Raw genomic sequence first — 56654 nt, 5'->3', positions numbered from 1 at the left:
AGAATACGTCGTCCGGGTGCTCACCGAGCTCGGGGTAGACCAGGCCGAGCGCGCGCTGGATGGGGCGACCGTCGGTGGCGAGCCGTTTCGCGTAGGTCCAGATGTACGGGAACAGTCGCAGGTGCAGGCGGGTGTACGTGCGATACCAGTCGAGCATCTCCTGGTCGAAGCCGTTGTCCGCGGTAGGCTCCCAGGCCACGTCGTTGCTGCTGGTTCCGATCTGCATCACGGGCGAAAGCGCCGTGCTCTGGAACCAGCGAGTGAAGAGCTCCTTGTCCGGCGGTGAGTGTCGATAACCCCCGGTGTCCGAGCCGTAGAACGGAAAACCCGAGGGTCCGAGCCCGATGCCGGCGATGAGAGCCGCGGGCAATCCGCCGACCGCGGAGTAGGTCTGGCCCTTCTCGGTCACCTTCTCGGCGTGGCGCGCGAAGCTGGCGTCGAGGTCACCGGGCCAGATCACCGAGACGTTGACCTGGTCGCCGTAGCTGCCGCCACGACAGAGCAGGAAGTTCCCTTCGTCCGGCAGCAGTCCGGCGTAGGTCTCGTGATAGAGCAGCGGGAAGCCCGCGTGCATCGTGCGTTCGTCGCTGCCATCGGAGAACTGCCAGATGTTGCGTGCGCCGAAGACTCCCGGAACGACATCCTCGCCATAGTCGAGCTTGAAACCCTCGATGCCGAGATCGATGTACTTCTTGATCTGGCTCTGCCACCAGGCTTTCGCCGCGGGGTTCGTGAGGTCGATGGGAGTTCCCCACTTGTTCAGGAGCAACCCGCGCTCCTTCGGGTAGTAACCCTTGGCCGTGGCTTCGTCGCGCAGGGCCTGCGTGCTGGGATCTTTTTCGTCGAGGTACGGGGTGTGCCAGAGCGACATGCGAAAACCCAAGGCGTGTGCCTTGTCGATCATCGCCTTGGCGTTGGTGAACTTCGTCGCGTCGAAGTCGAAGGTATTGACCCCGGTCGCGTACGGACGGTCGATCCAGACGGCGCTCGTGGCAAGATCGAGGGTACGCATGGCGGTGAGATCCGCCTCGACCTGGGCCTGGTCGTCGTTCTCGTCACGCCACACCGTTGGGCCGAGCCCCCAGCGAGCGGGCAGGCGGGGGTAACCCGTCACGTCGTAATAGAGGCGCGTGACGTCCAGGGGCTGCGCCGCGGCGAAGAGGTGAAACCCGAGCCCCGCGTCGCTGGCGAGACCAGTGCCAAAGATGGCGGCCAGCCTCTCGGGATCGGTCTTGGCCACGTCGAAGGCCGCTGGGTATCGGCTCTCGACGAACAAGCCGAAGCCGGTCGTGCCGGTGACGAACGGGATTGGTACGTGGGCCTCGTTGTTGCTGCTCTCGAGGGCGCTCGAGACCTCCAGCTGCATGGCGCGGACCTTTCCGCGGTGATTGACGCTGTCGAAGTACTCGCCGAGCCCATAAAACGCCTCTGTGGCGCCGACTTTCGGTTTGACACCGAGGTAGGCGATGCGCGCGGCATCCGCGGGAGTGAGCTTGCCGGTAAACCGATCGTCAGCGCCGACGGCGAGCTCGACCGTCGAAACGAAGCCGCCCTCGTGTTTCATGCGCAGCGTGAGTGCCGTCGCGGAGTGCGACTCGATCACGAAGCTGACTCCCGTGTTCCAGGCCAGCCCCTCCGGCTCCTTCGCGGAAGGATCGCCGGTGAGCATTGGCGCCGGATCGTAGTTGGCGGCGTCCGTCACCTCCTCCACGCTGCCGAGCACGAACGCATCGGCTGGTAGCGAGAGCAGTACGGCATCCCCGCGCCGGAGCTCGATCGTTCCTTGTTTTGCCCGGGCCACCAGGCTCGTGTCGCCCGCGTTCAAGCTGACCTCGTCGGGCCCCCCACCGCCGTCGCCGCCGTCATCGCCGCCGCAACCGATCACGGACAGCGGTGCACACAAGATCAAAGGCCACGCGCGCATTACCGCTCGAGTGTAGCGCGCCCAGAGATGCCTGTCGCCGCCCGCCGCGACAGCTCAGTGCTGGCTGCACTCGACCGGAGAGTCGGCCAACATCGAGCGGATCTGTTCGGCCAGCGCGGGGTCGGACTCGGCAGTCTTTTCCAACAGGCCCTTGCTCTCGACGAGCTGACCCGCCGCGGCGGCAGCCCAGAGGGCGTCGTGATACGCGAGCTCACGGGCGTACTTTGCCCAGTCCGATAGGCGGTTGCCGGCCGGGACCTCCGACAAATGTCGCGCTGCTTCGAGGAACTCACGCCAGGCCTTGGCGCGGTCGTCCCGGGCGAAGCTGGCTTCGGCACGCCCGAAGGCGTCGACGGCGGCCTTGATCGCGGAATGTGCTTCCACACCCCGCTCGGGCATGGCGGGCAGCGCGTAGAGTCCGTGTGCGCCGCAGGCCTCCGGGTGAAAGTTCGGTTGTTTGGCTTCTTCGCCGCCGGAGGAGCCGCCGCTCGCGCACGCGAGCATCAGAAGAGCGAAGACGAGGGGGAGGCGCCGCAGGAACACCGGCCCATCCTACGTCACGCCCAGGCGTGATCAGGCACGCTTTCTGAAGCGATCGACCCCGCGCCCGAGCACCCACACGTACACCGAGAGCTCGAGCAAGCCCGCCACCGCGAATAGGCCACCGACGACCGAAAGTGGCCAGGCACTCGCGACGCGGAACGTCGGTACGAACTCGGCCGCGTAGTCCGGATCGTACTTGATCGGTACGTTCTGCGGCGGGGTCGTCGCGTCGTAGAAGCCTTCGCTCACGGAAAAGTCGTCCTGGTATCCCTTGAACTGAACGGCCACCTTGAAGCTCGTGCTGTCGTCGCCTTCGACCATCCACTTGCGGCTCAGGACACCGGTTCCGCCGACGCCGACGGCGTCGAGGTAGTGAACCCTCAGGTCCTGGGCGCTGATGATCAGCGCAGTCGCCGCGATCACGGCGGCGACGCCCATGACCCAGTCTTTGCCGTCCCAGCCGCCGTGGCCCCAGCGAACGAGGGCGAGCACTCCGAGCGCAAGCGCGAGCGGGACGACCTGTCCCATGGCAAACAGTATGAAGAAGGAGATCGGGCCTGTGTCGTCCACGACACGAGCGAGCTTGCCCGAACTCTCGGTTCGACGCTACCTGGTCTGTCCCTCTAGCTCCACGAGCGCGGCCCGCATTTGTCGTTTCACCAGCGCGCAGATTTCTGGTGAGACCTCCGGCAGGGGGGACGCTTTGCACAGCGCCAAAGCTTGCCTCAGGGAACTGCAGCGGGCGTTGCAGCGCGGGCAGCCCGCCACGTGAAGCTCCATCTCGCTGCACACCTCTGGGCTCACGTCGTCTTCGAGGTGGCGTGACAGGATCTCGATCACGTCCGGGCAGCTCGTTCCGGGCGGCGCCTCTGGCTCGGGTGCGAACAGCGGAGCGATGCGATCGCGGACCTGTGCCCTGGCTCGGTGGAGGCGGCTCTTGACCGCCTCGACGCTCAGCTCGAGCACCGCTCCGACCTCCGGCGCGGTCAGCCCTTCGACGTCCCGGAGCACCAGGACGTCGCGATACATCGGGTCCAGCTCGTCGATGGCGCGCTCGAGCGCCGCTCCGAGCTCGTTGGCCTCGGCGCGCAGGTCCGGTGCGGTCGCGTCGACGAGCTCGGGAACACCCTCGGCGCTCAGCTCGTGCAACGGCTCGTGTCGTTTGGGCTCCCCGACGTGTTTCCGGCGGCGCTTGATGCAGAAGCTGCGGGCGATGGTGTAGAGCCAGGTGGAGAGCGAGCTCTGCCCTCGGAAATCTCCGAGGTGCCGCGCGGCGGCGAGGAGTGTGTCCTGCATGACCTCCTCCGCGTCCTCTTCGTTCCGGCACATCTTCATGCCGAAGCGGAAGATGCTCGGCGAATAACGGGCGATGATCTCGCTGAGCGCCGCATCATCGCCGCCCTGGGCCGCTTCAAGCAGCCGGAGCTCGTCAGCATGGACGTTCATTGCTTCGGAAGCCTGCCAGCTTGACAGCTTGGACGGAAGGGAGACGATCCGGGCTCCTGTCCGAAGCCGAGGCCCGCCATGCGTTTGGTCAAAGTCGCCGCTGCCACGCTCAATCAGACGCCGCTCGATTGGGAGGGCAACAAGCGAAATATCCTGGCCGCCATCGCCGCTGCGCGCACGGCCGGAGTGGGCATCCTGTGTCTGCCGGAGCTTTGTATCTCGGGCTACGGCTGCGAAGACATGTTCCTGTCGCCAGGTGTCCTCTCGACGAGCATGCGGGTCTTGGTCGAGCTCTTGCCGGAGACTCGGGGGCTGGTGGTGAATTTCGGGCTGCCGCTCCGGCACAACAAAGCCGTGTTCAACTGCTCCGCGCTCGTCGCCGATGGCAAGCTGCTGGGCTTCGTTGCGAAGCGGGCCCTCGCCGGCGACGGAATCCACTACGAACCGCGCTGGTTCAAGCCGTGGCCTCGGGGCAAGCGTGGCGTGACCGAGGTGGAAGGGCGAGCGCTGCCAGTGGGCGACCTCCACTTTTCTTGCGGCGGGATCAAGATCGGCTTCGAGATCTGCGAAGACGCCTGGATCGCCAAGCGGCCCGGAGCCGAGCTGTCGCTCGACGCCGTCGACGTGATCTTGAATCCGTCAGCGAGCCACTTTGCTTTCGGGAAGAAGGACGTGCGTCGGCGCCTGGTGCTGGAGGGCTCCCGGGCCTTCGGTGTGACCTACGTGTACTCGAACCTCGTGGGCAACGAGGCCGGGCGCGCCATCTACGACGGTGATGCGGCCATCGCGTCGGGCGGACGTTTGTCGGCAGTGTCGCCCCGCTTCTCGTTCGCGGACCACGCACTCATCAGTTCGACCGTGGACGTCGATTTGACGCGGGGACGGCATGGCTGGCTCTCGAGCTTCCGCCCGCAGGTCGAGGCGGAGCCCGGCGAGTGTGTGAGTGTGCCGCACGAGTATCCCGTGCCCGAGATCACCCGCGAGACGTTGGTCGAGGCAGCGTGGGAGAGCGGCTCGGAATTGAAAGAAGAGGAGTTCGCGCGGGCCGTGTCCCTGGCGCTGTTCGACTACCTGCGGAAGAGCAAGGCGCGGGGCTTCGTGATCTCACTCTCGGGCGGCGCGGACTCGAGCGCCGTGGCCTGTCTGTGTGCCATGGCGGTGCGGTTCGCCGTGCAGGAGCTCGGTCTGGCAGGCGTGGCCCAAAAACTCGCACACATCCCCAAGGTCGCGGCGGCCAAGAGCGAGCGTGAGATCGTGCATCTGCTGCTCACCACGGCGTACCAGGCCACCAAGAACAGCGGGGAGATCACGCGCAAGGCGGCGCGGACGGTCGCCGAAGCACTCGGCGCGCGCCACGTCGAGCTCGACGTGGATGCACTGGTCGAGGGTTACGTGAAGCTCGCGTCGTCGGCGCTCGGGCGACCTCTCGCGTGGGAGACGGACGACATTGCGCTGCAGAACATCCAGGCGCGGGTGCGCGCGCCGAGTGTGTGGCTGCTGGCGAACGTGATGGGCGCGCTCCTGCTCTCGACGAGCAATCGTTCCGAGGCGGCCGTGGGCTACGCAACCATGGACGGTGACACCGCCGGAGGCCTCTCGCCCATCACCGGCATCGACAAGGCCTACTTGCGGCGCTGGCTCGCGTGGCTGGAGACGCGAGGGCCCGCGGGGCTCGGTCCGATCCCGGAGCTTGGGGCCGTGAACGTGCAGCAGCCCACGGCGGAGCTGCGCCCTGCCTCGGCGCATCAGACCGACGAAGGCGACCTGATGCCGTACGTGCTCCTGGACGCCATCGAACGCGCGGCGATCCGCGACAAGCGCACGCCGGTCGAGGTGTGGCAGCTGATGCGCGCCGAATTCCCGGAGTACGAAGCGGCCGAGCTCGTGACCTGGGTCGAGCGCTTCTTTCGCCTGTTCAGCCAGAATCAGTGGAAGCGCGAGCGCTACGCGCCCAGCTTTCACGTCGACGACGAGAGCCTGGATCCGAAGACCTGGTGCCGCTTCCCGATCCTGAGCGGCGGTTTCGAGCGAGAGCTGGCTGAGCTCCGCGCGCGCTACGGAAAAGGGTCGTGAGCGAGTATCCGCGGCCCGCCCTGGCGGCAGACGTCGTGGCTCTCGCGTTCGACGGCAAGGAGCTGCGCGTGCTCTTGATAGAGCGCGGGCACGACCCTTTCGCGGGCAAGTGGGCGTTGCCCGGTGGTTTCGTCGAACCGACCGAGAGCGCCGAGGCCGCGGCGTCGAGGGAGCTCACCGAAGAGACCGGGCTCGGTGAAGTCTCGGTCGAACAGCTGTACACCTTCAGCAAGCCCGGGCGCGATCCCCGCGGCTGGATCGTGAGTGTCACGCATCTGGCGCTGCTGCGCCTGTCCGAGCACGAGCCTCGGGCGGGTGACGATGCTGCGCGTGCGGAGTGGGTGCCGGTCTCGCGGGCGCAAGGTTTGGCTTTTGATCATGACGAGGCGCTTGCCTTGGCGCTCACCCGAGTCCGTGCTCGCGCGGAGCGTTTCCCGTTCGGCGCCGAGCTCTTGCCAGCGCGGTTCACGCTGCGAGAGCTGCAGGCACTGCACCGAGCCGTGCTCGGCGAGTCGCTCGACAAACGCAACTTTCGCAAACGGGCGCTCGCTTGGCCGTCTCTCGTGCCGCTCGACGACAAGGAGACGGGCGTGCAGCACCGCCGCGCGCGTTATTACCGCTTCGATGGTCGGCGGCTGCGACCGTTCGTTCGGGCCGAGACGGGCGTGCCGCTCGGTGAGGAGTCCGGATGACCCAGGACTCGGCGTCGGCAGTATCGACGCGCTTTGACGGTCTCGAGCTGGCGGAGCGCGAGCTGCCCGCGTTGTTGGCCGAGGTTCGCGCGGAGCTGAGTGACGACCCAGGGCACGATTTGCACCACGCGCTCCGTGTTGCGGCGTGGACGCTGCGCATCAGCGCCGGTGAGGTCTCCGAGCGGGTGGCGCTGGCCGCGGCGTTGCTCCACGACGTGGTGAACTTGCCGAAGGACTCGCCGGAGCGCGCGCTTGCGAGTGAAATGTCGGCGGCGCGCGCCAGCCGGGTTCTCCCGCGACACGGCTTCTCGGAGGCGGAGACGGCGCTCGTCGCCGAGGCGATCCGCGATCACAGCTTCAGTCGCGGGGCCGTGCCGACGAGCCCCCTCGGCCGCGCGCTTCAGGATGCCGATCGGCTCGAGGCGCTCGGCGCACTCGGGCTGATGCGTTGTATCTCGACCGGGACTCGCATGGGAGCGCGCTATTTTCACGCCGAGGACGTGTGGGCCGAGCAGCGGCCGCTCGATGACCTCGGCTATTCGATCGATCACTTCTTCACGAAGTTGCTGGCTCTGCCGCAGACGATGACGACGGAGCTCGGCCGGCGGGAGGCCGAACGGCGCGTGGAGTTCCTCCGAACTTTTCTGGAAGAGCTCGCCAGCGAGCTTGGCACTCCGCTGCCGCCGGGGCGGTGTTAGTTCCCATCGCCGGTCTTCCCATTCCAGCTACGGCACACCCGCGCCGGTCACACCTCCGACGACCCACGTGATCTGATGTACGCCGGCGGGTCGCCCTGGAGACCCGAGTATCTCGATGTGGGTCGCAATGACTATTTCGGGCACGGGCGCGCGAACTGTCCGGACCTGGCACGGAGTGCGTTCCTCGACCCGCTTCCCGTCGCTCCGGTCGTGCCAAGGGGCTGGTAGTACGCTCCGTCGATTCGCCAGGGTTTGCAGGCCAAGCAGCCCCTGCTCGTAGTCGTGTTCGGGCGCGGCGCTCCGGGCGTGCTCACTGATGTACGATGAACGTGGTTGCCGGTTCGACGTTCGGGCGCCAGCGCACACCGTGCCAGCCCTCCGGCATCGGGGGTTCGGTGAATTCGAAGAGCCACTTGCCGTCGATGGGCGACACGTTGACGCAGCCGCCGCTCTTGCGGTCGCCCCAGTCGTCGTGCCAGTACGCCCCGTGCAGCGCGTGCGGGCCGTGAAAGTTCTGCGCCCAGGGCACGTCCGAGTGGATGAACTCGCCGGGCGCCACCATCGTGGCGGTCGCAAACTTCCCGGTGATCGGGAACACGCCGACGGGGGTCGCCGCCGTCTCGATCGGATCGATGCCTTTTGCCGGAGTGCCGCCGCGCCCTGGGGCGATGAGCGTCGCAAAGACCGGTAGTGTGCCCTCGAAGGCGATCATCCAGCCTCCCCACACACTCGACTCGATCCACGTGCGCCTGCCCGCCGGGCCTTCCTTGGTGTCGGGACCTCCGACCGGCGCACCCCACGGGGTTTTTTCCTGCGGCGTCGGCACCACGGCGTCCGTCTTTTTTACCCAGATGCCCGGCTCGCGGGTCTCCAGGTACGTCACGCGCTCTTGCTCTCTCTTGGCGCCGCTGAGCTCCACGTGGCTCAAGCGCGGGAAGCGTTCTGTCGTCTCGATGAGCTTGCCGTTCTCGTCCTTGAACTTCGAGCGGTCTTGGCTGCGGAAGAACGCCAGCGGCAGCTTGACGTCTTTGCCGAGGTGCACCCCCGCGAACGTGACTTTCTTGTATGGAACGACTCGGTCCTTGGGCACCCAGAGCAGATCGGCGCTGAGCAACCAGCTGCGGTCCTCTGACACGGCCTCCGCGCTGTAGGCGACGGTCGAGAGCGGTGTCAGCCGCGAGCGCGGTTCGTGCACGGTCGAAGGCAGCTTACCGAGTGAGAACGCCGGCGTCTTCGCCGGATTGAGATCCACGCCGACGAGCGACGTGTGGCGTTTGTCCTTTTGTTTTGCGTCTTCGATCCGCGCCAGATGGTCTTGGAGATCCCACTCCCGCATGCGCTGCTCGGAATGTTTCGGGATCTCTGGATATCGGTAGACACCCCGCGACTCCGCGTACTGGTGGGGCCAGGCGCTCGACATGTTCGGCGCGTAGGGGCGCATCGCCACGAGCTCCGGGTCGTTGGCATCGAGCGTCGCGCGCACACCATCCACACACACGTAACCGCGCGGTTCGATGGCGTACCATTTCGTGCACCCGGGGCCGTTCTTTGGCTCGGGATCCTTGAGCTTCGCCGAGCCGCCGAACCACATGAAGCCGACCCAGCCTGAGGCGTTCGGCTCGGGGCTGATCCAGACGAAGCGAGTCTTGGCGTAGACACGGGGCTCTTCCGCGGCTTTTGCCAGGGCCTTTTGGGGGTTGCTGGATGGCTCCGGCGCGGGAGCAATCGCGCTCACCGAGCTCGTCGGGGACTGCGTTGCTGGGTCCGCCGAAGCTGCTGCCGCTCGACTCGGCGCCGGACCGGCCTCTTCTCGGCTCGCGCATGCGAGCAGAGCGGCCGACAGGCAGAGCAGCGAGGGGTGTTTCATCGGTGCCTTCGGACTATCGTCGAAGCGAGCGCGGTGCAACCAATCGGCATTGGTTATGCTCGCCCTGGTGACGATTTCCCCGCCAAAGACCGAAGCCGAAGTGCTGTGCCGCGCTCGGGCTCTGGCGGGCCGAAAGCTCGGTGATCTCGCCCGCGAGCTCGGTGTCGTCTGCCCGGCGGATCTCCGTCGTGCCAAGGGCTTCGTTGGCAGCTTGATCGAGCAAGCTCTTGGTGCCAATGCCGGGTCGCGACCCGTGCCCGACTTTTCGGAGATCGGCGTCGAGCTGAAGACGCTGCCGGTCGATGGTCGCGGGCGTCCGTGTGAGTCGACCTTCGTGTGTACGATCCCCCTCACTGCCGTCGCCGATCTCGAGTGGCGCGACTCACCGGTATTTCGCAAGCTCGGTCGCGTTCTCTGGGTGCCCGTCGAAGGGGAGCGCGCCCTCGCGCCCGCAGTCCGACACGTTGGTGAGCCGTTGCTCTGGAGCCCGAGCCCCGAGGAGGAAGCGGAGCTTCGCTTCGACTGGGAAGAGCTCGCAGGTCTGATCGGTCGCGGCGACGTCGAGAGCCTGACCGGACACCTGGGCAAGTGCCTGCAGGTGCGACCCAAAGCCGCCAATTCGCGCGCTCGCCGCTCGGGTATCGACAAGGACGGTGCGGTCTTCGATACCGGTCCCAAGGGCTTCTATCTTCGTGCGACGTTCACCGCCCGATTGCTCGGTGCGCACTTCGTCTTGCCCAGCTGATCGCCGCGGGCTGCGGGTGCCGCCGGTCTCAGGGGCGAGACTTTTGCGGGAAGTGCCCCGAGAGGGCCTCGGCGTACAATCGACACACGTCCGCCAGGGTCAGAATGCCGGTGAGCTTGCCATCGTAGTCCACGACGACCGCGGAGCTCAGCTGCCGTTCGGCCATTTCGCAGAGCACCGCGTCGAGCGGGTCAGCACGGTCGGCCACGAATGCCGGCATGTGACACACCTCCCGGACGGTGAGCGGGCCGGCGCTGGGTGCGAGCGCGCCCGCGACCTGAATGTCCCGGGCGGTGATCACGCCTGCGATCTTGCCCTGACTCGTCACTGGCAAATGATGGATGTCGTGCTCCTCCATCACGACCCGCGCGGTGACCACGTCCTCGGAAACGTCGATTGAGTAGGGCAACGGTGTCATCACGCTGCCGATCGGTGGCATGCCCCGCATGGAGGGCGGCTCTGCACGAGGCATACCAGAGGTCCGCGATCAGTCCGCCGCAGCGCGTTCCCGGGCGTTCCGTGGCTGCGCCGGGTGAGTCAGGAGGGCGTGCGCGATGCGCTCAGCACCGTTTGGGGAGGGGCCAGGCGATCGCGAGATTGCGTGACCTCCGCACCCGCTGCGCCGAATCGAGGAGCTGGCGAAAGACTTGCGAGCGGATCGCGTCAGATGGAGCTCGGACGGGCTCGATTTTGCCTGCCCGGGTGGTGGGCGCGCCGCGTTGCGTGGGATTTGTCGCGAGCGTGCTGGGCCTTCCTAGGGTGTTTTCGAGACTTGGCTGCGTCCTTGCGCGGGGCAGGGCTCGGGTCCGGCTTAGGTGCGCGGGGGGGTTCCGTTCTGGGCGGATCATCCAAAGGCAAATCGGGCTTCGACTCGGTCTTGGGCGGCCCCGCTTTGGTGGGCCCGCGTCGGTGCTTCGATGGCTCGCTCTTCTTCGGGGGCTTGCTCTTCGATGGCTCGTCCTTGGCAGGCTCGCTCTTCGGGGACTCGCTCTTCTGCGGGGGCTCGCTCTTTTGCGGGGGCTCGCTCTTTTGCGGTTCGTCGTTCTGGCGGGGCCCGCTCTTCTGCTGGGGCTCGCTCTTCTGCTGGGGCTCGCTCTTCGCGGGCCTGGTTCTCGATTGGCGCGGCTTGGTGTCGCGGCCAGCTCTTGACGGTGCTGCGAGCGGGACCGCGGGCGAGGGTGCTCGAGCACTCGTAGGTCGAGCGGCCTTCGGCGGAGCGGGCGCGCTGGGTTTGTCGACCGGAGCGATGGCCAGATGAATGTGATTGTGGTGATCGCTGTCGTAGTCCGGGGTCAGCAGCTCCTTGAACAGGTGCGTCGCCTTCAGACGGCAGGCCAGCTGATTGAGCAGGGGTGCGGCGGCGCTGCAGCCATCAGGCAGGCCGCGCGCGAAGTCGAGCTCCACGGACTGCCGCTTGCCGTTGAAGGCGATCTCGTGCACGTCGAGCGCGAGCCCGTACGCATGCAAGCTCAGGCGCCCAACTCGGCTCATGCGGTACGAATAGGCCCCGGAGAAACGCATGGCGGTCACACCAAGGTCAGCCAGCACGGGCGCGATGCGGCCAAGCGCGACGACCAGGCGGCAGTCGGCCAGCATTCGAGTGGTCCCCCCCGACTCGTAACGAACGCCGCCGATCTTGCTCGTGACCTCCACCGGCGTGTCCACTCCGCGCTTTTCGCTCACGCGAGCGAACGTCACCCCACTCCGAGCGAGCTCGGCGATGCACGCGTCTGCGCTCGGGATCTCGCTGCCCGAGAACACTGGCACATCGGGTCGTGAGACCGGCTCGACGCGTCGTGGCGCGCTCCCCGTTGGATCCGGCGCGCTGGGCAAGGTCGGAGCGCCGTAGCCGAGCGCTGCAACTCGCGGCTGATCCGGAGGTTCGACCAGCCCGGGGGGTGCCCAGGCTCCGTAGCCGAGCTCGGCGCCGCGATAACGGAGGGGTGCCTGCGGTGCGGGCTCCCGCGCGCAGCCCGACCCCAGAGTCAGGACCAGCGCAGCAATGACGGAGAGACGCGACACTCCCGAATCTGTTCCATGAGCAGCGGCTTTCGCCCAAACAATCGTCGAGTTTTGTCGGTCGGACACTGCACGTATGGCTCATCGCGCTGGGCGCACCGCGGATCCAGCACTACCCTTGTTCAGGCATGCGCGAGCGTGAACGGGGGCCTGCGCTCGGGTCGGCGAAGCCGCCGCCGTTGCGCGGCGCGAGCAGGTCACTAGGCATGCGAGACCCCTTCTTCCGAAACGCGCAGCGGCATTCGCAGCCCCCGCCGAAGCCGTCACCACCTTCGCTCTGACGTCGCTCGATGCGTCCCGCATCGCTTACTGAGCGAGCCGGCGCGAGCCGCGGCATTCTCGCCGCCCGGCCTGACACTCCACCGAACCTAAATTCCTCGTGGCGGGAGGACAAACGTATGCCTACGCTTCGGCGGCATCCCATGAGTGTGACGACTGTTCTCGGTGAAGTCGACCCGCGCTTCCTCGAGATGCTGGAGGACGGTCCGCTCGGCGTGTTCGTGGTGGCTCGCGACGGAACGATGCAGTACGTGAATTCGACCATCGCACGCGTCGCAGGTTTCCCTGATGCGGCGTCGATGGTGGGCTCGAACATTCGAGACTTCTACCGAGACCCGGCGGAGCGCGACGAGCTCTGGCGGCGCGTCGACGAGCACGGAGCCATCAGCGCCTTCCCGGTGACGTTGCAGGCGCGCGACGGAAAGCCCCGCCACCTGCTCCTTTCGGCGATGCTGGACGGTGATGCTCTGCGCGGCGTCTCGGTCGACGCTACCGCGACAACCGCCAATCACGACGCACTGCAGCTCAGTCTCGAGCTGAATCGCCGAATCGTCGAGGCGCTGCCCGGTGGCGTGGTGCACGTTCGCAGCGACGGTTCGATCGCCACGGCCAACGCTGACGCGTGTCGCGTGCTCGGACTCAGCCTGGACAAGCTGACACAACGCTACACGGTGGATTTCGTCACCGAGACCGTGGATGAGGACGGGGTGCCATGCCCGCTCGAGGACTACCCCGTGACGCGAGCGCTTGCCACCGGCGAGGCGCAACCGCCACGCATCATCGGGGTTCGGCGGCCGGCCGGCGACATCGCTTGGGCGCTCTTTCGAGCCGTGCCGGTGAAAGACCCAAAGAGCGGTGAGGTGACGGGCGCCATCGTCACATTCCTCGACATCACCTCGCGTCGGCGGGCGGAAGAGGCCCTGCGGGAGAGCGAGGCGCGGTATCGCGAGTTGGTCGAGGGTTCGCCCGATCCCATGGCGACGGTGCAGGAGCAGAAGCTGGTGTTCATCAACCGGGCTGGAGTTCGGCTGCTCGGCGCCGAGACTTCGGCGGCGCTGCTCGGAAAGCCGGTCGAGGAGATCGTCGGGACGCACCGCATCGATGCGCTGGTCGAATACACACGCCGGCGGCACGCCGGTGAGCTGTTAACGGCCGTGGAGGCGAAGGTCCGCCGGTTGGACGGCGGCGAGGTCGACGTCGAGCTCTCGGCCGTGCCCTACGTTTGGCGTGGCCAACCCGCCACTCTCTTCACTGCTCGGGACATCTCACAACGCCGGCGGGCGGAGGCTCGCTACCACGCGCTCGTCGAGCAAATGCGTCACACCCAGAAGCTCGAGAGCTTGGGACTCCTCGCTGGTGGGGTCGCGCACGACTTCAACAACCTGCTGGCGGCGATCCTGGGCAATACCACCCTCGCGTCACGCCACATCCCGCCGGGCTCCGAGGCTGCCGAGGCTCTCGCGGCGATCGAAGTTGCGGCCCGTCGTGCCGCCGACATCACCGGGCAGATGCTGACCTACTCCGGTCGTGGCCACGTCGAGGCTCGAGCGCTCGCGCTCTCAGAGGTGGTGCGGGAGATGGCGGGATTACTCGGAACCGTCGTATCCAAACGCGCTGAGCTCATCTCGGACCTGGATGACTCGATTCCGCTCATCGAGGGCGATGCGGCGCAGCTTCAGCAGATTGTGATGAACTTGATCTTGAACGCATCCGATGCCCTGGGCGAGCGCCCCGGGGTCGTGTCCGTCAAGACCGGGGTGCGCGAGCTCGCGCAGGCCCAGCTCTCCGAGACCTACGTGAACGATGAGCTTCCGGGTGGGCAGTACGTGTTCGTCGAGGTGAGCGACACCGGTCACGGCATGGATGCCCCGACCCTTTCCCGGGTGTTCGATCCTTTCTTCACGACCAAGACCAAGGGTCGAGGACTGGGCCTCGCGGCGACGCTCGGTATCGTCCGTCGGCACGGTGGGGCCATTCAGGTCGAGTCCGAAGTGGGCGCGGGCACGACCTTCAGCGTCTTTTTTCCGGCGTCATCGGCAGCCGTGGCGGTTTCGACGACCGCGCGCTCGAACGTGCAACCGACGGGAGGCGCGACGGTGCTCGTAGTGGATGATGAAACGATCGTCCGCGAGGTCACCTGCCGCTTGCTGGAGGCGTTTGGTTATCGGGCCATCCCCGCCGACGGCGGGAGCGAGGCGCTGCGCCTGTACGCGGAGCTGCGACCAAACATCGACGTCGTGCTGCTCGACATGACGATGGCTGACATGGGTGGCGGGGAGGTGTTCGAGCGCCTGGTGGCCGAGTATCCCGGCGTGCGGGTGATTTTGTGCAGTGGTTACTTCGAAGAAGACCTGTCCGTCGAGTTGGGCAGCGGAGCCGCGGCTTTCCTGCACAAACCGTATGCCGCGAATGACCTGGTCGCGGCGATCGAAGCTGCCGTGTCGAATCGCTGACTCTCAATCCTCGCGTCCTTGCGCCCTTTTCACCAAGGGGGGTGGCTACGTCCGGGGCGATTGCGCTAGTTTGGGTCGCTTGGAGCGCCGCCAGCTTTGACCGAAGACCGTCGCCAGTCCCTCCGGCTCGAGTCGTCCGCCCGTATCTTGTGGGCAAACCTCGGCAGCGACACCTTTCAGGTCGACCGCCTGCGAGACGTCAGCGCCACCGGCGCTCGTGTAGCAACGGACGCTCTGCCGCGGGTCGGGGAGGAGATCCGGTTCGAGGCGCTCGACGACGCGGGTCAACGATTGTGCGTCGGGCTCGCGCGGGTGGTCTGGGCTGACACCCAGCGAGGCATGGGCATCGCGTTCCTTGCACTGGGCGTCGACCCGAATGTCGTTGCCGTACTCGCCTCGGCGGACGCTGCGTCCCACGAACGACGACCGCCGCAGCTGCCGGGCGGTGTGGTCGGTGCGCCGCCGCTGCCGACGGGCTTGGCGCCCACGGACGCGAAGCGCGCGCCGGCTCCGATCGTCGAGGCTGCCGCGGACGAAGCGGACGAGGAGCTCGACGACGAAACGGCGCCGCAGATCGAGCCGCTCCGGGTGCGTCGCACCGGCATGATCATCGGTATCGATCTCGGGACCACGAACACGTGTGTGTCGCACGTGGTCGACGGGCGTCCCGTGGTGATCCCCGGGCGCACTGGCAAGAGCACGGTGCCCTCCATGATCACCTTCAGCGACGACGGGAAGTGCCACGTCGGCCAGCGGGCGGCGGATCGACAGATCCTATTCCCGCTCCAGACCGTGTACGGATCCAAACGCCTGCTCGGGCGCACCTACCGCGCCGACACCGCCGCCGAGGCACAGCAGCATTTCGCCTATCCATTGGCCGAAGCCGAAGGGCAGCGCTTCGGGGTCCGGGTTGGCGACAGCGTGATCAGCATGGACGACATCGCGAGCCAGATCCTCGAGGAGGTGCGCTCGACCGCCGAAGAGCACCTGGGGGTTCCGGTCGAGGCTGCCGTCATCACGGTGCCCGCGTACTTCAGCGAGGTGCAGCGCGATGCCGTGCGGCGTGCGGCAAAAAAGGCCAACTTGACGGTCTTGCGCGTGCTGAACGAGCCGACGGCCGCGGCCATCGCCTACGGGCACAAACAGAAATCACAGGCCCGCATTGCGGTCTGGGACTTCGGCGGCGGCACGTTCGACATCTCCATCGTCGACGTGACCGACGGGCATCTCGAGGTCGTTGCTACCGGTGGCGACTGTTTTGTCGGTGGCTCGGACTTCGATGACGTCGTCGCCTCGTGGATCTTGGGCGAGTTTCAGCGCATCGAAGCCATCGAGCTCGACCCGCAGCCACAGCAGATCGCCCGCCTGCGCGAAGCAGCGGAGCACGCAAAGTGTTCGCTCTCGGTGCAGACGGAGTACATGGTGGAGCTTCCTGAGTTCACGCGCGACCCGCGGCGCGAGCTGCGCGTAGAGCTCACCCGCGAGGTCTTCGAGGAGCTGACCCGGCCGCTGGTCGAGCGCACCATCGCCATCACCGAACAGGTGCTGGCGGACGCCGGCCTGACCGCGAACCAGGTGGACGACGTCGTGCTGGTGGGCGGTGCGACGCGCATCCCCGCGGTACAGCACGCGGTGGCCACCTTCTTCCGCCGCCGGCCGAGCAAACGCATCAACCCGGACGAGGCGGTGGCGCTCGGGGCCGCGCTCCTGGCGAGCGAAATTGGCACCTCGGACGCCCCCACGCTGCTCGACATCCTGCCGATGAGTGTGGGCCGCGGGGTGACCGGGACACGCTTCGAGGCGCTGGTCCCGAAGAACAGCCGGCTGCCCGTGGAATGTGAGCTCAAAGTGGCGGCGGATTTCTTGGGCACCGCATCCGTACCTATCTTTCAAGGCGAGTTCACGGACGTTGCCAAGAACGAATACATCTGCTCGGCAGTGGTGGAAGACCGCGTGCTCCAGGACGGCGGCACGGTTCTGTTCCGTCTGTCGTTCGATGAACACTGCGTGATGAGCATCGATGCGGTGAACCCGAAGACCGGGCGTGCGCTGCCGGTGGTCCTCGACCGAGCGCGGCCGCTGCAGGAAATTTTGGAACAACTCGGTGAGTACCAGGGCCCCGCTCCCGTGGTTTGGAAGATGCCCGAGTCGCGTTTGAGCAAGGTTTTTGGCAAGCTGTTCAAGCTGTTTGGTCGTTGAGCAGAGAGCGGCGCTGCCTCTGCCCGCGTCCGGGCAGCCCGCGCGCCCGGCGCGCCGCATACGCGCAAGGGCTTTGACAGCGCGACGGCTCGAGAGCGAAATGGGGCGCCATGCTGAGACAAGCCGTTTGGGTTTTGATGGCTATTGCATCGTGGGGAGTCACTGCCTGCGGAAGTGACGACGAGGGTGGGTCCAAGACCGCCACCGGTGGCGGAGGTGCGTCGGGCAGCGGCGGGACGTCGGCCACGGGCGGAGCCGCGGGGAGCGGAGGCACGACGGCGGTAGGCGGTGGCGCGGGTAGCGGCGGGGGTGGGGGAGGAACCGCGTCCGGAGCGTGCCCGGTTGGAATCACGTCGGACTCCGACGTCGGGCAGAGCCTGCCGCAGCTCAGTGTGGATACGACCTACGTCGCACCGACGGGCAAGTCGATCCAGGTAGCGGCCGGCGGTGATCTGCAGGCGGCCCTCGATGCCGCCTTGCCGGGGGACGAAATTCGGCTGGCTGCGGGCGCGACCTTCAAAGGTCCCTTCAGCTTGCCGAAGAAGACGGGCGACGCGGTGATCGTGATCCGCACGGATGTGGCGGACAGCGAGCTGCCCCCGTCGGGACAGCGCATCGATCCGACCTTCGCCAGCAAGCTGGCGAAGGTCGTCGTGCCTGCAAACGTAGGCAGTGTGTTCGGCACGGCCCCCGGTGCTCACCACTACCGCTTGGTCGGTCTCGAGATCTCCCCGGAGCCCGGAGCGTACGCCACGAATCTCGTGGACCTCGGTTCGGGGGCAAAGAGCGACGCGGACTTCCCCCATCACATCGTGATCGATCGCTGCTACGTGCACGGGGACGCGGCCAAGGGCGCCCGCCGTGGTGTGGCACTCAACTCCAAGGACGCCGCGGTGATTGACTCGTGGTTTGCCGACCTGAAGGAGGCTGGCGCGGACTCCCAGGCCATCGCTGGCTGGGCGGGTCCGGGGCCGTATTTGATAGTCAACAATCACCTGGAAGGGGCCGGTGAGAACATCATGTTCGGCGGAGCGGATCCGGCCGTCCCGAACGTCGTGCCCTCGGACATCACGATTTGCGGGAACCACATCGTAAAACCCGTAGCCTGGAAGGCGCTGGCTTTCAGCGAGAAGAACCTGTTCGAGCTGAAGAACGCACGACGGGTCCTGGTTGCGGCCAACGTGCTCGAGAACAACTGGGCCGACGCCCAGGTTGGTTTTGCGGTCGTGCTCACCCCGCGCAATCAGGACGGGAGTGCACCTTGGTCCACGGTCGAGGACCTGACGTTCGTCTACAATGTCGTGCGGCACACTGGCTCGGGGATCAATCTGGCCGGCGAAGACGACAACCATCCGAGTCAGCAGCAGCAGCGCGTCGTGATCCAGAACAACCTGCTCGACGACGTGAATCGCGATGCATGGGGTGGAGACGGTCGGGTATTTCAGCTGATAGCGCCGAAGAAACCCGGCGTGAAGGTGAAGATCGATCACAACACCGCGACCATGGCGGGCAATGCGTTCCTGGTGATGGGCGACAGTGTCGTGGTCTCCGAGAGCGCACGCTTCACCAACAACATCGTCATGAAGGGGGACTACGGCGCTTTTGGCTCCGGCAAAGGCGAGGGGAATGGGGCGCTGGCCTTCTTCCTGCCCGGCGCGGTCTTCACGGCGAACGCCATCGTCGGAGCGCTCGCGGCGAGTTATCCACCCGGCAACTTCTTTCCGGCCGACGCTGCCGCCGTCGGGTTCACGGACGTGGCGTCCGGTGACTACTCACTCTCCGCGTCGAGCACCTACAAAGCCAAGGGCACGGACGGCAAGGACCTCGGGGTGGACATGGCCAAGCTCAGCGCGGCGATCGCGGCCGTGGTGAAGTGACGATGACGGGCCGCGCTCGGCTTCTGCTCCGAGCGGAGGTCGAGTAGGTTCGCGGGATGGACTTCGACCCTGGGCGTGCGCAGCGCCGGCATGCGTTGTTCGGCGGTGAGGGGAGTGTCCTGGTTCAGGCTCTCGAGCAGAGCCCACTCCCTGCGCCGTTCACCACGTTGCTCCTGTGTGAGCTCTCGCCGGGCGGCCGTGTCGGGGCGCACGTTCAAGAGACGGACTGTGAGCTGGTCGTTGCGCTCTCGGGTGAGGCGGTGCTGTACGTCGACCGGTCGCCGAACGCCCTCGGGTCCGGCGGAGTCGTCGGATTACCCCTGGGCTCGCGGCTCGAGATCGACAACGCGTCGGTCGAGCAGCCGTTTCGCTACCTGATCGTCAAGGCCGGCCCCGGTCGCGCTGTCTGAGCGTAAATCGAGCACTTCGATCCGGAGCGCGGGTTTCGTCGTACCACGCTCAGGTGCCCGTCTCGACCCGATTGATGCTCGCTCTCCTGGGCAGCGCGTTCCTCGGTGCATGTCGCAGCGAGGTCCCGCTCGAGAAGCGCGCACCAGAGCAGAGCGCGCACTTCGTCGTGGGGGGCGCAACCCTGCCTGGGGTCGGGGTGCGTGACCTCGAGATCCGCGATGGCCTCATCGTCAGCGTGGGCAAGGTCGAACCCGGGCTGCCGCGCGTCGACGCGGCCGGTCGTTACCTGACTCCGGCGATCATCGACAGTCACGTACACCTGGCCTACCTCGAAAAGACACGAGAGCTGGCTCGACACGGGGTTGCCGGCGCCGTCGATCTGGCGTCGCCGAAGGGTTTCCTGGGTGTCTCCCACGCACCGCTCACGCTGCTCGCCTCCGGGCCGATGATCACTGCGCCCCACGGTTACCCGACCGAGAGCTGGGGCAGCGCGGGTTACGGGCTCGAGGTAGAAGGCGCGAAAGCGGCGGCGGCCGCGGTGGAAGAGCTCTGGTCGCTCGGTGCTCGCGTCGTGAAGGTGCCGATCGATTCGGGTCCCGTGCTCGACGACGCGGCGCTCGGAGCGGTGGCGCTGGCGGCGCACACGAGAGGCATGAAACTCGTCGCGCACGCGCTCGGCGATGCCGACGCTGCGCGTGGGGCTGTGCTTGGGGTGGACGTGCTCGCTCACACTCCGGTCGAGGCGCTCTCCAGCGAGACGGCCAGCGCCTTCAAGGGCCGCGCGGTCGTGAGCACACTCTCCGCCTTCGGCGGTCTCACCGCGCGTGCGAACCTGAAGCAGCTGCGCACCGCGGGCGCCGTGGTGCTCTACGGGACCGACTTCGGCAACACGCAGGTTGCGGGCCCAAGCAGCCGCGAGATCAACGAGCTCGTCGCGGCGGGTCTCGATGGGGAAGCCGTGCTGGCCTGCATGACCTCGGCACCGGCGGACTACTGGGGGTTTTCCCGGCTCGGGCGCATCGAGGTGGGACGGAGCGCGAGCTTTCTGCTGCTCGATCGCGATCCGCTCGCCGACCCCTCGGCGCTCGCCGCACCGGCTGAGGTGTTCATCGACGGGGTCTTGCAGCGGGACTAGGGGCTGAGCGTCCGAACCAGATCGGCGGCTTCGTCGCGGTCGATTTCCAGCGCGTCGGCAGTCTCGAGGATCAGCTCACGCTCGCTGGTGCGGATGATGCCGTCGGCGGCGGTCACCTGGATCGCGAGAGAGAGTGCGACCTTGCGCAGCGCCGGCTCGGGCAGGCGCGCTTTGACCGACAAGAGTCGTTTGTCCCGGCCCTCTCGGTCGAGATCCTTTTTCGCCTGGGCGAGCAGCGAGCTGAGCTCCTCTTTGCTCAGTCGGGCGCTGGTCAGGGACTCGAGGCTGTTCTTGAAGTGGGCCTGCTCTTCGTCGCTGAACTCGCCGTCGGCAGAGGCCGCGAGAAACATGGTTTCGATCAGCGCCTCCAGCTTGGGCGGGGGCAGATCCGGAGTGGTCATGTCGGAGCGGTTCATGGCCCCACGAGCCTAGAGCAAGGGAGCGCCGCTGCCCAGGGGGCGAGCTTTGGCGAGTCACCCCGCGGCTCCGCGCGCGGACCCTTCGCCCGCGATTCTGTGACGCAGCGGGTCGGCACGGGATGATACTAGTCGGGGGCTTTGAGGAACGGCTTCTTTCCTCCCGAAAGGATCGAGCAGGCACGGCTGGCGGCCTTCTTTGCGGTGAGCCGCGACGACCCCTGGTTGTCCAGAATGCTCGCCACCGTCGTCGTGTACGTGTTGGTGCTGGGGCCACTCGTGCTCGGGATCGGTGTGCCGATGCTGGTGGCCGTGCTCTTCCACCCGCATCGGGGTGTGATGGCGCTGTGCCCCGTCTTCATCCTCCCGCTGGCCGGCTACGCGGTGATGTTTGGCCTGATGGGTTTGGTGTTCGGCAGTTATCCGAGCATGGCGCGCGGTCTGGCCGCGGTGCCGGTCGTGGTCGACCTCGATTCGAGCGCCGATGGTGAGCTCGTGCTCGTGAGCGGCCGCGTCGTTGCGGGCACGGAGGGAACCGTCAACGGCGAGCTCACCGGAAAGGAGTTCGTTTGGACGGAGCTCGAGCTCGAGGTGACTGCGCCGTCAGGGCGCGGCCGCAGCGCGCGGGTGAGCCGCACGAGGTCGAAGCGGACCGCGTTTGCGGTCGAGCCCGAGGGCGCTCCGACCATTGCCCTGGACCCGACCGGAGGTTTCTTGCGCGCGGCACCCCAGCAGACGACCGTGGACGGCGTGGGGGCGCCGGGCGGCCATCGATTGCGCGCGCTCTTGGAGCTCGAGAACCTCGAGCTCCAGAGCCACGAAGACGCGGACGTCTCAGAGCGGTCGCTCGCGGTCGGAGACCAAGTGCTCGTTCTCGCCGTGGTGCGGCGCGGAGCCGCCTACCGCGGTGAGGGCTGCCTCGCGAGCGGCCCGGACGACCGTCTCATGGTCAGCGGCGAAAAGCGCCACGAGTTGCTCGCGGCATTTGGCCCGAGCAAGGGCTCGCGAATCACCCTGATCGTCGGCGTCGTCGGCGTCGTCATCGGGCTTCTGCTCATGCTGGGCGCGCACGTGCCATGAGCCCCAGGGCGCGGAAACGCCTGCAGCCTCGACGTCACTCCGACGCGTCGGGATGGCTCGCACCGACGCTCACGGCCGTGGCTCCCCGCGCGGCGCGAAGAAGGGCGAGCGGGTCAGCTCACGCACGAGCTCCGTCGCATAGCTGCCTGCGGGCAGGAAGAACCCGAGCTCGATCACACCCGGCTCGGGCTCGCCGACGACGAGCTCTCTGGGGAAAACCAGGAGGTCGCGACGTGTGCCATCGACGAAGCGCCCCAGCTTTTCGGACAAGCCTTCGTCGAGCCCCGCCGCTTCGGCGGCGAGCTTCTCCAGCTCTGCTGCCCGGGCTCCGGCTCGCCGCATCTTCGGACCCGGCATCGGGCCGGTGAGGTGTAGATCCTTCTGCTCCAGCCGCGGCTGCTCTTTCTCTGGATCTTCGACCAGGAACACGGAGCCCGTGCCTTCGAGCCTCACCACGTCGCCTGCGATCAATCGCGCGAGACCCTCGGCGCTGCGGAGCGTCAAGTAACGGTTGAACACCTCGGACTGGATCACGCTCGGATACAGCTTGGTGTAGAAGCGGCCGCGCTTCTTGTCTCCGCGGGCGCCGGACTCGAGCCAGGCGATGGCACGCCCCAGGTTCGCGCCACCGATGCCGAAGCGCTGTCCACCGAAGTGGTTGGGCATGCCGTGCTCGACCAGGCGCTCGGTGATTGCACGGGCGCGTGCGGCGCCGCCCTCGGGCACGTTCGTGATGCGAATCGTGAAACGGTTGCCCGAAAGCTGCCCGGTGCGCAGCTTCTTCGGATGTCGCACTGCCTCGAGCAGGCGCATGCCTTCGGGCAGCTGCCAGGTGTCCGTTGCAACGACACTCCCCGGCAACGACAGCCACTGGGACGTGACCGCGTGTTTGTCCTTCATGCCGGCGCTGCCGATCTCGCGCGGGTGGACGCCCGTGCCGCGGGCAATGATCTCGATCGCGTCCTGGGTGTTGAGTAGGCGTTTTTCGATCCGCACCCAGAGGTGGTCGCCGCTGCCCTCCAGCGGCCACGCGAGCACCTCGTCGACCCTGAAATCTTCTGGCTCGCTGCCAATGGCACCGCCTACCGCCGGCAGCTCGAGTGAGCCGAGTGGCGGTTCATGCACACGGTAGCGAGGCGCTGCCCCCGGTTCGCTGGGTGTCGTCATCGCCGAATCAACCGCGCGAGCACCGCCCCGAGCTCGTCGAGCTCCGCGTTCCTGATCTCCTCGAGGGGGATCTCCTCGATTCCGAGCAGCAAGATCTCCGGATCCGACGGGTGCGCGCTGGGAAGGGAGTCGAAGCTGGCCCGGTCGTAGACCGGAACGGCAGTTCGTTTGGGACCCTGGCAGTCGATGACGAGGGCCGTCACGTTGTCCGGAGCGCCCGCAGCTTTGGCGAGATCGATCAGGGCCACCACGGTCTCGGCCGGAGGATCACCCCGAGACAGCGCCTGCGCGATGGCGTCGGGCGCAACCGGTCCGCTCAGCCCGTCACTGCACAAGAGAAAGCGGTCGCCATCCACGACCTCGCGCGATGCCAGGGGCACGCGCAATTTGTCCTCCATTCCCAGGGCGCGGGTCACCGCGTGCTGCGGCAAACTCGACAAGACATCGTCGTCGAGATCCGGACGTTGTTCGATCACGTCGTTGATCATCGAGTGGTCGGTGGTCAGCTGCTCGAGGTGACCGGCCCGCAAGCGGTAGCAGCGGCTGTCACCCACATGAACCAGGTGTGCCATCGACGCGCGCTTGGTGAACAACAAAGCTACGAGGGTGGTGCCCATGCCTCGGCGACTGCGAGCAGCCCGTGACATGCCCATGATGTCCTGGTTCGCGCGGTGAGCTGCCGTCGCGAGCAGGCGTCCATCGCGGGCCAGACCAAAGACGTCGAAATCAGGTTGCCCGAGGGCCTGATCACGGGTCTCCGCGATCAGGTTGGTGACGGTGCGTGTCGCAGTCTGGGCCGCGATGTCTCCGGCATCGTGGCCGCCGGCCCCGTCACACACCAGATAGAGCGCTAGGTCGTCGCGCACCAGGACGACGTCCTCGTTGTTCTTACGCCTGAGGCCGATATCGCTCAGCCCGAAGGCATGCAGTCGGAGCTCCGTCTGGTTGACCTGGGCCGCTGGCATGGCCGCGATCATAGACCAGGCGGCTCGGCGTCTGGGGTGTCCAGGAAGGGGGGTGCGTCCGCCGGCATTCGCCGCGCAATCTCCAGGGCCGCGGCCAGACGCAGGGCGTGGCTGGGTGAATAACCGACCTGATAATCGACCAGGTAGCCGTTCTTTCCCACCACGGCGATGACGGGAACGGTCTGGAGCGGGTCGTAGCTCAGGGCAAAACGCGGAAACGCGGAGCCGCGGATCACGGGCTGCCCCAGGCGGTGTCGGGCCAGGAAACGCGGTAGCGCGTCCCAGGTCTCGGCGTCGTCCAGCGATACCACGAGCACGGGCAGATCCGGGTGCTCGGCGAGCGCATCGGTCACCATCGGGAGTTTCATCTCGCACACGCGACACCACGTCGCGAGGAACACGAGAACGAACGGCTGGCTCCCGACCCACGCGGACGAGTCGAAGACACGATCGCCGGTGGACCGTACGCGGAAGCTTGGCACGCGTTCCTTGGGCGAGAGCACCCTGAACGGTTCGGTCGTTGGCTCCGGCTCCGCGCGCGGTTCGAGCGGGTCGGTACGACCGCCCGCGGCCGGCGGCGCTGCAGCGCATGCCGTCAGCGTCAGGAGCGCGAGCCCGAGCGCGCCGTGAAATCTCAGCATACCCGTCTAGCCTAAGCGGCCGGCCTGCCTGGGGCCACCCGCGCCTTCCCGCCGGTCGCCGCGCTTTCATTTTGTGTGCATCTGCCCCAAGGTCGGCAGCATGACCGACGGCAAGCGCGGCATCCGCAGGTGGCTCCGCCCGGTCCGATGGCTCGTCGCGGCTGGACTGATCGGGGCGGTGGTGTCTTCCAGCGGAGCCTGCGCCGACTGCAAACCCGGCACCTGCGAGTGCGCCGACGGCGAGGTCATGCGCGTCGACTCTGCGCCCTGCCAGTGCCGGCAGAGCTGCGCGGACCATGGCGGAGTGTGCGCGGACGACTACGCCGGTTGCCCGATCGACGCCGGTGACGCGGGAGCCGACACCAACGACGCCGATGGGTGGCCGTTTCCGTTCGATGCGCCGTCGGGTTGAGTTGCGGTCTTTGGGCTGGAAACTCCGCGTCCTTCGCCCAGCTGGGTTAGCATCGAAACCCTGACCGCTAGGACAAAAACTCCCGGTGTCGTGCTCTCCGGTGGCGGCATGCGAGGTGCCTACGAGGCAGGTGTCATTGCGGGCGTGATGGAGGTGACCGAGCGGAAGGCGGATGCGCCGCCACTCTTCCGTGTGCTCTCGGGGACGTCCGTGGGGGCCATCAATGCAGCGTACCTCGCATCGGGGGCCGACCAAGGCGACCACCGGATCGGAGAGCTGCTGACCTTCTGGCGCAGCCTGCGCCTGGAGACCCACGCCAAGCTCCGCCTGCTCGGCCTCATGCGCTGGCCTCGCCGGGTGACCGAGTTCTTTCGCTCCGGAACCGGCAGTATCCCGCCGGGGTCGAGCCTGCTCGATACCCGCGCGCTCGAGAAGGTGGTGGCGCAGGCCATCGACTTCGAACGTTTGCGCGACAACGTGCGCGACGGACGGATCGACGCGGTGCTGGTCGCCGCGCTGCACGTGGTCTCGGGGCAGACCACGGTGTTCGCCGACGTCGCGCCCAACGTGAACTACGCGCCGTCGATGGCCGGTGTGCGGGTGGCCCGAGTGGAGCCCATCACCATCGACCACGTGCTGGCATCCGCGGCGATCCCCCTCATCTTTCCGACTCGCAAGGTCGGCGAGCGCTTCTACTGCGACGGCGGGTTGCGGCTCAACACGCCGATCGCGCCAGCCCTGAGGGCGGGTGCCGATCCGATCTTGGTCGTGTCCGTCGGGCACCACACCAGCGAGCGCGAGCTAGAGGCTCTGCGGCGGGAGTACGAAGAGGCCGAGGGCATGGACCTTGGACCGCTCTTTCTGGTCGGGAAGCTGCTGAACGCGCTGCTCCTCGATCCCGTGAAGCGTGATCTTCAAGTGCTCGCTCGGCTGAACGAGCTCGTCGAGGTTCTCGAGCACACGCTCTCCCCCGAAGCCTTCCAGCGTGTACAAGACGTGTTGGTGCGCACCCGCGGCACCGGCTACCGGCGTATCAACACCCTCGTCTTCGAACCCTCCGAGGACATCGGGCGCATCGCGGGTGACTACTTGCGGACGGCGATCCCTCCGAAGAACGAGCTCAATCCGCTCCTCGAACGCTTTCTGGCGCGGGCTGCGGTCGAGGGCATGAGCCAGGAGGCCGACTGGGCCTCGTACCTGCTCTTCGATGGCGGTTTCGCGGAACGCCTGATCGAGCTCGGTCGCCATGACGCCTTCGCACGCGCTGACGAAATTCGGGCCGTGTTCGCCGGGCTGTGAGCGAACGGCGTCTCACTCCGCTGGTTTTGGTCGGCCGAGTCGACGTAGCCCTTCCCACGGGAACTCTTTGGTGTGCGGCGTGATGATCGGATCGCCGGGTCGCAGGCTGAACCAAGCGGTCGCACGCCCAGGCCTGAGCACGTGTACGTTCTGGGCGGGGTTGAGCGCTTGGCCGAGCAATGCGACCTCCTGACCGCTGGCCTTTTTTGCCACGTCGAGCACGATCATCGCGTGTCCCGGAGAGCTGGTGTGGACGAAGAAGTCGCCCGGTTCCAGGTCCGTCGCCGCGACCGGTTCGGCTTGCTGAGCCAGCGAGGTGCTGTTCGCCCAGGTGAAGACGCCTCGCAGATATTCGCGGAACTCGGCGTGGTCCAGCTCGGCGGGTTTGCCCTTCGTGAGCCACATCACGTTCGCGCCTTGCGTTTCGAGGCGCTCGCCGCGCGCCCAGCGAGAAAGTGGCAGATCGAGCCCGGTCGCCGAGCGATAGGTCATGGTCTTTTCGCCCTGGGACCACAGCCACTCGGCGTGGAGCCGGATCACCACGTCGGGGCTCTGCTGCAGATCGATCTTCCCAAAGTCGATGGCGACCACCGCGGCCACGTACTGATCATCAGCCTCGTGAACCACCGCTCCCTTCACGTTCTTCACCGGGGTCTTCTCGGCAGCCAGGGGTAGACCGCGCAGCCACTCCCCGAAGGAACCGGCTGCGACCTTCACCCGCGTGTAGCTCGGTGGGGATGGGAAGCGAGTGCTGAGGCTGTCGACCGCAGGCGGAAAATCTTGGGACTTGTCGGAGAGCCAGGCGTAGCGCTTGGGGTCCAGCGGGGCAGGGGATTCGGCTGGCGGCGCGCTCGCACTCGGTGCGGGTGTGCTCGCGGCCGCGGATGCCGCCTCGACTGCCGCAGAAGCGCTCGCGGATGCCGTTGGCTTCGCGGCGGCAGGCGGCTCGGACTTGCACGCAGCCAGGCCGAGCGCGAACAGCACGAAGAGGCGGGTCCAGCGCATGCGGTGGATCTTACCGGGCTGCGCTCGGAGAGCGCGAAATCCTGGTGGGAGCCGCCGGCGGCCTCGGCTTCACTGCGGCACGATCAACGTGCAAATCTCGTTGATGCACTTGAGTTTGTTGTCGCAGCAGTCCGAGCTCGTGGAGCACTTATCGAACTCCTTGCTGCATTGATTCTGCTTCTGGCCGCAGGTCAGCGCGCCGCTCTGTGGATCCTGCTGGCAGTAGCCTCCGCAGCACTCGTCGCCACTCGAACAGGTCGAACCGTCGGCCTTGCAGGGATCCATCACCCAATAACCGCGGGCGTTGCCCGCGAGGAGCTCCTGTCCGGGCAGGTAGAAGGCTGGGTGACTGGGATCGGTGCCGGGAGGGGCCGAGAGATCGATGGCCGCGACCCAGAGTTTCTTGGTGGTCGCGTTCTGGAACAAGTCGTGGTCGCGCGGGTCACTCCACCAAGGATCGATGGTCGCGACGTTGCCGTAGAGCCGGCGGCTCATGAACACGACCCAGGCGTAACCTCCGGATGCGACCGGGCCGACGGTGGGCTCATAGTTCAACACGGTGTCGTCGGCGTGGTTCCCTGGCCCGGCGGGCAAGTAGGTCGCACCGCTGTCCTTACCGTTTGCGCGGTCGAGCTTGGCCGCGGTGCCCGTGGCGACGTCGGTCCACCACAGCTCTCCTTGAGCGCCGTTCCGCGTGGCGAAGAACTCACCGCCGGAGTTGGTCTTGACCTCGGTCTGGAAGACGAGCGCGTCACCGGTTGGCAAGAACCACGGCCAGCCGGGGCGCTGTGCCCCGGAGTAGACGAGCTTCGGATTGGAGAAGGCCTTCGTGGTCACGTCGAAGTCCATCGTGACCAGCTTCTTGCCGTCGCCAGCGCCGATGGTGGCGTCGCCTGGCCCCGCGTAGAACATGAACGCGACCCGCTTGGTGTCGTGAGCGAACGCCGGCATCCCGGCCTTCGTCGCAAACGTCGTGAGCCCGGTCGTTGGAATGACTCCACCGGTCGTCATGTCGTAGAGCTGCGTGTTCGCGCTGCCATTGGCGTTGCCAGGCAGGGGGACGGCGTTGCCGAGGCCGATGCTGCCGTCCGCCGACATGCCGATCCAGCCGAGGGTCGTGTTCGTGCTCGCGGGGTATCCGGTCTCGGGATACCCGGCAGTGAGCGCGTAGCTCGAGCTCACCTGATAGTTCTCGCCGTGCTGCACGATCATGCGCGTGCCGTCGCTCGCAACCGTGTGGCACACGCGGCAGGCCGAATGATCGCCGTTCTTGCCGGCGACCAGCGTGGGATCCGTGGAGCCCGGCTTGATGGCCAACGTCGCGCCGCCGAACATGCCGTCCCCGCCGATGGCGCCGGCGTAGTTTTTCGCCAGCTTCGTGCCGTACGACTGGTAGTACACGGTGCCCTTCAAGCGACCCTTGGCGACGCTCCAGGTCTCGGTCATCGGGCCATAGGCCACACCGCCCTGAGCCACGACGATGCTGGCGGTCAGCGAGCCGCCGGCTGCCGACAGCGTTGCTGCATCCCATGCGGCTTGCGGGATCGGGTGGCGCACGAACGGCGCACCGGCCGCCAGCGGCTTGGGGCGCCCGAAGAAACCCTTGTAGTCGTAGTTCGCCGCGGTGAGGTGGATGTACACACCGTCGGCGACCGCCATCGAGCCAGCCTTCCACTGCAAGAGCGGAGCGAGCAGGCCCAGGGGCCACACGGTCTTGTCGTACGGGTAGAGCATGCCCAGCGTGGCATCGGCCGTTGGTGTGCCCAGCAACAGCGCCTTGAGTACCGCGTCGATCGGGCCGCCTTCGCCCTCGCCGCCGACACCGCCGACACCGCCACCCGTCGTACCGCCATCGCTCTCGATGCCGCCGTTCTCCTCGCACTCGAGCTTGACGGTGACGGTCGTCGTCACCTTCTGCGTGCCGACCGTGGCCTCCACTGTCGCGACTCCGCCGGCCTTGCCCGAGGCCGTGAAGAGCCCGCTCTTGTCGATGGTGCCGATCTCGGCCTTGTCGACCAACCAGAGCGCGTTGGCTTTTGCGCCGTTGTCGTAGGCGTCGAGCTGCACCGTGGGTGGGGGTTGGCCACACTTCGCGGTCAGCACGGGATTTTCGGGTTTGATGCTGGCCGACGAGCTGGTGTCGCCGTTGTTCACATCGAGCTGGAGGCCGCCGCTGCCGCTCGTCGAGCCGGTGCCACTCGTGCTGCCCGTACCGTTCTTCGCGCCGGTGCTCGCACCGCCGTTGTCAGCGGTGCCGCCGTCGTCACCGCCACACGCCCCGGCGATGGCACTGACCGCCGACACGAGACCCAGAGCCCAAGCCCAACGCTGCGTAGCCCGCATGGCGTCGAGTGTAGACGATCCGCGGCGCTTCCGCTGCTCGCAGCGCCTGTTCCGATTGCCGAAGCTCGAGTCCAAGCCTTCGTTTGGGTGAGATCGCGCAGTTGCCCTGCGCTCCGGGCGCCTTGCTCAGCTCTCCGGGGGCGCTGACGCCTCACCCAGGCGGGTCCGGAGCTCCGCTGCCTCTTTGCCGAGCTCGTGAGGTGTTGCGTGCCCGAGCAGCGACAGCGCGCGCGCCCGTTTCTGGCGTGCGGCAACCGTGGCGCCTCGCGCGGACGCTACCAGCGCGCGGTGTTCGAGCAACAGCGCGGCGAGCACGACCTTGTCTCCGCCGCCTAGCAGCAACGCGGCCGAGCGCGGGTCAAAGAGCTCGAGCCCACGCGGCAGACCCAGCGCCTGTTCGGCGGCGGCGATCTCGGCGTCCGCCTCGTCGAGCTGGTCCTCTTTCACCCGGCGAGCCGCGCGCGCGAGCGCCTCGGCGAGCTGCTGAATCAGGCGACCGATGTAGTCCTGTCGAAGCACGGCTGTCTCCCGTTTAGCACTCGTTTCCGGCGGCCGCTGCCGAAGCGTCGGCGCCTGTGTCGTGAGCTGCTGGCTGTTCAGGCTGCTGCGCTGGTGATGCCCCCGCAAAAGTTGTCCACAGGCAGTAAATGACCAGGCGAAAAGTTCTCGCGCCGAGGGTAAAGTGGTGGCGTGGAAAACCCGACTCGCCAGCCGCTCGGCGTGCTGCTCGTGCGGCATGGCCTGATCGAACAGGCGGCGCTCGATGAGTGCCTGGTGGAGCACCGCGCCACCGGACGACGGCTCGGGCGAGTGCTCGTCAGCCGGGGCTTGATCACCCCCGAGCGACTCACCCACGTGTTGTCGTTTCAGCTGAGCTTGCCGTGGGTGACGCTCGTGGGTCTCGACCCCGCCGCTGACGTCGTGGCGCTGTTGCCTCGCCAGATCGCCGAGCGGCACCGGTTCGTGCCGGTCTGCATGCGCAATCAAAGTGGCAAACGAGTGCTCTACGTCGCGACCGACGATCCGACGAACGCCGACGGGCTTGCGGATTGTAGCCGGGCCATCGGCTGCGCCGTTCAAGCGATGGTGGCCGCGCCGGACGATGTGAGCGCCGCGCTTCAGCGTCACTACGGCGTGACGCCGACGTTCTTGCCGCCTTCGTTCGACAAACGGAAGCTCGCTGCTCAGTCACGAACCTCCGACGCCGGGCGAGCTCGCCCACCACCGCCGCCGCGCCGCGCACCGCCTGCCGAAGCGCCGAGCGGAGCGCTCCGGGCCCACGTGACCATCGCGCCGAGCGCCGCAAGCGCGCCGGTCGCGGCGCCCGCACCAACCGTCGCCGCAGCCGAGGCGCCCGACATCGAGCTGGGTCGACCGGAGTCCCTCCCTCCCGAACCCGCGTTGCCGGCGAAGATCCCCGGCATCGCCGTGATCGGTGCAAGTCCAGAGTTCATCGCCCGCTGCCGGTACGCGGTGGACGCGCTCGACTACCGCGTGCACCCCGTGAGTGTGGCGGACGTCGCCGTGCGCGTGCAGGAGCTCCGCCCGGTCGTGATCGTGGTGATGGAAGACGTCTACGCTTTCGACCGGGTCGCCTTCACTCGCCTCGGGCTCGAGGTTGGGGCCGCGCTCGTGATCTGGAATGATGAGCTCGACGTCGATTTCTTGGAGCCGGTGCTCGAGACCGCGCGGCGGCGCTAGGCGAGAAGCTCACTCCCGCGTCCCGAAGAACAACCAGTTGGTCTCGTCCTCGTCCAGCATCGGGTTCTTGAAGTCCACCGGCTCCACGCGGACCTTACCAAAGACGCTACGCATCGCCTGCTCGAACTCCGCACTCTCGGCGTACGACCACACCGCGAACACCCCGCCCGGCGACAGGTGCTCGGCGGCGGCCGCAAGTCCAGCGGGAGAGTAGAACCGCGCGCTCACTTCGCCGAGGCGGCGGTCCGGTGAGGTATCGACGTCGAGCAAGATCACGTCGTGGCGCTGGACCGGCGGGTGGAGCAGTCGCCGATACACATCTTCCTCGGAGATGAGCAGGCGCCCGTCAGCCAAGAGCGCGGCCGAGAGCGGGATCAGCCCGCGCTTCAACCAGCCGATGACCTGCGGCAAGAGCTCCACCACTTCGACCTGGGCGGCCTGCCCGGTGGCGAGGGCGGCCTCTGCCGTGTAACCAAGACCGAGCCCCCCGACCAGGACCCGTAACTCGTGCCCGCCGTGCAGCTCGAGCGCTCGCCGCGCCAGCTCTCGCTCCGATGCCGTCGCCAGGCTGCTCATCAAGAACTGATGGTCCACCGTGATCTCGAAGGCCTGGGTCTCCGGCGCCGATGGCACACTCCGGCGGCGCAGGCAGATCATGCCAATGGGGCTCTCTTCATACGCGAGCACCTCGAGTTCGTCGGTCGTCATGCGCAGGATGCTACCCAATTTCCCGGCGTGGCGGCGCGAGCCGACGTCCGAAACCGGCGCCGCTCCGCCGCCCACAGTTGGTCAACCAGGCTCCCGTGAAGCTCTGATTGGATCCCGAGCAGGACCAGAGCATTCTAGCCGGCGCCATGGCCGCCGATTGGAACGCCGTCCGCTTCGATTTCAAGCAGAGTGCCGATCACGTCGAGAGCTTCTATTTCAAGCTCAATGAACCCGGCGGCGACCGCGCGCTCTGGGTCAAGGGCACCATTCTGTCGGGGCTCGGGAGGACGCCGGTCGCCGAAGCCTGGAGCATTGTCTTCGATCGTCAGCGCGGGCACGTTGCAGTCAAGGAAGTGGTGCCCTACGCGGAAGCACATTTTTCCCGCGAGCACCTCGACGTCCGCATTGCGGAGCTCGTGCTCGAGCCGGGCAAGAGCCGAGGGAAGATTGCGCACGGGGCGGACCAGGTCAGCTGGGAGCTCGAGTTCGACGTGAGCGGCGAGCCGATGGTTCCGTATCCGCACCCAAAGATGTACGACGGCCCGTTTCCCAGCCAGAAGACCGTGACCCCGGCGCCCGACACCCGCTTCAGCGGTTGGTATCGCGTGAACGGTCGCGAGATCCGTGTCGACGGCTGGAAAGGCATGCAGTCGCACAACTGGGGCAAGCGCCACACCGAGCTGTACGCCTGGGGTCACGTGAACCAGTGGGATGACACCGACGAGCTGGTGCTCGAGGGCGCAACGGGGCGCCTCAAGCTCGGCCCGGTCCTGGCGCCGCCGCTCACGGTGTTGTGTGTGTGGCACGCCGGGCGCAAGTACCACTTCAACGAGGTGCGCACGCTGCTCCGGAGCCGCGGGTTCATCACGCCCCGCTCGTGGCGCTTCGAGGCGCGCAATGCCGACGCGCGCGTGCATGGCGAGCTCGTTGCCGATACCGACGACATGGTGGGGCTCCGTTACGAGAACCCGAACGGCGAGCTGACGTACTGCCTGAACTCGAAAATTGCCTGGGGTTTGTTGGTGCTCGAACCGACGCGAGGCCAGCGAGTCCACGCCACGACCAAGGCCGCGGCGCTCGAGATCGGCACCAAAGATCCCGGCCACGGCGTTCGTGTCATGGCGTGATACACTGCTTGCACATGCGAACCGTCGTGGGAGCTGGACTCTCGGCCTTATTTTTTCTGGTGGGCTGCGGCAGCGACGCAGCGAACGACACCAGCAAGAACGAACCTGGCTGCACCACCGCGCCGAGCTGCGGTAGTTGCACCACCTGCTACGAGACCTGCGTGTGTGGCGGCAAGTCGACGTCGAGTTGCGCCAGCCAGTGTGGGTCGGCGAGCGGGGGCAGCGGCGGCGGCGGCGGCGCGAGCGGCGCTGGCGGCGGCGCCGGTGGCACGGTGAAGACGACCGAGGTGACCATCGAGACGGATTCCCGCAGCGTCGCACCCGGCGAAGAGACCTTCTTCTGTCAGAACTTCGCCAACCCGTTCGGCGGCGCGGTCGACGTGCTCCAGAGTGAGTCGTTCATGACCCCGGGTTCACACCACATGTTCGTGTTCTACGAGAAGGCCGCGCAAGATGGCCCGCTCGAAGACTGCAGCGGCCTCGAGTACCAGCGCACCCTGCATGTTGCTCAAACGCCGCAGCAGCTGACCCGCTACCCGGCGGGGGTCGGCCGGTTCGTGAGCGCGGCCTCGGGCCTGCGGGTGTTGGCGCACTACGTCAACACCGGTGACAAACCCATCTCCGCCAAGATCACCGTCGTGTTTCAGGTGGCGCCAGCGGGCACGGTGGCACAGTGGGCCGGGGCGCTCTTCTTCAACAACCTCGACGTCTCCGTGCCGCCGCTCCAGGCCGGCAAGGCCACGAAGACCTGCACCATCCCCTACGACATCAAGCTGATGGACGTCGTCAGCCACATGCACCAGTGGGGCGTGGACTTCGAGGCCAAGACCGACAAGGGCGTGTCGATCTACCAAGGGACGTCGTGGGAGGAACCGGAGGTCAAGGCCTACGATCCACCCCTCGAGCTCCCGTCGGGCACGCAGATCACGTACACCTGCAACTATCAGAACTCGTCTTCGAAGACGCTCACCTTCGGGGACTCGGCGCTGGTGAACGAGATGTGCATCTTGAGTGGCACGTTCTTCCCAACGCCGAACGGCCAGAGCATCGTCTGCATGTAGGGGAGGCGTCCGCTCGGCGTCGAGCGCTCTCGCGTCAGGGTTCGAAATCCGCCAGCACCGTGGCCGGAGCGGCGGCGTGAGACTGGTTCGCGCGCCCAGTCTTGTCCTTGTCCTTCGGCTTGGCCTTGGACTTGGACGTGTCGGTGGTCTTGCCCGCCCGGGCTTGTTCGGCGGCTTTTGCTCGCGACTTGTCCTCGGTCTTCGCGTCGCTCTTGGCAACTGCGGTCTCGGCTTTGTCCGGGCTCGTAATGTCTGCCGCGGCCGCCTGTTCCAGCTTGTTGACCATCAGCAGGGCCTGTTTGTCGACGTCCGCCGCCCGGGAGTCCATCAGCTCGATCAGCGCTTTGGCGTCCTCCAGATTCTTCCGGACCTCGGACATCTTTGCGCGGGACTTGCGGAAGGTCGAGTCGACGTTGGCGTCGAGCGCAGCGCCCAGGGTCGCCAGCTTGGAGAGTTTGCTCTTCACCTTGCGCATCTTGGCGGCCAGCTGGAGCTCTTCCTTGGCGGTCTTCTCGACCAGCTTGGCTAGCTTCTGCCCCTCGTCGTTGTCGCCGCTCGACAGCATCGAGGCCTTCGCTTCGCCCGAGTCGAAGGCTCCGTGATCGACCGTGAGCTTCATCTCGACGCCGAGTTTGTTCGCGCGCGACTTGACCGCCTTCGCGAGCAGCGAGGCACTCGGCGCCTTGATCGTCTTCTTGGCGGGCGCGGCGGCGGCCTTGGCCGGCTCCGGTTTCTCGGCGGCGTTGCCCCCGAAGAGCGCCTTGAACTGTCCGACCGTCTGTTTGGCCTGGTCGACCTGCGCCGACACGGCGTTCACCGTCGAAGCGCCCGGGATGGCGTTGATCGCGCTCTGCTTGAGCTGCGCTTCCGTGGCGTCGGTTGCGCCAGGAGCCCCCTCCATGTTGGTGGGCGCGGTCTCGACCGCAGGCGCGGGCTCGTCCTCTTCCTCCGGCTCGACGCCGAGCTCTTTGCCCAGGGCCATCCGCAGCCGGCCTTCCGCTTGCGGCGCGGTCGACATCTGAAGCGAGAGCTCGTGCACTGCTTCGAAGAACTGGTCGTAGGTCGGGTCGCCGGACTGGTAACGCTGGCCCTGGGCGATCTCGGAGGGCCCGGAGTGACCCAGGCAACCGGTCTCCACCGTGGCGAGCGCAAAGAGCAGCGGCAGCGCGCTGATCGTGAGGATTTTCTCGAGTGATTTCCGAATCTTCATGACTTCCCCGGTCCACCCGACGGCGGCGCACGAGGCGGGGCCGGTCTGGGGTGTGCCGCGTATTACGCCGGCGTCCGGGCTATCTTCCCCGTTCGCGATGGGACGAGGCCGGAGGGCGCGCCAGCGGCGCAGCCGCAAGCAGCGGCGCGCGGCGTCGGCGGGGCGTCTGCGCCGGCTCGAGGTCTCGATCGATCAGTTCGAGGTCGCGCGGGCCTACGATGGACCCTTGCGCGGGCGAATCGAGCCGCGCATCTTGCTGGGGGCCTTCCATGTGCGGGTTGGGCGGGCCGTCCTCTTGGGGCGCGCCCTCGCCGCCTTCACCGCGCTCCGACAGGTGCCCTTTCAGCTCGTCATCGACCGAGACCTGATTCGCGCGAGCATCCTGCAATCGGGCAGCTCTGCGGGGACCGGGCTCATCGTGCTCTTGGCCCTCGCCATCGAGGAGGACTCCGGCAAGGACGTGCAGCGCCTGTACGCGGAGCTCGAGCATCCCGAGCGTTGGACCGTCTGGCAGACGAGCAGCGTCGTTCCGGAACCTTGCTTGCTCGGGGACCTGCCCGCGCCCGAGGCCAACCAGGAGCCCGCCGCAGAGAGCGTGCAATTGCTCTCCGGCGAGGCAACGCCGGTGGTGCTCCAGGGCGACGACTTCGTGGACGCGGTGCTGGTGCGCATCACGGACGAACTCTCTCCACGCAGCGACTGGCGCTTCCACTTCTGTTCGGCGGACGGACGCAACGACTGGACCGCGATCCTCCGCGTCCGAGTCTCGGGGGCCTCCGCGTGAGCGCCCTGCCTGGAAGGACCCGGTGAGCGCTTCTTATCGCAGCGCCGTCACCGTCGTGCGGCTGCTCGTGCGGGCGTTTTTTCGTCGGGTGGAGGTCAGCGGTCTAGAGAACGTGCCGAGCTCCGGCGGCGGACTGATCGTCGCAGCGCACCCCAACGGACTGGTGGATCCGGGCTTGATCCTGGCGTTCTTTCCGCGCCCCGTGGCGTTCGGAGCCCGGCACGGTTTGTTTCGCTTGCCGCTGCTCGGCTGGGTGATGCGTGGCGCCGGCGCGGTCCCGATCTATCGCGCCGTGGACGCCAAGGCGGGCGGCGGTGACCGCAGAGCCCAGAATCAACGCAGCCTGACCGCGCTGGCGCAGGCCATTTCGGGAGGAGCTTTCGCTGCGTTGTTTCCCGAGGGCATCAGTCACGACGCTCCCCGGCTGATGGAGCTGAAGACGGGCGCCGCGCGGCTGTATTACCAGGCGCGGGCCGAGTGCCCTGACAAGCGGCCGGTGATCATCCCGGTCGGCCTGCACTACGACGACAAACGAGCGTTTCGCTCCTACGCGCTGGTGGAATTTCACCCGCCCCTCGAGCTCTCGGCGGAGCTCGACATCGCCCCTCCGCCGGATGAGAGCGACGACGTCGTGAAGGAGCGAGCTCGAGCGCTCACGGACGAGATCGAGACTCGCCTCTCGGACATCGTTCACCCCACCGAGACCTGGGAGCTGCACCACTTGATGCATCGCGCACGCAAGCTCGTGCGGGCGGAGCGTGCTCACCGCGCGGCGGCCGACCCGGGTCGGCCCGACATGCAAGAGAAGGTTCTGGGGTTTGCCCGGATCTGGTCAGGGTACAACACGCGCCTCGCCTCGCACCCCGACGAGGTCGCGACCGTGCTCGGGCGCTTGCGGAGCTACGACCTGACACTCCGCGCCCTCGCCGTCGAAGATCACGATCTGGATCTCGATCCGCGACTGGCGTCGCCGTGGCTCGGATTTCTGCTCTTCCTGCAGCTCGCGACGGTCTACCTGGTGTTACCGCCACTGCTGATCGTGGGGTACTTGGTCAATCTGCCGGTCGCCCTGCTGCTGATCGGCGTTTCCAAGCTCACCTCGCGCGCCTACAAGGACGAGGCCACGGTGAAGCTCTTGCTCGGTGCGCTGCTCTTCCCGTTGGCCTGGATCAGCGTCGGAGTCCTGGCGGCAAGAGGCAATGCCCTGCTTGGCGTAGCACTGCCGGGGGTGCCGGACGTTCCGGTGTTGGCTGGCATCAGCATGGGGCTCCTGGCGTGTGTCGGCGGAGCCGCGGGCATGCGTTACCTGCGAGTCGCGCGGGAGACTGCGCGAGCGGTGCGCGTGCGGCTGTTCCGCCGCTGGCGTCGGCGCGAAGTCGAGCGTCTGCGGGTGGAACGGAGCGCGCTCTTCGATGCCATCATCTCGTTCTCGGTGGGTCTCGAGCTGCCCGGGCGGGTGGACTCCAAGGGTCGCGTCGTGCGCGAGCCGTCCGCCGACGCCTGAGCCCGCTGTGTGTGGAGAATCCGTGGGGATGAAGTGCAGGCCCAGCGGAGAGTGTGTGGCCGGTGCAAAGCGCGGGAATCGATGCGTCCCCTCGGCACGTTGGCCCCGACGAACGCGGGAGGTTCGACGTGCGACGACTCATTTCAATCGGTCTGGTCTGGCTCGGCTGCTGTATGGCCTGGATGATCCTGGGCTCCACACTCCTGGTGCGCTCGGGTGAGACTTCGTCTCGACTCGGCGACGACGTCTTTGCGCTGTGGGGTCCACCCATGCGCCAGCTGCCACCCCACGCGGAAAGCATCGAGCCGGCGCCGGAGGCGGAGCCGCCTCCCAACGGCGTGGTGCGCCCGGGCGCCGTGCCTCCAAGCGCCATGCCTCAGACCGGTGCGCCCCCACCCAACGCCGCGCCCCCGGTTGCGAATGCGCTGTCCCTCTCGGGCTCGGACATTCAGGTGGCGCTCGCGCTCGAACACCGACAGAAAGGCCTGGTCTGGTTCCCAACCTACAGCGTGGACTTTCACGGTCGCTACAGCTTCGAGAACCCCGGCTCGAAACCGATGGACGTGCACTACGAGATCCCGCTCGAGCGAGAGAACGCGCTGTACGACGGCTTCGACGTGACCGAAGACGGCAAGAGCCTGGGCGCCGAGGTGCGCGACGGCATGGCGCGCTGGTCGGGGCGCCTCGAGGCACACGAGAAGAAGAGCTTCGACGTGCGTTACCGCTCCCGGGGCACGCATCGCTGGCAGTACGAGCTCACGTCCGGCACGACCAACGTGAAGGACTTTCGCCTCGCGCTCCAGACCGACTTTGCAGAGGTGAACTTCCTGCCCGGCACACTGTCGCCGTCACGCCACGAGACTTCCGGCGGGGGCTGGCGTGGCACCTGGGAGTTCAAGACGTTGGTCTCGAGCGCGCCCATTGGGCTTGCGCTCCCCGAGCGGCTCAATCCGGGGCCGCTTGCATCGAAGATCACCTTCTTCGCGCCAGTGAGCCTCTTGTTCTTCTTCTTTGTCGTGGCGATCCTCGCTGAAGCGCAGAAGAAGGAGCTTCACGCGCTGCACTACTTGTTTCTCGGCTGCGCGTTCTTCGCCTTCCATCTCCTGTTCGCCTACCTGGTGGACCATCTGTCGATCGGGGCGTCGTTTGCGCTCTCGGCGCTCTGCTCCATCGGCCTCGTGGTCAGCTACGCGCGGCTGTTCGTGGGTTGGCGCTTCGCGCTCCGGGAGATCGGCGTCTCACAGCTCCTGTATCTAGTGCTGTTCTCGTTCACGTTCTTCTGGACCGGATTCACGGGCCTCTCCATCACCGTCGGCGCCATCCTGACGCTGTTCGTGCTGATGCAGATCACGGGCCGGCGGCGGATGTCAGCCCCGGAAGTCGAGGAGCCGCATCGTGTCTGTGCGCAGCCGTACCGCTGCCCCGCGGCAGCGGAAACGAGCGGCTGAAGCGCGCCTCGGGTCGCGGCGCTCACTCACTTGCAGCTGAGCGCCGTCGCCCAGAGCTCGTAGCCCTTGTCGGCCTTCACCAGCTGGAACGAAGCGGCCTTCTCGCCGGCAACGGCGAGCACACCTTGGCCCGCTTCCTTGCCCGCCGCCGAGACTCGCAGCGCCTCGCCCATGGGTGCGAGGTCTTCACCGAGCACCTGCACCCGGACCGCGCGCTCTCCGCTCGAGCCTTCGGTCCATTGCAGTAGCCAGCGGCCACCCGGCAGTCCCTCGGCCACCGGTGCGATGGCGTCTCCGCCCGGGCCGCCCGAGGGCATTTCGAAGGTCTGCGCGCTCTTGGGCAGCTCACCGTGTTTTGCGCTGGCAAGCTTCACGACCCACGGTCCGTCGTCGCCGGCTTTCGCCGCAAAGGTCACGAGGATGCCCTTGTCTCCCGCGGCAATGGTCGGTGTGCCAGCGCGCCCCTCGGTTTCGATCACACCGAGCTCGCTCTTCTTGAGCCCCTTCGGTCCGAGCCACCCCACCCGCACTTTGCCGGCCGTTCGGAAGGTGAGGGCGTGACCCAGTCCCTTGACGCTGCCAACGCGCGCCTCGGTGGCCTTTTCGTTCTCGACGTTGGCCCACAGCTCGTCGGGAGTTCCGCCCCGGGGCAAGCGTGCGTAGCCCGAGCCGGAGAAGCCCACGGTGAAGTTGGGGTCCTGGTCGATGGTGTGCGGCACCTTCAGCGCGCCGCCCTCGCGGTCGGCAACGAAGCGATCTTTCTCTGATGGGACGGGCACGACTCCGATCAGCTTACGCCCGGAGGGTGCGCTGAAGGCCTGCTCCGTCTCGAGCGTCGCGAGATCGACCATCAGCCCGAGGCCGGCGACGTCCGTGGCTGCAAAACCAATCGCGATCTTGGAGCCGCCCGCGGGCGCGACGTACGGAGGCACGCTGACCTGAACCGACGGCGACAAGCGCGTCGCGTCTTTGCTGATCGAACACTTGATGGGTGGCAGCTGCACGACCGGTGCGGCGGACGCCGACACTACCGGTTTGGCTGAAGGCTGTGCTTCGAGGGCCTTCTCCCAGGGTTTGAAGAAGAGCAGACCACCGACGGCGGCCGCGCCGAGCACACCGAGCACACCCACGACGCCGATGATGAGCGGTAGTGCGCTCTTTTTCTTCGGCGGCGCGTAGGATGGATACGCCTGCGCAGGCGGCGGGCCGTAGGCGGGCGCGGCCGGTGCCTGCCACGCTGCCGGCTGAGGTGGCGCGGGCAACGCGGCGGGGTCGGCTTCGACCTCGAACGACGGCAGCGGCGCTGCGTCGGGCAAGAGCGCTGCGGGATGGATCTGCGTGGGTGCCTCGTTGTCGGGATCGGACACCGGCACGATCGCGTTGGCCAGCTGAGTCGGGCCCTCGCTCACTGGTTCGACGCCGGGGATGATGACGGGCGCAGGTGGCGCGTGCAGCACGGGCGCGTGCGGCACGGGCGCGTGCGGGACCGGCGCGTGCGGGACCGGCGCGTGTGGGACCGGGGCCGGTGCTGCGGCGGCGGGAGCGAGCTTGGGTTTCGAGACCGCGATCATGCGCGCGGGTTGGGTGGGCTTTTTTGCCTCGACCATGGCCGCGAGGCCATCGAGCGAGGGGATGGAAGCCGGAGGTTTTTCCGGCGAGGTCTTGGCCTGCACCTGAGCTCCGGCGGCGGCTTCCACGATCTGGATCTCGTCGTCGTCGAGCGTGCCCGTGACCGGCTCGTGATTTGGATTCGAGTCCACCGGGACGATCGGATCGAGCTTCGCCGGTCTTGCCTGTTCGGTGATGGTCGGTTCGGTCGCCGACACCTTTGCCGGAGAGCTGACCTCGACCCAATGGGCCTTCGGCGGTGCGTTGTCCTCTTCGATCACGATCTCACTCGCTGCGATGACTTCCGTGTTGGGTTTGTCGTTGTCCGGGCTCGAAGCGACCGGCACGATCGGCGCTTTCGCCACGGGAACGACGCGCGGCGGAAACGGCGTGCCACGTCGGGACGGCGCGGGCGGCGCGTCGGAGCGTTTCGAGGGAGGCGGTGGTTGCACGGCCTCGAGATCGGAGCCGGTGAGCTCCGTCTCGACCAACAGCTGGGTCTTGGGTTTGTCGTTGTTCGGGTTCGACGACACCGGGATGATGGGGCTGCGCGCGGACTTGACCGACGCGGGCACGGGCGGTGGATGCGTGCGGTCTGGATCGGCCTTCGGGCTCATGATCGGCCCCCGCGCAAACGCGGGCAGCGCGGCCGAAAGCTCCGCGACCTGACCGGCGGCTAGCCAATCGGCCCAGCCCTGCCGCCAGACCAGGCTCTTGCTGGTCATGGAGCCCTGCTTCAGGCTGTTGATCAGCTCACCCCGTTCGACGGTCTTGAGCGAGCCATCCGGGCTCGCACAAAACCAAAAATCGGTCCCGTCGTCTGCCAAAGCTTCGTCTCCCGTCGGCTCTCGGTCGGCGGCTTTACCATCGATTTCGCCGACGCGCGACGGCCAGCGGAGGGTGTGCACGGGTTCAGGCGAAGAGATAGGGCTCGAGTGCATGATGATTTCCGTCCCGGGCCTGTTACGCCCCGCCCGGGCGAGGTCTTCCCGGAGCGCGGGCCCAGAGCCCGGCGCGGCCACCAATCTCGATGGAACGCACGGTATCCAGGACCGGAAGGCCCCGCGCGAGCTCCCCGCGTTCGAGGCGGAAACGCGGGCTCGGGTGCGGCTCGGGCCAATCCTCGCTGAACGTCGCGAGCACCGCGCTCGCGCCGGGGCGAAGCCACGTGTGGAGCTCAGCGAAGAGCCGGCGGTCCAGAAAGTCGACGACGATGATCAGGTCGAATGGCTCCGCGCCGGGCAGGGGCAAGCTCAGATCAATTTCTCGAGTCTCGACCGCGAGGCCCCGCTCGCGGGCACGCGCAGCGGTGATTTCCAGGCCCACCGCGCTCACGTCCCAGGCAGCGGTGCAAAAGCCCCGCTCGGCTGCGAGCAAAGCGTGACGCCCGGTTCCGCACGCGAGATCGAGGGCGCGCCGCTCGGCTCCTTCGCCGAGGCTGTCGAGGACCTCGACCACGAAGGGATCGGGTGCGCGCGTTGGGAGATCGCGTTCGTCGGCGTGGCGATGGTCCCAGCGGGCGCGGTCGGTGGACATTTCCATGCAGGGCATGGCCCGGGGAGATCGTTGGTGCAACCGATCAGGGACGCGGGCGAGCGGAGGGGGAAGCGATTGCCGCCGGTCTCGCGGTGGCGTGACAGGCCCCGTGCGAGCGGAAGAAAATCCGCGTAGGCTCACGGCATGAGGACGCTGTTCGTGGGTTTGGCGGTCGCAGCGCTCGGGCTCTCGGCGGGGAGCGCCCGCGCTGATCTGCCGGCGCCCGGACCGGAGACCTGCAGCCTGGAGAAACAACAGAAGCCGGGCGAAGACTGCGTTTCCTGCTCCGCGTCCTTCGAGGACACCGAGGCCTGCAAGACAAAACACTCGGCGAGCGGTTACAGCCAGCGCTGCCGCAGCTCGGGGGCCAGCGTCTGGACCGAGGTCTGGTGTCGTGAGTCGCCCGAGCCCGTGGCTTCGGCCGCAGCCAGCTCGAGCTCCGGGGTGCCGACCTCGAGCGGCTCGACGCGAACGGAGCCGGCGGCGCCGCCGGAGAAGAGCGGCTCCTGCGGCGCCTGCAGCGTGCTTGGTGCGCCTGAAGCCGACGCGCCCGCGTGGCTGCTGTTCCTGCTCTTCGCCGCGTCGTCCCGACGAATTCGCCGCCCGAGTTGAGGCGGACGCCGAGAGCGGCTACCCCTCCCGGCCGAAGAGAGGGATCGAATGCAGCCCATGCCGCAACCAGCGCCCGCACCGGGCGGGCCCGCCGTGTCGCCGCCGATGGGTTCGGCGGTCGCGCATCAGATCACCCACGGGCCGTCGTTTGCGATGCTCGCGGTCGATCTCGTGCCAGGACAGATCCTGGTCGCCGAGGCCGGGGCGATGGTCGCGCGCAATCAGCACGTGCAGATGGCCGTCAAGCTCAACGCCTCACCCGCTGCGGGGTTCATCGCCACGCTGAAGGCGCTGGTGATCGCCTTCATCCGCAAGTTCATCGGCGGGGAGACCTTCATCGTGAATCACTTCACCGCACCGAGCCCCGGACGGGTGTGGCTCGCGCCGGCCATGAGCGGGCACGTCGCGCACCGGCGCATGAACGGTGAAAAGCTGATCCTGTCCACCGGCGCCTACCTCGCGCACGTCGGCAATCTCGACATCAACGTCAAGTTCGGAGGACTCAAGGGCATCCTGGCCAAGGAGGGTGCGTTCTGGCTCGAGGTCAGCGGCGTCGGGGAGCTCTGGTTCACCAGCTACGGCGGCATCGAGACCTTGGAGATCCACGAGCCGTTCATGATCGATAACGGCCACGTCGTCGGCTACGAGGGCAACCTGAACATGAACATCAAACGCCCCGGCGGCGGCATGATGGGTCTGGTCGCTTCCGGCGAGGGACTCGTGTGTGAGTTCACGGGTCAGGGTCGGGTCTACATCCAGAGCCGCAATCTCGGCTCGCTGGTCAGCTGGCTCTCGCCGCTCCTGCCGTGAAAGGACGCTCACGATGCAAATCGACATCCAGTATCGCCCCGCGCACTCGCTCGCCAAGGTGAGCCTCGAGCCGAACGAGTCCGTCGTAGCCGAGAGTGGCGCAATGGTGGGCATGAGCACCAACGTGCAGATGCAGACCCAGGCCGGCGGCCTGATGAGCGGGCTCAAGCGCATGTTCGGCGGTGAGAGTTTCTTCCGCAACACCTTCTCGGCGACGAATGGCCCGGGTGAAGTGCTGCTCGCGCACTCGTTGTGCGGCGACATGGTCGTGCTCGACCTGACCGCGCCGGGATATTTCATCCAGAGCTCGAGCTACATCGCCTCGACACCGAACGTGAACATCGAGACCAAGGTCGGCGGGTTCAAGACGTTCTTTGCTGGGGAAGGCGTGTTCGTGCTCCAGGCAACGTGCCAAGGCCCGGGACAGGTCCTGGTTGGTGCCTTCGGTGGCATCCAGGAGCTCGTGTGCGACGGCAGCCTGGTCATCGACACCGGTCACCTGGTGGCCTGGGATTCGACCCTCACCTACAGCGTTGGCAAGAGCGGCAGCGGTTGGCTCGCGTCGTATCTCTCCGGCGAAGGACTGGTCTGCCACTTCCAGGGGCAGGGGCGGATCTGGATCCAGACGCGCAACCCAGCGAGCTACGGCCAAGAGATCGGCTCGCTCCTACCCCCGCGCTCGGGTTGAGAGGAAGCTCATGCAGTACGACATCCTCGAGAAGCCGGACTTCAGCCTGGTCCGCGTTCACTTCCACCAGCCGGGCGAGCAGCTCTTGGTCGAGAGCGCCGCCATGGTCGCCAAACACAGCGCACTGGAAATGCGAACCCAGATGCAAGGAGGGTTACTCGGTGCGGCGAAGCGCAAGCTGCTCGGAGGCGAGAGTGTGTTTCAGAACACGTTCACGGCGACGGCACCGGGACAGGAGCTGTGGTTCGCTCCAGGGCCCGAGGGGGATCTCGACGTGGTCGAGATGGACGGTCGTACGCCGATCTTTCTCTCGTCGGGAGCTTTTTTGGCGAGCGCGCCGACGGTACAGCTCGACACCAAGTGGGGCGGCGCAAAGGGGTTCTTCAGCGGCACCGGCATGTTTCTCTTGGTCGCGCAGGGCACGGGCCCGCTCTTCTTCTGCGCCTACGGAGGCATCCACGCCGTCGACGTCGGCCCCGCCGGTTACATCTGCGACACCTCGCACATCGTCGGCTTCACCGGCGGCCTCGAGTACACCGTGAACAAGGTCGGCGGCATGAAGAGCCTGTTCTTCAGCGGCGAAGGCCTGGTGTGCAACTTCCGAGGACAAGGACGCCTGTGGATCAGCACCCGCAACCCGTCGGGTCTCGTCAGCTTCGTTCAACCGTTCCGGCGTGTGCAGAGCGGCTGAAGCGGGCGGGCTGGGGGCCGGGCGGTGGCGTCGCGCGTCTCCGAGCGCATTTTTTCTGCTCACAGCGAGCTGCAGCGCATCATCACCGGCAGGCTGAAGGTGCTGGTGGTGGTGCCGCGCTTGACCGAGCCGGAGAACGTCACCGTCGTCGGGCCCGCGATGCCCGTCGCGTCGCAGTAACCGGTGCCACCGTTGGCCGCCACGCCGAAGTTGCAGGATGGCTGGAGCGCAACGCCGGAGATCTTCGACTGGACCGAGACCGCGCTGTCGCCCTTGTTGGTCAGCTCGTAGGTGAATGCTCCGCAGGCGACCTTCGAGAAGATGATTTCGACACCGTTGACGATGGTGGACGGGCCCACCGCATAGTCCAGGCCTGCCGGCACCGTGCCGTCACAGAACAGGAGGTTGTCGCTGGCCGTCTTCTCACAAATGAACGAGGTGTCGACGGGGGTGATGCCGTCGGTCGAGGCAACGCGGAACTGCGTGCAGGTGCTCGCCGAGGCCTTCAACGCGGCTTGAATGCGAGTGATGGCTCCGTTTGCGGAGGTCTTGGTGACCACGGACATGCCCGGGATGGGCTGGGAGTACACGAACGGCGCGCCGTCCTTGGTGTACTCGTACGCCGTCGAGGCAAGGCCGCCCGCCGACGACAGCAAGAGCTTCATGTGGTGCAGGTTGGCGAGCAGCTTGGCCTCTGCGAGATTCAAGCGGTAGATGCTCTTGCCGTTGTGGGTCCCGAGCGACCCGCCGATGGTCTTGACCACGGCGCTGTTCTTCACGACCTGAGTGGCCTGCACGGTCGCCTGCACCGTGCACTGGTCGATCGAACCGAGCTTGCAGGTGCGCACCGAGACCGAGTCCTTGGCGACACTGCAGTCGACCACCACGCCCGAACCGCCCGAGGCGGCGCTGTCGCCCTTCCCGCCGACATCCACCAGGCCGGTGTCGTCCGGGGTCGGCTCCTCCGAGCCGTCGCCCGTCGTGACGGCGCAGCCCATGGAAAACGCAGCCAAGCAGACCGCGAACGCGGCACGAACCGGGACCGACCTGGAAACTTTCGCCGTTTTTGCCATGATATCTCGGGCCTCCATGAGTAGTACTCTGTCCTACATTGGCTCCGCGATCAGTGACCGGTCCGGCCAATCCGTTGCCCGGACCGGCCAGACCGCCCCTCGTTCGGGCGGCGCTCCGGCTGGCCGCCGTCCGCCCCTCGGCGGGCCCAGCTCATGCCCCGAAGGCCGGCGTCTGGTACTGATGGAGTCGAGATCCTCTGATCTGAGCGGTGGGTGAACATGAAGGTGCGACACGGCGGGTTCGGTGGTGTGTTGGGGTTTGCTCTCGTGGCGCTCGCTGTCGGCGCGGCCTGCGGTTCGAACAGCAACGAAGGCAAGCTCTGCAACCTGGGGGACTCTCGTTCCTGTCTCGGTCCAGCGGACTGCAAGGGTACGCAGAGCTGCATCAAGAACGGTCTCGCGTTCGGGCCGTGTTCGTGTGGCTCGAACACCGGCGGCGCTGCGGGCATGGCCGGTTCCGGCGGAGGAGGTGTCGGGGGTGTCGGCGGTACCTCGACTGGCGGGACGGGCAACGTGCCGGCCTGCACGCCCACCGGCACGGACGCCGATGGGGACTGCTTCGGTGAGGCGGATGGAGATTGTGACGACAAGGATCCGAACGTGAACCCCGGCGCCGTCGACTACGCTGGCAACGGTGTCGATGAAGATTGCTCGGGCACGGCGGACGACTTCGCACCTTGCGACAGCACCGTGACCAGCGTCGCCGATCCCGACCCGCTGAACGGCGCTCGCGCGCTCGGCGTGTGTCAGACGGCGACGCTGCAGGACAAGAAGTGGGGGGTGATCCAGGCCAAATGGGTGATGGCGGACGGCAAAACCGGCATGAACGACAAGTCCCATGGCCTCTTGCCGAGCTTCGGCACGAACGTGTTGCCTCGAGAGGGCTCACGCGTGCTCGCGCTCTCGAGCGGCACCGCGCGTGAGGCCGGGGATGCGGACTACCAACCCGTGAGTGGCGCATCGATGGGGACCAAAGGCCAGGCGCCGCCCGGCTTCCCCATCGACTCACCGACCTGCAAGGTGATCACCGAGAAGGACAAGACCACGAACGACCCCGCCGCGCTCGAGCTCTCGATTCGGGTGCCAAGCAACGCCAAGAGTCTGCTGGTCGACTTCAACTACTACACGTACGAGTTTCCGCAGTACGTCTGCACCAAGTACAACGACTTCTTCGTTGCGCTGCAGTTCCCGGCGCCCAAGAACGCGCAGTCGGGCAACATCGCCTTCGACGGCGAAGGCAACCCAGTGAGTGTCAACAACGCCTACTTGAGAGCGTGCAAGGCGCAGAGCGCCGGAGGCAAACAGTTCGACTGTCCGCTCGGCGTAGGTTTGCTCGACAAGACGGGCTTCGATCAGAGCGCCGCGACGGGCTGGCTCGTCACACAATCGCCGGTGACACCCCGCAGCATCGTCACATTGCGCTTTGCGATCTGGGACATGGGCGACGCGGTGCTCGACTCCACGGTCCTCCTCGACAACCTCCGATTCTCCCCGGACGAAGTGACACAGGCCGCGACGAACCCGGCGCCCTGAGCCCGCTGGGCCGAGCGGGTCGGCTCCGGAGGGCCGCGTCCGGGCTGGATGCGGCGGCTATGGCGGAAATGCGGCCATTTTTGCCTCACTTGCATCCATGCGAATGAAAGAATATAGATCCCTCGCCCATGCAGTCCGTCCCCGGAAGTGAGACCCGCTGGCAGCTCTACCGGCTGCTGAGTGACCCGGTGCGCTTGCGGCTGCTGGCTCTGGCCGCCCTCGAGGAGCTGTCCGTGGGGGAGCTCGCGGAGCTGCTCGACGAGGCGCAGCCCAACGTCTCCCGCCACGCCGCACCGCTGCGTCAGGCCGGGCTGCTCTCGGATCGCCGTCAGGGGACCCGTACCCTCATGCGTCTCTCCGAGGACGCGGCGAAGGATCCCGTGGTGGCGGACGCCATCGAGGCGGGCCGCCGTGCCTGCGCTGCTGACGGCAGCCTCGCGAAGGTTGCGGACGTGATCGCCGCCCGGGACGCCAAGGCCCGCGAGTTCTTCGCTCAGCCGGTCGCCACCGAGATCCTGGTGTCCGCGGAGCTTCCCTTCTACCTGGCGGCCTTCGCGGGTCTGATCGACGAGCACGCGCTCGCGGTCGACGCTGGGACCGGCGACGGTGCCCTGCTCGACCTCTTGGCGCCCATCTACGATCGCGTCGTCGCCATCGACCGCAGCGAGGCGCAGCTCGAGCGCGCCCGGCAGCGAGTGCAGGCGCATGGCTACGCGAACGTGACCTTGATCGAGGACCACATCGCGGGAGACCGAGTGGCTGCGGCCGTGGGTGAGGGGGCCGATCTGGTCCTTGCCGCGCGGGTGCTCCACCACGCTCCGCGCCCGAAGGCCGCGCTGGCCGAGCTGACGCGCCTGGCTCGGCCCGGCGGCAAGGTACTGGTCATCGACTACGCGCGGCACGACGACGAGCGCATGAGTGAACAGCAGGCGGATGTCTGGCTCGGATTTTCCGAGGAAGAGCTGCGTGGGTTTGCTCGGGCAGCCGGCCTCGAGAACGTGGTCACCACCCGCGTTCCGGCGAGCCTCGTGCGGGTGGGACCCGATGCACACCTGCCGTGCCTGACCCTGATCGGCACTCGCGTGAAGACTCCGGCTCGCGACAAGGCGCGCCGCGCAACCTCTACCAACACTGATTGAAGGAACTAGGAGAAACCATGACTCAAAGCGTTTCGGTCACCAGCACCGGCAAGACCACCGACAAAAAAGACTTCTTCGTGAAGGACCTCTCGCTCGCGGACTGGGGCCGCAAGGAGATCACCGTTGCCGAGCACGAGATGCCCGGCCTGATGGCGACCCGCGAGAAGTACGGCCCGAAGCAGCCGCTCAAGGGCGCGCGGGTGGCTGGCTCGCTGCACATGACGATCCAGACCGCGGTCTTGATCGAGACGCTGAAGGATCTGGGCGCCGACGTGCGCTGGGCTTCCTGCAACATCTTCTCGACCCAGGATCACGCCGCGGCCGCCATCGCCGCCGTCGGCACGCCGGTGTTCGCGTTCAAGGGCGAGAGCCTCGACGAGTACTGGGACTTCACCTATCGCGCGCTGACCTGGCCGGACGGCAAGGGCCCGCAGCTCATCGTCGACGACGGTGGTGACGCAACGCTGCTGATCCACCGCGGCTACTACGCCGAGAAGAACCCGGCGCTGCTCGACGAGCCGACGGACAACCACGAGCTGCAGATCATCAACAAACTGTTGAAGCGCGTGGCCAAGGAAGACCCCAAACACTGGCACAAGGTCGTGGCGGATCTGGTGGGTGTCTCCGAGGAGACCACCACCGGCGTGCACCGGCTGTACCAGATGCAGGAGAAGGGTGAGCTTCTGGTGCCGGCGATCAACGTCAACGACTCGGTGACCAAGAGCAAGTTCGACAACGTGTACGGCTGCCGCGAGTCACTCGTCGACGGCATCAAGCGTGCGACGGACGTGATGGTCGCCGGCAAGGTCGCCATGGTCTGCGGCTTCGGCGACGTGGGCAAGGGCTGCGCCGAGGCGCTGCGCGGTCATCGCGCCCAGGTCTGGGTGAGCGAGATCGATCCGATCTGCGCGCTGCAGGCCTGCATGGCCGGATACAAGGTGGTCCCGGTGGAGGACGCTCTGTCGCAGGTGGACATCTTCGTCACCGCGACCGGCTGCTGCGACATCATCACCGCCGACCACATGGCCAAGATGAAAGACCAGGCCATCGTCTGCAACATCGGCCACTTCGACGACGAGATCCAGGTGGCGAAGCTGCTCGCTTACCCCGGCGTCAAGCGCACCAACATCAAGCCGCAGGTGGACATGTTCACCTTCCCCGACGGCCACTCGATCTACCTGTTGGCCGAGGGCCGGCTGGTGAATCTGGGTTGTGCCACGGGTCACCCGAGCTTCGTGATGAGCAACTCGTTCACGAACCAGACGCTGGCGCAGATCGATCTCTGGGTCGAGAAGCGCGCCGTGGGGGTCTACACCCTGCCGAAGAAGCTGGACGAGGAGGTGGCGCGCCTGCACCTGGCCAAGCTCGGGGCGAAGCTCTCGACCCTGAGCGCGAAGCAGTCCGAGTACCTCGGGATCCCGGCCGAAGGCCCGTTCAAGCCCGAGCACTACCGCTACTGAAGCCGAAGCTTCGGCATCACCGAGAGTGAACAGGAAGGCGGCAAGCCGGGCAGCGAGCTCGCGTGCTTCCCGCCTTCTTGCGCTCGCGCCGGGGCGCGTCGGCTCACTGTTTGCCGAAGCGCAGGGTGTGGCCGGCGAGGATGATGATGTCCCCGTCGTAGATGACCTTGCGTTCGACACGGCGGCCCTGGAACTGGATGCCGTTCGTCGAGCCGAGATCCACGACGTGGTAGTGCCCGCGCAGCCACTCGACCGCGGCGTGCTGGCGCGAGACGTTCGAGTCGTTGATCGCGAAATCCGAGGCGTTCCGGCTGCGACCGATGATGAAGCGCGGCTGCATGATCTGAGCGCGTTCACCCTCGCAGTACAGAAAGATCGGATAGCTTGGCGGCCCATCGATGGACTGGGGGCCAGGCGCTGCGTGTTGGGGTGAGTGCTGAGGCGAGGGAAACGGCGGCGGCGCACCGGGGCGTCCGTAGCCACCGGGCGCGGGCGGAGTCTGGGAGGAATGCAGCGGCGGTGGGCCGTAGCCCGGCGGCATTGGGGTCGGCGCGTACGGGTTCACCGGTGGTGGTGGCGGCGGCGCCATGGGCGCCGGAGGTGGTGGCGCAGCAGAGGGTTGGCGCACGGGCGGCGGCGGCGGATAACCGGGCGACTGTCCGGCGATCAGCGTCGGGGGAAAGCGCGGCTGCTCGGGCGGCGGCGGAGGGGCGGCCGTTTGCTGACCTTGCATGAAGCGCCGCAGGGCTTCGTTGACGACATCGTCCACGGGACGCCCGCTCTGCCAAGCCATGCGTTCGCAGGCTGCCCAGAGGTCGTCCGGGCACACGAAAGATCGGGGTCGTCCGCCGGACATCGCGCTCGGCGCGCATCATAGCGGACAGGGTGCCCATCGGGGCAATCTCGGGGCTGATCCGGGTTCAATCGAGCGCTGCCCGGGCCGGCCCCGGCTCTCAACCCCAGCCTGCCGGCGCCCGCAGATTTCAGCTCAATGACAGTCCTGGACGACCCGGATCTCCTTCACCGGCCCGCATGACAGGGTGGAAATTTCGCACTCGGCCAGCCACTTGCCCTGCTCACCGCAGCCGGGGCTCGACCCCACCCACCCCGGGTCGGCCCAGCACTTGGTCGGGATGCCCAGCATGGTGCTCGAGCGGCAGCCCCCGGACGTGACCTCCTCGCGCTTGATGCTCTTGCCGTCGCAATCGAAGTCGAAGCTGCCGTCGCCCCGGTGTTGTGAGTAGTAACGGGTCTGGCCGGGGTGCGCCTCCGGGTTTTCGTCGTAGCAGTCGAGAGCGTTCGCGACGTAGCCGGGCGGTTGTTTGCTCGATCGCTGAGAGACCTTCTTGTCGCCGTAGCCGTCGCGGTCGAGATCGCGATACCAGGCCGGATCCGCGCAGGGCAACGCGCCTTCGTTGGCGAGCTCGGTCAGGCGCTGGTGGACCGGCGAGAGCACGTCGACCAGCACACTGCGGAAGCTGTTGTCCGCGCTCGAGGCCGAGAGCACGGTCTCTGCCAAGCTGCGGTTCGCACACAGGCTGTTGTTGGGTTTGGGGAGCGCGAGCTGGCGCGCCGCTCCCTCGATGGCCTCGATGGTCTGGACCAGCGTGGTGCGTTCGTTCTCGCTGAAGGCGCCATCGGTCGAAGCTGCAACTGCGCGCAGCGGAACCGCCAGCTTGGGGACCTCGTCGAGGGCACGCCCGGACAGCGTTCGAAGGCCGATCTCTCTCAGGCCGGACAGCACACTGCGCCGCGCTCGGGTCGCGCGCGCTCGCAGGCAGGTGCCCGATGCCTCGAACGCCGCCCCGGCGGGCTCGAGCAGCGCCGCGATGTTGAGCTTCTCCTTGGCGCGCAGCCGCAGCGAGGTCCTGGACGATTGTTTCTGCTCGAGCTCGAAGCTGGCACCAAGCTCGGAGACCGAGATCGCGCGGCGCTGATCCGTGTGCGAGTGCACCGTGATGACGGGCACCGCCGCCAGGACCTTGGCGGTGTAGACCAGCTGTTCGGTGCCGGGATTGCAGATGCTGGTGATGCAGGTCTCGAGGCTCTGTTCGAGCTTGTCCCCGCTCGCCCCGATGAGCTCCTGTCCCAAGATCTCTGCAACGCTGGGCAACACCCGCATCTCGGCGTCTTCGAGCAGAACCTCGATCTCCACCTCTTCGCCGGCCGCCGCCTGGAGGCCGAGCTTGGGCGCCCACGGCCCCAGAAAACCGAGATCCAATCCGCCGCCGGCCGTGAGTCGATGACTCGAGGCGTGTCGGAACTCGAGCTTGCCGATCGGTCGCACGTTCATGCGCAGCCGCGTCGCCGCGTCACCATTGCCACCAAAACAAGCGTTGACGAAATCGCTGCGTTCCGGGTTGTGCTTCGGGCCAAAAAAACCGGTGATGAGGAAGTTGGGGACCTCCAGGCAGTGGAGGCCCGAGGTTTCGCCGCGCTGGAGCACGGCATCCACTGCGGTGCACCAGCTCGGTGGTGCCGCGCTCGGACGCGCCGACGCCGCGGGTGCCGGACCCGTCGCGCTTGGGCCGCAGGCCACACACACGGCGACGGAGAGCCAGGCAAGTCTGCGGTCCATCCAGTCTCGACTCGCGCGCTCTCTCACACTGAAAAATCGGCGGCAAGAGGCGCTCTTCGAGGTCTGCCGCGGCGCGCGAGCTGGCAGAAATTCGCGACTCATCCAGAGGCACCAGCAGGCATCCGCCCGCCTCGCCGGTAGTTCAAGTGGGTTTCCGCCGCTCATGACGATTGCGAGCTGAGCATCGCAAGGCTGCCCAAGTCGAGTCCAGTGCTTCGGAGGTTGGGCTGCGGTCCGCGGTGTCGTCAAGGCACGCCTCGCGGGTTGAATCGCGTCGGCGCTTCCCCTACGGTTCGGCAGCGCCCGATATTCCGGGCAGAAAGGTCGCGCCCATGGCAGAGCAAGTTCGTGCATCACACATCCTCCTCATGTACGCGGGGTCGTCGCGGTCGACGGCGACGCGCACTCAGGCGCAGGCCCAGACCGAAATTCAGGCGCTGAAGACCCAGATCGACGGCGGCGGAGACTTCGCGAAGCTCGCGAGCGAACACTCGGATTGCCCATCCGGCAAGAGCGGCGGGGATCTCGGCAGCTTCGGCCGCGGGCAGATGGTCGGCCCCTTCGAGCAGACCGCGTTTGCACTGCCGGTGGGAGGGACCAGCGGGGTCGTCGAGACCGACTTTGGGTATCACATCATTCGACGTACGGGCTGAGGCCGCCGCGCCGCGTGTACGTGCGCGGGCGTGTCACTTCGAATGGCGCTTGTGTGCGTCGCGCAGCGCTCCGACCAGCTCGGCTCGCAGGGCTGGCTCGCCGGCACGTTCGCTGGCCAGTGGGATCAGCGTTGCGTTGATGGTGCGCGCCAGCGCGACGAACTCCGCCTGATCGAACTCCAAGATCTCTTGCGGGACCAAGAGCGCGAAGGGCCGGAGGGTGGCCGCCCGCGTCGTGACCGAGGCAACGTCGCAGACCTCGAGGGGCGCACCGGCGGCCAGCGCGGCGCTCTGCCGACAGATGGGTACCAGTTCACTCGCTGCGCCCACCAGCAATACCGAGGGCAGCACACGGTGCGGAGTCGTGGGACCAAGCGGAGGTTTGCGCACGGCGAGCGCAGCTTACACGCGTCTCGACGGATGCGAGCGCTGTGTTTCGCTCCTCCGCAGGGAGCGGTGTAAGCTACCCGGAAGATGAGCAAAGCCCGCGCGCTCTCCGTCCTCGCTGCGAGTTTGATGCTGCTCGGCGCCCCCGCATGCGGTCCGCGGCGCGGGACCCCGAGGGATGCCGGCGAGACGGCTCGTCAAGAGGCGGGTCAGCGCTTGCTCGGCGCTTGGGTCCTGGTTTCGTACCAGCCGGAGACTCCGCTGGAGCCGATGTTCGCCGGGTTGCTGGCAGCGCAGATGGGCACGCTGGTGGCGAACTTCGACGGGCAGAACATGCAGGTGAGCGGCACGGGGGTTAACACCGTTCGGCGCTACCGGGTAACGCAGGCCGCCGGCGACCGGTTGGCCCTCGTCTCTTACGACGATGGTGGGATCCCCTACGATGCCGTCGGTGAATTTCGCGGCGGCGAGCTCTGGTTCGAATCCCTCACCATTCCGTGGCGCGGACGCGGCGTGCTGCGCAAGGTGCGCTGAGGCGAGTGGGCGGGTTCAGCGCTGAACCTTCGCGATGCCGGTCTCTGCCAAGCTCGCGAGCGCCTTCTCGATGTCGGCGACGGGCTCGTCGAACTGCACCGCGATGCGATGCGGCCAGATGCCTTCCGGATCGTCTTTGTTACGTTCGACCCGCACGACGCGACCGGTCACGGTGCGCTCCTGCTCGCCTTCGGGTGGGAACTGCACGACAATGTGGACGGGTGCACCCACCTCGAGCGTGGTGGCCGTGACCAGCAGCATGCCGCGCCCGCTGACGTTGTGGCTGACGGCCATGCCCTCTTCGAGCTCTTCGACCCGCACCGGAAGCCATACGGTGTATCGCTGTGAGCGGCGCTCCACAGGCCAAGACTAGCGCACTTTCTCTGCCGCGTGATAGGGGCCGCCGTGGCACCCCCCTGCGGCGTCATGCGTCCGCGTCGTGGGGCAGGCTGACCCGCGGCGCGCGCAGGTAGACGTACGGAGTGTACGCGCCGAAATTGGACACCCGCGAGGTGTAGGCGTCGGCGTAGCGTTCGAGCTGCCGCGCGAGATAACTCTTGTCGAGGCCAGCCCGCATCAAGAGCCCCCAGCGGGGGTTGAATAGCGAGCCCGCCTCTTCGGCCAGCGGCGCGATGCGGCCGTCGAGGGCGGCGAGCTGGTCTTTGGCGGCGTGCAGCCGCGCGCGCAGGGGGATTGGGTCTGCCGACGCCCCGTGCTGCTCGATGCGCTCGAGGGCCAGGCGGGCGGTCGAGTGTTCGTGCTCGGCCCGTTCCTTCTCCGCCATCAAACCCGAGAGCACGTTCTGTTTCGGCCGAAACGCCTCGACGTCCTTGATCTCTTTCTCGATGTCTCGCACGACCAGCGCCGTCCGCCAGCGGAGCAGATCTTTGGTGACGCGGACGTCCGAGTAGAGGTGGTCCCCCACGTAGAGGATTTCCTCCGGCTCGAGTCTCAGGTGCTGCTCGAGGATGAGGGCGTTGCCACCCAGGTATGCAGACCCGGCTTGCATTCCCTCGTTCAGCGGTCTGAGGAGCCCACTCTCGTCCACGACCTCGAACATCGGCGCGCGCGCCGTGAAGAACTCGGGCTTACGCGCCGCCACCACCGTCACGTCGAACAGCTCCCGCCAGGTCATCCCGTTCGGAAGGTACGGGTCGAGCGCGTAGCGCATCATGGCGGTGGTGTAGGACCACTCGGAGTTTGTCACGAGGAGCAGTTTTTTGCCCGACTGTTTCAGATCGAGCAGGCACGCGGGTAGGTCCGGATCGAGCTCGACGAAGCGATCGGGGTCCTTGGCGATTTCGGCCTTCAGATCACCTTCGGTGTGCGTGCGATCGATGCTGCCACGGACGATCGCGTAGAGCTCGGCGTAATTGAGGCGGGCATCGAGCGCACCCTTGTCGAGTAGATCCACGCATTGCGCGAACAGGAGCGCTTCGGACAGCGAGAAGAGTGTGTTCAAGAAGACCCAGCGGGGCTCCTTGAGGTCCACCAGGACGCGCGAGTACCTTTGGCGCTGCTCATCGAAATCGACGAGTCGGGTACCGTGGTGGGCGCGGGTCACGTAGCCGAAGCGCGTGGCCTTCACCACATTGCCGAGCTCGAGATCGAGGATGAGCCCCAGGATCACGAAGCCGGGGTCGAACGACAGCTCTCCGACGGGCCAGCCCCGCTCCAGCAGCCGCGCACGGGCGCGCTCCCATGCGCGGCGCTCCCAGACCTCGGTCTTGTAGTGGACCAGTGTGTAGTCCATGTCGAAACCGACCGCGCGGATCGAGCGCAAGTTCAGCGTGCGGTTGCAGTAGATCCGCCGCTCCGGCGCGGGCAATGCGCTGTCGTCGCTCATCGCTTGGAGCGTACTTTCGGGGTTCTGGCGGCGGAAGGCGGAAAGGGTGTGCGGAACGAGGTCGGGTCTATGTCTTCGCTCGACCGGAGGCGCGCTCGGCGAAGGCCTGAAACAGAGCGCGCGCGTGGCTCGTGGGCCGCGACTGGTAGTTGTACGGGCGAGGGACGCCATTCTTGTACAGACACACGACGGCCTCATCGTAGGCCTTGGCGCGCGCCTCGGCGGAGTCGCGTGTCACGGGGGCCTTCGCGACGGTCGCGAGGGCGTCGCTCAG

General features: G+C 67.0%; 52 protein-coding genes (2 of these 52 running past the window's edge). 27 read left to right on the top strand and 25 right to left on the bottom strand.

Translation table 11 applies throughout. The features are described 5' to 3' along the window. The 4 genes in view from IPI67_28270 to IPI67_28255 are tightly spaced (at most 54 nt apart) and all read right to left on the bottom strand, a layout consistent with a single transcriptional unit that may run on beyond the window. A protein-coding gene (locus tag IPI67_28270) for a glycoside hydrolase family 31 protein (GenBank protein MBK7584081.1) crosses the window boundary here: on the bottom strand, positions 1-1924 show its 5' portion. The gene continues 578 nt to the left of window position 1, outside the view; the window shows 1924 of its 2502 coding nt (coding positions 1-1924); the start codon lies at positions 1922-1924; its stop codon lies off the left edge, out of view. 54 nt (positions 1925-1978) lie between these two features. Next, positions 1979-2467: a hypothetical protein gene (locus IPI67_28265; protein ID MBK7584080.1), complete on the bottom strand. Its 489-nt coding sequence runs from the start codon at positions 2465-2467 to the stop codon at positions 1979-1981. A gap of 30 nt (positions 2468-2497) precedes the next feature. Then, on the bottom strand, positions 2498-3037 hold the full coding sequence (locus IPI67_28260) for a hypothetical protein (protein MBK7584079.1): 540 nt from the start codon (positions 3035-3037) through the stop codon (positions 2498-2500). Between the two features lie 36 nt (positions 3038-3073). Then, a complete protein-coding gene (locus tag IPI67_28255) occupies positions 3074-3913 on the bottom strand; it encodes a sigma-70 family RNA polymerase sigma factor (protein MBK7584078.1) in 840 nt (279 codons plus the stop codon). 78 nt (positions 3914-3991) lie between these two features. On the opposite strand from IPI67_28255, the gene nadE reads away from it, so the two are divergent. From nadE to IPI67_28240, 3 genes are read left to right on the top strand one after another with little or no spacing between them, the layout of a single operon-like run. Next, positions 3992-5986, top strand: a complete 1995-nt coding sequence (nadE, locus tag IPI67_28250; GenBank protein ID MBK7584077.1) for an NAD(+) synthase — start codon at positions 3992-3994, stop codon at positions 5984-5986. Beyond that, the gene (locus IPI67_28245) at positions 5983-6678 is read left to right on the top strand and encodes an NUDIX hydrolase (GenBank protein ID MBK7584076.1); all 696 of its coding nucleotides are present in this window, start codon (positions 5983-5985) and stop codon (positions 6676-6678) included. Before nadE ends, IPI67_28245 begins: the two co-directional genes overlap by 4 nt. Then, positions 6675-7376, top strand: coding sequence for an HD domain-containing protein (locus IPI67_28240; GenBank protein MBK7584075.1), 702 nt, complete (start codon positions 6675-6677; stop codon positions 7374-7376). The genes IPI67_28245 and IPI67_28240 overlap by 4 nt, the downstream gene beginning before the upstream one ends. Before the next feature lie 310 nt (positions 7377-7686). On the opposite strand, the gene IPI67_28235 is transcribed toward IPI67_28240, so the two are convergent. Beyond that, a complete protein-coding gene (locus tag IPI67_28235; protein MBK7584074.1) occupies positions 7687-9243 on the bottom strand; it encodes a L,D-transpeptidase in 1557 nt (518 codons plus the stop codon). Positions 9244-9298: 55 nt separating this feature from the next. Here IPI67_28235 and mutH point away from each other — a divergent pair, with 55 nt between their 5' ends. Then, on the top strand, positions 9299-9988 hold the full coding sequence (gene mutH / locus IPI67_28230) for a DNA mismatch repair endonuclease MutH (GenBank protein MBK7584073.1): 690 nt from the start codon (positions 9299-9301) through the stop codon (positions 9986-9988). 28 nt (positions 9989-10016) lie between these two features. On the opposite strand, the gene IPI67_28225 is transcribed toward mutH, so the two are convergent. Further along, positions 10017-10460, bottom strand: a complete 444-nt coding sequence (locus tag IPI67_28225) for a CBS domain-containing protein (protein ID MBK7584072.1) — start codon at positions 10458-10460, stop codon at positions 10017-10019. Between the two features lie 191 nt (positions 10461-10651). Beyond that, positions 10652-12010, bottom strand: coding sequence for an extensin family protein (locus tag IPI67_28220; protein ID MBK7584071.1), 1359 nt, complete (start codon positions 12008-12010; stop codon positions 10652-10654). A gap of 287 nt (positions 12011-12297) precedes the next feature. On the opposite strand from IPI67_28220, the gene IPI67_28215 reads away from it, so the two are divergent. The 5 genes from IPI67_28215 (at position 12298) to IPI67_28195 (ending at position 20361) form a co-directional block, all read left to right on the top strand. Continuing rightward, a complete protein-coding gene (locus IPI67_28215; protein MBK7584070.1) occupies positions 12298-14739 on the top strand; it encodes a PAS domain S-box protein in 2442 nt (813 codons plus the stop codon). 96 nt (positions 14740-14835) lie between these two features. Beyond that, positions 14836-16938, top strand: a complete 2103-nt coding sequence (locus IPI67_28210) for an Hsp70 family protein (protein MBK7584069.1) — start codon at positions 14836-14838, stop codon at positions 16936-16938. A gap of 137 nt (positions 16939-17075) precedes the next feature. After that, positions 17076-18815 carry a hypothetical protein gene (locus IPI67_28205; protein MBK7584068.1) on the top strand — a complete coding sequence of 580 codons (1740 nt, stop codon included), beginning with the start codon at positions 17076-17078 and terminating at the stop codon, positions 18813-18815. 56 nt (positions 18816-18871) lie between these two features. Then, positions 18872-19225 (top strand): hypothetical protein, encoded by a 354-nt coding sequence (locus IPI67_28200; protein ID MBK7584067.1) that lies wholly within the window; start codon positions 18872-18874, stop codon positions 19223-19225. A gap of 53 nt (positions 19226-19278) precedes the next feature. Next, complete coding sequence (locus IPI67_28195) at positions 19279-20361, top strand: amidohydrolase family protein (protein ID MBK7584066.1); 1083 nt, start codon at positions 19279-19281, stop codon at positions 20359-20361. Here IPI67_28195 and IPI67_28190 read toward each other — a convergent pair. Continuing rightward, positions 20358-20777: a TerB family tellurite resistance protein gene (locus IPI67_28190; protein MBK7584065.1), complete on the bottom strand. Its 420-nt coding sequence runs from the start codon at positions 20775-20777 to the stop codon at positions 20358-20360. The genes IPI67_28195 and IPI67_28190 overlap by 4 nt on opposite strands. Positions 20778-20918: 141 nt before the next feature. Here IPI67_28190 and IPI67_28185 point away from each other — a divergent pair, with 141 nt between their 5' ends. After that, complete coding sequence (locus IPI67_28185; protein MBK7584064.1) at positions 20919-21857, top strand: hypothetical protein; 939 nt, start codon at positions 20919-20921, stop codon at positions 21855-21857. A gap of 69 nt (positions 21858-21926) precedes the next feature. Here IPI67_28185 and IPI67_28180 read toward each other — a convergent pair whose 3' ends face one another. From IPI67_28180 to IPI67_28170, 3 genes are read right to left on the bottom strand one after another with little or no spacing between them, the layout of a single operon-like run. Then, complete coding sequence (locus IPI67_28180; GenBank protein ID MBK7584063.1) at positions 21927-23024, bottom strand: tRNA pseudouridine(13) synthase TruD; 1098 nt, start codon at positions 23022-23024, stop codon at positions 21927-21929. After that, complete coding sequence (locus IPI67_28175; GenBank protein MBK7584062.1) at positions 23021-23989, bottom strand: serine/threonine-protein phosphatase; 969 nt, start codon at positions 23987-23989, stop codon at positions 23021-23023. The genes IPI67_28180 and IPI67_28175 overlap by 4 nt, the downstream gene beginning before the upstream one ends. 8 nt (positions 23990-23997) lie before the next feature. Beyond that, positions 23998-24630: a TlpA family protein disulfide reductase gene (locus IPI67_28170; GenBank protein ID MBK7584061.1), complete on the bottom strand. Its 633-nt coding sequence runs from the start codon at positions 24628-24630 to the stop codon at positions 23998-24000. Positions 24631-24730: 100 nt separating this feature from the next. Here IPI67_28170 and IPI67_28165 point away from each other — a divergent pair, with 100 nt between their 5' ends. Beyond that, positions 24731-25042: a hypothetical protein gene (locus IPI67_28165; protein MBK7584060.1), complete on the top strand. Its 312-nt coding sequence runs from the start codon at positions 24731-24733 to the stop codon at positions 25040-25042. 108 nt (positions 25043-25150) lie between these two features. Next, positions 25151-26341 carry a patatin-like phospholipase family protein gene (locus tag IPI67_28160; protein ID MBK7584059.1) on the top strand — a complete coding sequence of 397 codons (1191 nt, stop codon included), beginning with the start codon at positions 25151-25153 and terminating at the stop codon, positions 26339-26341. Between the two features lie 12 nt (positions 26342-26353). Here IPI67_28160 and IPI67_28155 read toward each other — a convergent pair whose 3' ends face one another. From IPI67_28155 to IPI67_28145, 3 genes are all read right to left on the bottom strand, one after another. Then, positions 26354-27346 carry a hypothetical protein gene (locus IPI67_28155; protein ID MBK7584058.1) on the bottom strand — a complete coding sequence of 331 codons (993 nt, stop codon included), beginning with the start codon at positions 27344-27346 and terminating at the stop codon, positions 26354-26356. A gap of 69 nt (positions 27347-27415) precedes the next feature. Further along, positions 27416-29689 carry a hypothetical protein gene (locus tag IPI67_28150; GenBank protein MBK7584057.1) on the bottom strand — a complete coding sequence of 758 codons (2274 nt, stop codon included), beginning with the start codon at positions 29687-29689 and terminating at the stop codon, positions 27416-27418. A 126-nt stretch (positions 29690-29815) separates the two neighbouring features. Continuing rightward, positions 29816-30208, bottom strand: a complete 393-nt coding sequence (locus tag IPI67_28145; protein ID MBK7584056.1) for a hypothetical protein — start codon at positions 30206-30208, stop codon at positions 29816-29818. Positions 30209-30379: 171 nt separating this feature from the next. Here IPI67_28145 and IPI67_28140 point away from each other — a divergent pair, with 171 nt between their 5' ends. Then, complete coding sequence (locus IPI67_28140; protein ID MBK7584055.1) at positions 30380-31390, top strand: hypothetical protein; 1011 nt, start codon at positions 30380-30382, stop codon at positions 31388-31390. Between the two features lie 9 nt (positions 31391-31399). On the opposite strand, the gene IPI67_28135 is transcribed toward IPI67_28140, so the two are convergent. Next, positions 31400-32098, bottom strand: a complete 699-nt coding sequence (locus IPI67_28135; GenBank protein ID MBK7584054.1) for a hypothetical protein — start codon at positions 32096-32098, stop codon at positions 31400-31402. Positions 32099-32244: 146 nt separating this feature from the next. On the opposite strand from IPI67_28135, the gene IPI67_28130 reads away from it, so the two are divergent. Together IPI67_28130 and IPI67_28125 are read left to right on the top strand one after the other, a co-directional pair. Then, on the top strand, positions 32245-33225 hold the full coding sequence (locus tag IPI67_28130; protein ID MBK7584053.1) for a hypothetical protein: 981 nt from the start codon (positions 32245-32247) through the stop codon (positions 33223-33225). A 14-nt stretch (positions 33226-33239) separates the two neighbouring features. Then, a complete protein-coding gene (locus IPI67_28125) occupies positions 33240-34286 on the top strand; it encodes a hypothetical protein (GenBank protein MBK7584052.1) in 1047 nt (348 codons plus the stop codon). 34 nt (positions 34287-34320) lie between these two features. Here the strand turns inward: IPI67_28125 and IPI67_28120 are convergent, their stop codons facing one another. Then, a complete protein-coding gene (locus IPI67_28120; protein MBK7584051.1) occupies positions 34321-35496 on the bottom strand; it encodes a hypothetical protein in 1176 nt (391 codons plus the stop codon). Here IPI67_28120 and IPI67_28115 point away from each other — a divergent pair. From IPI67_28115 to IPI67_28105, 3 genes are all read left to right on the top strand, one after another. Continuing rightward, positions 35495-36280 carry a hypothetical protein gene (locus tag IPI67_28115; GenBank protein ID MBK7584050.1) on the top strand — a complete coding sequence of 262 codons (786 nt, stop codon included), beginning with the start codon at positions 35495-35497 and terminating at the stop codon, positions 36278-36280. The genes IPI67_28120 and IPI67_28115 overlap by 2 nt on opposite strands. A gap of 22 nt (positions 36281-36302) precedes the next feature. Continuing rightward, positions 36303-37784, top strand: coding sequence for a 1-acyl-sn-glycerol-3-phosphate acyltransferase (locus IPI67_28110; GenBank protein MBK7584049.1), 1482 nt, complete (start codon positions 36303-36305; stop codon positions 37782-37784). A gap of 128 nt (positions 37785-37912) precedes the next feature. Next, the gene (locus IPI67_28105; protein ID MBK7584048.1) at positions 37913-39232 is read left to right on the top strand and encodes a hypothetical protein; all 1320 of its coding nucleotides are present in this window, start codon (positions 37913-37915) and stop codon (positions 39230-39232) included. 26 nt (positions 39233-39258) lie between these two features. Here the strand turns inward: IPI67_28105 and IPI67_28100 are convergent, their stop codons facing one another. After that, positions 39259-41667 (bottom strand): DUF4339 domain-containing protein, encoded by a 2409-nt coding sequence (locus tag IPI67_28100; GenBank protein MBK7584047.1) that lies wholly within the window; start codon positions 41665-41667, stop codon positions 39259-39261. A gap of 136 nt (positions 41668-41803) precedes the next feature. Continuing rightward, a complete protein-coding gene (locus IPI67_28095) occupies positions 41804-42382 on the bottom strand; it encodes a class I SAM-dependent methyltransferase (GenBank protein MBK7584046.1) in 579 nt (192 codons plus the stop codon). Positions 42383-42520: 138 nt separating this feature from the next. Here IPI67_28095 and IPI67_28090 point away from each other — a divergent pair, with 138 nt between their 5' ends. The 4 genes from IPI67_28090 (at position 42521) to IPI67_28075 (ending at position 45177) form a co-directional block, all read left to right on the top strand. Then, a complete protein-coding gene (locus IPI67_28090) occupies positions 42521-42988 on the top strand; it encodes a hypothetical protein (protein MBK7584045.1) in 468 nt (155 codons plus the stop codon). Positions 42989-43093: 105 nt separating this feature from the next. After that, entirely contained in the window at positions 43094-43798 is a 705-nt protein-coding gene (locus IPI67_28085; GenBank protein ID MBK7584044.1) for a TIGR00266 family protein, read from the top strand. A gap of 13 nt (positions 43799-43811) precedes the next feature. Further along, on the top strand, positions 43812-44486 hold the full coding sequence (locus tag IPI67_28080; GenBank protein MBK7584043.1) for a TIGR00266 family protein: 675 nt from the start codon (positions 43812-43814) through the stop codon (positions 44484-44486). Between the two features lie 10 nt (positions 44487-44496). Further along, positions 44497-45177: a TIGR00266 family protein gene (locus IPI67_28075; GenBank protein MBK7584042.1), complete on the top strand. Its 681-nt coding sequence runs from the start codon at positions 44497-44499 to the stop codon at positions 45175-45177. A gap of 59 nt (positions 45178-45236) precedes the next feature. Here the strand turns inward: IPI67_28075 and IPI67_28070 are convergent, their stop codons facing one another. After that, entirely contained in the window at positions 45237-46175 is a 939-nt protein-coding gene (locus IPI67_28070; GenBank protein MBK7584041.1) for a hypothetical protein, read from the bottom strand. 294 nt (positions 46176-46469) lie between these two features. Between IPI67_28070 and IPI67_28065 the strand changes: the two genes are divergently transcribed. The 3 genes from IPI67_28065 to IPI67_28055 all read left to right on the top strand — a co-directional run bounded on the left by IPI67_28065 (position 46470) and on the right by IPI67_28055 (position 50382). After that, positions 46470-47783 (top strand): putative metal-binding motif-containing protein, encoded by a 1314-nt coding sequence (locus IPI67_28065; GenBank protein MBK7584040.1) that lies wholly within the window; start codon positions 46470-46472, stop codon positions 47781-47783. Positions 47784-47911: 128 nt separating this feature from the next. After that, complete coding sequence (locus tag IPI67_28060; GenBank protein ID MBK7584039.1) at positions 47912-48922, top strand: metalloregulator ArsR/SmtB family transcription factor; 1011 nt, start codon at positions 47912-47914, stop codon at positions 48920-48922. 17 nt (positions 48923-48939) lie between these two features. After that, the gene (locus IPI67_28055) at positions 48940-50382 is read left to right on the top strand and encodes an adenosylhomocysteinase (protein ID MBK7584038.1); all 1443 of its coding nucleotides are present in this window, start codon (positions 48940-48942) and stop codon (positions 50380-50382) included. Positions 50383-50485: 103 nt separating this feature from the next. On the opposite strand, the gene IPI67_28050 is transcribed toward IPI67_28055, so the two are convergent. Together IPI67_28050 and IPI67_28045 are read right to left on the bottom strand one after the other, a co-directional pair. Continuing rightward, the gene (locus tag IPI67_28050) at positions 50486-51175 is read right to left on the bottom strand and encodes an FHA domain-containing protein (protein MBK7584037.1); all 690 of its coding nucleotides are present in this window, start codon (positions 51173-51175) and stop codon (positions 50486-50488) included. A gap of 195 nt (positions 51176-51370) precedes the next feature. Beyond that, positions 51371-52960: a hypothetical protein gene (locus tag IPI67_28045; protein ID MBK7584036.1), complete on the bottom strand. Its 1590-nt coding sequence runs from the start codon at positions 52958-52960 to the stop codon at positions 51371-51373. A gap of 332 nt (positions 52961-53292) precedes the next feature. Between IPI67_28045 and IPI67_28040 the strand changes: the two genes are divergently transcribed. Beyond that, positions 53293-53613, top strand: coding sequence for a peptidylprolyl isomerase (locus IPI67_28040; protein ID MBK7584035.1), 321 nt, complete (start codon positions 53293-53295; stop codon positions 53611-53613). Between the two features lie 33 nt (positions 53614-53646). On the opposite strand, the gene IPI67_28035 is transcribed toward IPI67_28040, so the two are convergent. After that, complete coding sequence (locus IPI67_28035) at positions 53647-54003, bottom strand: hypothetical protein (GenBank protein MBK7584034.1); 357 nt, start codon at positions 54001-54003, stop codon at positions 53647-53649. Between the two features lie 84 nt (positions 54004-54087). Between IPI67_28035 and IPI67_28030 the strand changes: the two genes are divergently transcribed. Then, positions 54088-54534, top strand: coding sequence for a hypothetical protein (locus IPI67_28030; protein ID MBK7584033.1), 447 nt, complete (start codon positions 54088-54090; stop codon positions 54532-54534). Between the two features lie 15 nt (positions 54535-54549). Here the strand turns inward: IPI67_28030 and IPI67_28025 are convergent, their stop codons facing one another. From IPI67_28025 to IPI67_28015, 3 genes are all read right to left on the bottom strand, one after another. Further along, positions 54550-54894 carry a PilZ domain-containing protein gene (locus IPI67_28025; GenBank protein MBK7584032.1) on the bottom strand — a complete coding sequence of 115 codons (345 nt, stop codon included), beginning with the start codon at positions 54892-54894 and terminating at the stop codon, positions 54550-54552. A 64-nt stretch (positions 54895-54958) separates the two neighbouring features. Continuing rightward, positions 54959-56380 (bottom strand): HAD-IG family 5'-nucleotidase, encoded by a 1422-nt coding sequence (locus IPI67_28020; GenBank protein MBK7584031.1) that lies wholly within the window; start codon positions 56378-56380, stop codon positions 54959-54961. 67 nt (positions 56381-56447) lie between these two features. Next, positions 56448-56654, bottom strand: the 3' end of a protein-coding gene (locus IPI67_28015; GenBank protein MBK7584030.1) for a hypothetical protein. The gene runs 1929 nt beyond the window's last position; only the last 207 of its 2136 coding nucleotides appear in the window; its start codon lies beyond the right edge, outside the window — the gene reads right to left on this strand; it ends in the stop codon at positions 56448-56450.

It is taken from the genome of Myxococcales bacterium (assembly GCA_016706225.1).
Lineage (GTDB): Bacteria > Myxococcota_A > Polyangia > Polyangiales > Polyangiaceae > JADJKB01.
This window is presented reverse-complemented; position numbering and strand designations above follow the sequence as displayed.

Coding starts and splice junctions, on each gene's coding strand:
- IPI67_28255 (MBK7584078.1), bottom strand. CDS start 3,913: ATGAACGTCCATGCTGACGAGCTCCGGCTGCTTGAAGCGGCCCAGGGC.
- nadE (MBK7584077.1), top strand. CDS start 3,992: ATGCGTTTGGTCAAAGTCGCCGCTGCCACGCTCAATCAGACGCCGCTC.
- IPI67_28240 (MBK7584075.1), top strand. CDS start 6,675: ATGACCCAGGACTCGGCGTCGGCAGTATCGACGCGCTTTGACGGTCTC.
- IPI67_28235 (MBK7584074.1), bottom strand. CDS start 9,243: ATGAAACACCCCTCGCTGCTCTGCCTGTCGGCCGCTCTGCTCGCATGC.
- mutH (MBK7584073.1), top strand. CDS start 9,299: ATGCTCGCCCTGGTGACGATTTCCCCGCCAAAGACCGAAGCCGAAGTG.
- IPI67_28225 (MBK7584072.1), bottom strand. CDS start 10,460: ATGCCTCGTGCAGAGCCGCCCTCCATGCGGGGCATGCCACCGATCGGC.
- IPI67_28215 (MBK7584070.1), top strand. CDS start 12,298: ATGCGTCCCGCATCGCTTACTGAGCGAGCCGGCGCGAGCCGCGGCATT.
- IPI67_28205 (MBK7584068.1), top strand. CDS start 17,076: ATGGCTATTGCATCGTGGGGAGTCACTGCCTGCGGAAGTGACGACGAG.
- IPI67_28200 (MBK7584067.1), top strand. CDS start 18,872: ATGGACTTCGACCCTGGGCGTGCGCAGCGCCGGCATGCGTTGTTCGGC.
- IPI67_28190 (MBK7584065.1), bottom strand. CDS start 20,777: ATGAACCGCTCCGACATGACCACTCCGGATCTGCCCCCGCCCAAGCTG.
- IPI67_28180 (MBK7584063.1), bottom strand. CDS start 23,024: ATGACGACACCCAGCGAACCGGGGGCAGCGCCTCGCTACCGTGTGCAT.
- IPI67_28175 (MBK7584062.1), bottom strand. CDS start 23,989: ATGCCAGCGGCCCAGGTCAACCAGACGGAGCTCCGACTGCATGCCTTC.
- IPI67_28170 (MBK7584061.1), bottom strand. CDS start 24,630: ATGCTGAGATTTCACGGCGCGCTCGGGCTCGCGCTCCTGACGCTGACG.
- IPI67_28165 (MBK7584060.1), top strand. CDS start 24,731: ATGACCGACGGCAAGCGCGGCATCCGCAGGTGGCTCCGCCCGGTCCGA.
- IPI67_28160 (MBK7584059.1), top strand. CDS start 25,151: ATGCGAGGTGCCTACGAGGCAGGTGTCATTGCGGGCGTGATGGAGGTG.
- IPI67_28155 (MBK7584058.1), bottom strand. CDS start 27,346: ATGCGCTGGACCCGCCTCTTCGTGCTGTTCGCGCTCGGCCTGGCTGCG.
- IPI67_28150 (MBK7584057.1), bottom strand. CDS start 29,689: ATGCGGGCTACGCAGCGTTGGGCTTGGGCTCTGGGTCTCGTGTCGGCG.
- IPI67_28135 (MBK7584054.1), bottom strand. CDS start 32,098: ATGACGACCGACGAACTCGAGGTGCTCGCGTATGAAGAGAGCCCCATT.
- IPI67_28130 (MBK7584053.1), top strand. CDS start 32,245: ATGGCCGCCGATTGGAACGCCGTCCGCTTCGATTTCAAGCAGAGTGCC.
- IPI67_28125 (MBK7584052.1), top strand. CDS start 33,240: ATGCGAACCGTCGTGGGAGCTGGACTCTCGGCCTTATTTTTTCTGGTG.
- IPI67_28115 (MBK7584050.1), top strand. CDS start 35,495: ATGACTTCCCCGGTCCACCCGACGGCGGCGCACGAGGCGGGGCCGGTC.
- IPI67_28120 (MBK7584051.1), bottom strand. CDS start 35,496: ATGAAGATTCGGAAATCACTCGAGAAAATCCTCACGATCAGCGCGCTG.
- IPI67_28095 (MBK7584046.1), bottom strand. CDS start 42,382: ATGGAAATGTCCACCGACCGCGCCCGCTGGGACCATCGCCACGCCGAC.
- IPI67_28090 (MBK7584045.1), top strand. CDS start 42,521: ATGAGGACGCTGTTCGTGGGTTTGGCGGTCGCAGCGCTCGGGCTCTCG.
- IPI67_28085 (MBK7584044.1), top strand. CDS start 43,094: ATGGGTTCGGCGGTCGCGCATCAGATCACCCACGGGCCGTCGTTTGCG.
- IPI67_28080 (MBK7584043.1), top strand. CDS start 43,812: ATGCAAATCGACATCCAGTATCGCCCCGCGCACTCGCTCGCCAAGGTG.
- IPI67_28075 (MBK7584042.1), top strand. CDS start 44,497: ATGCAGTACGACATCCTCGAGAAGCCGGACTTCAGCCTGGTCCGCGTT.
- IPI67_28070 (MBK7584041.1), bottom strand. CDS start 46,175: ATGGGCTGCGCCGTCACGACGGGCGACGGCTCGGAGGAGCCGACCCCG.
- IPI67_28065 (MBK7584040.1), top strand. CDS start 46,470: ATGAAGGTGCGACACGGCGGGTTCGGTGGTGTGTTGGGGTTTGCTCTC.
- IPI67_28060 (MBK7584039.1), top strand. CDS start 47,912: ATGCAGTCCGTCCCCGGAAGTGAGACCCGCTGGCAGCTCTACCGGCTG.
- IPI67_28055 (MBK7584038.1), top strand. CDS start 48,940: ATGACTCAAAGCGTTTCGGTCACCAGCACCGGCAAGACCACCGACAAA.
- IPI67_28050 (MBK7584037.1), bottom strand. CDS start 51,175: ATGGCTTGGCAGAGCGGGCGTCCCGTGGACGATGTCGTCAACGAAGCC.
- IPI67_28045 (MBK7584036.1), bottom strand. CDS start 52,960: ATGGACCGCAGACTTGCCTGGCTCTCCGTCGCCGTGTGTGTGGCCTGC.
- IPI67_28040 (MBK7584035.1), top strand. CDS start 53,293: ATGGCAGAGCAAGTTCGTGCATCACACATCCTCCTCATGTACGCGGGG.
- IPI67_28030 (MBK7584033.1), top strand. CDS start 54,088: ATGAGCAAAGCCCGCGCGCTCTCCGTCCTCGCTGCGAGTTTGATGCTG.
- IPI67_28020 (MBK7584031.1), bottom strand. CDS start 56,380: ATGAGCGACGACAGCGCATTGCCCGCGCCGGAGCGGCGGATCTACTGC.